This is a genomic window from Parafrankia sp. BMG5.11 (genome assembly GCF_004337455.1).
In genome coordinates this window covers 1-57,671 of the sequence record NZ_SJXI01000039.1, presented here as the reverse complement: position 1 = coordinate 57,671, position 57,671 = coordinate 1, and the positions used below count along the sequence as shown (strand labels likewise).

At 70.5% G+C, this 57,671-nt stretch carries 45 protein-coding genes and 1 pseudogene (1 of these 46 running past the window's edge); 18 read left to right on the top strand and 28 right to left on the bottom strand.

Annotation, left to right across the window (positions count from 1 at the left end):
- The 3 genes from E0504_RS26780 to E0504_RS26770 form a co-directional block, all read right to left on the bottom strand.
- Positions 1–504: the 5' portion of an SDR family NAD(P)-dependent oxidoreductase gene (locus E0504_RS26780; protein ID WP_112105822.1), read on the bottom strand. The gene continues 237 nt to the left of window position 1, outside the view; only the first 504 of its 741 coding nucleotides appear in the window; its start codon is at positions 502–504; its stop codon lies off the left edge, out of view.
- 217 nt (positions 505–721) lie between these two features.
- Positions 722–1,552: a TauD/TfdA family dioxygenase gene (locus E0504_RS26775; protein ID WP_112105821.1), complete on the bottom strand. Its 831-nt coding sequence runs from the start codon at positions 1,550–1,552 to the stop codon at positions 722–724.
- Positions 1,553–1,697: 145 nt separating this feature from the next.
- Positions 1,698–2,597: a 3-keto-5-aminohexanoate cleavage protein gene (locus tag E0504_RS26770; RefSeq protein ID WP_112105826.1), complete on the bottom strand. Its 900-nt coding sequence runs from the start codon at positions 2,595–2,597 to the stop codon at positions 1,698–1,700.
- Positions 2,598–3,528: 931 nt separating this feature from the next.
- Here E0504_RS26770 and E0504_RS26760 point away from each other — a divergent pair.
- Entirely contained in the window at positions 3,529–4,374 is an 846-nt protein-coding gene (locus E0504_RS26760; RefSeq protein WP_112105820.1) for an SDR family NAD(P)-dependent oxidoreductase, read from the top strand.
- A gap of 246 nt (positions 4,375–4,620) precedes the next feature.
- Here E0504_RS26760 and E0504_RS26755 read toward each other — a convergent pair whose 3' ends face one another.
- On the bottom strand, positions 4,621–5,847 hold the full coding sequence (locus E0504_RS26755; RefSeq protein ID WP_131626047.1) for an IS110 family transposase: 1,227 nt from the start codon (positions 5,845–5,847) through the stop codon (positions 4,621–4,623).
- A 511-nt stretch (positions 5,848–6,358) separates the two neighbouring features.
- Here E0504_RS26755 and E0504_RS54350 point away from each other — a divergent pair.
- Positions 6,359–6,808, top strand: a pseudogene (locus tag E0504_RS54350) (transposase); the annotation flags it as partial.
- Positions 6,809–6,911: 103 nt separating this feature from the next.
- Entirely contained in the window at positions 6,912–7,814 is a 903-nt protein-coding gene (locus E0504_RS51420) for a transposase (RefSeq protein ID WP_207974591.1), read from the top strand.
- Positions 7,815–7,998: 184 nt separating this feature from the next.
- Here the strand turns inward: E0504_RS51420 and E0504_RS26745 are convergent, their stop codons facing one another.
- The 8 genes from E0504_RS26745 to E0504_RS26710 all read right to left on the bottom strand — a co-directional run bounded on the left by E0504_RS26745 (position 7,999) and on the right by E0504_RS26710 (position 18,084).
- Complete coding sequence (locus tag E0504_RS26745; protein WP_112105734.1) at positions 7,999–9,270, bottom strand: acyl-CoA dehydrogenase family protein; 1,272 nt, start codon at positions 9,268–9,270, stop codon at positions 7,999–8,001.
- Positions 9,267–10,406, bottom strand: coding sequence for an acyl-CoA dehydrogenase family protein (locus E0504_RS26740; RefSeq protein WP_131626046.1), 1,140 nt, complete (start codon positions 10,404–10,406; stop codon positions 9,267–9,269). Before E0504_RS26740 ends, E0504_RS26745 begins: the two co-directional genes overlap by 4 nt.
- 101 nt (positions 10,407–10,507) lie before the next feature.
- Positions 10,508–11,332, bottom strand: coding sequence for an SDR family oxidoreductase (locus E0504_RS26735; protein WP_112105732.1), 825 nt, complete (start codon positions 11,330–11,332; stop codon positions 10,508–10,510).
- A gap of 58 nt (positions 11,333–11,390) precedes the next feature.
- A complete protein-coding gene (locus E0504_RS26730) occupies positions 11,391–12,605 on the bottom strand; it encodes a CaiB/BaiF CoA-transferase family protein (protein ID WP_112105731.1) in 1,215 nt (404 codons plus the stop codon).
- Entirely contained in the window at positions 12,602–13,903 is a 1,302-nt protein-coding gene (locus tag E0504_RS26725; protein ID WP_112105730.1) for an amidohydrolase family protein, read from the bottom strand. The genes E0504_RS26730 and E0504_RS26725 overlap by 4 nt, the downstream gene beginning before the upstream one ends.
- A 62-nt stretch (positions 13,904–13,965) precedes the next feature.
- Positions 13,966–15,195 carry a cytochrome P450 gene (locus tag E0504_RS26720; RefSeq protein ID WP_165938620.1) on the bottom strand — a complete coding sequence of 410 codons (1,230 nt, stop codon included), beginning with the start codon at positions 15,193–15,195 and terminating at the stop codon, positions 13,966–13,968.
- A 238-nt stretch (positions 15,196–15,433) separates the two neighbouring features.
- Positions 15,434–16,876, bottom strand: coding sequence for an aldehyde dehydrogenase family protein (locus E0504_RS26715; protein ID WP_200835237.1), 1,443 nt, complete (start codon positions 16,874–16,876; stop codon positions 15,434–15,436).
- A 479-nt stretch (positions 16,877–17,355) separates the two neighbouring features.
- Complete coding sequence (locus E0504_RS26710) at positions 17,356–18,084, bottom strand: TetR/AcrR family transcriptional regulator (RefSeq protein ID WP_112105727.1); 729 nt, start codon at positions 18,082–18,084, stop codon at positions 17,356–17,358.
- Between the two features lie 1,195 nt (positions 18,085–19,279).
- Here E0504_RS26710 and E0504_RS26705 point away from each other — a divergent pair.
- The 7 genes from E0504_RS26705 to E0504_RS26675 all read left to right on the top strand — a co-directional run bounded on the left by E0504_RS26705 (position 19,280) and on the right by E0504_RS26675 (position 28,695).
- A complete protein-coding gene (locus E0504_RS26705) occupies positions 19,280–20,632 on the top strand; it encodes an ABC transporter substrate-binding protein (RefSeq protein WP_112105726.1) in 1,353 nt (450 codons plus the stop codon).
- 131 nt (positions 20,633–20,763) lie between these two features.
- Positions 20,764–21,570 carry an ABC transporter ATP-binding protein gene (locus E0504_RS26700; RefSeq protein ID WP_131626045.1) on the top strand — a complete coding sequence of 269 codons (807 nt, stop codon included), beginning with the start codon at positions 20,764–20,766 and terminating at the stop codon, positions 21,568–21,570.
- A gap of 34 nt (positions 21,571–21,604) precedes the next feature.
- Positions 21,605–24,412: an ATP-binding cassette domain-containing protein gene (locus E0504_RS26695; RefSeq protein ID WP_131626044.1), complete on the top strand. Its 2,808-nt coding sequence runs from the start codon at positions 21,605–21,607 to the stop codon at positions 24,410–24,412.
- Positions 24,409–25,344: a zinc-binding dehydrogenase gene (locus E0504_RS26690; protein WP_131626043.1), complete on the top strand. Its 936-nt coding sequence runs from the start codon at positions 24,409–24,411 to the stop codon at positions 25,342–25,344. The genes E0504_RS26695 and E0504_RS26690 overlap by 4 nt, the downstream gene beginning before the upstream one ends.
- A gap of 73 nt (positions 25,345–25,417) precedes the next feature.
- Positions 25,418–25,969: a VOC family protein gene (locus tag E0504_RS26685; protein ID WP_112105722.1), complete on the top strand. Its 552-nt coding sequence runs from the start codon at positions 25,418–25,420 to the stop codon at positions 25,967–25,969.
- Between the two features lie 114 nt (positions 25,970–26,083).
- The gene (locus tag E0504_RS26680) at positions 26,084–26,941 is read left to right on the top strand and encodes an SDR family oxidoreductase (protein WP_255565673.1); all 858 of its coding nucleotides are present in this window, start codon (positions 26,084–26,086) and stop codon (positions 26,939–26,941) included.
- Between the two features lie 302 nt (positions 26,942–27,243).
- Complete coding sequence (locus E0504_RS26675) at positions 27,244–28,695, top strand: DEAD/DEAH box helicase (protein ID WP_112105720.1); 1,452 nt, start codon at positions 27,244–27,246, stop codon at positions 28,693–28,695.
- A gap of 146 nt (positions 28,696–28,841) precedes the next feature.
- Here the strand turns inward: E0504_RS26675 and E0504_RS26670 are convergent, their stop codons facing one another.
- From E0504_RS26670 to E0504_RS26615, 12 genes are all read right to left on the bottom strand, one after another.
- On the bottom strand, positions 28,842–30,035 hold the full coding sequence (locus E0504_RS26670; protein ID WP_112105737.1) for an amidohydrolase family protein: 1,194 nt from the start codon (positions 30,033–30,035) through the stop codon (positions 28,842–28,844).
- 115 nt (positions 30,036–30,150) lie between these two features.
- On the bottom strand, positions 30,151–31,161 hold the full coding sequence (dmpG, locus tag E0504_RS26665; protein ID WP_112105719.1) for a 4-hydroxy-2-oxovalerate aldolase: 1,011 nt from the start codon (positions 31,159–31,161) through the stop codon (positions 30,151–30,153).
- Entirely contained in the window at positions 31,158–32,084 is a 927-nt protein-coding gene (locus E0504_RS26660) for an acetaldehyde dehydrogenase (acetylating) (protein ID WP_200835236.1), read from the bottom strand. Before E0504_RS26660 ends, dmpG begins: the two co-directional genes overlap by 4 nt.
- Before the next feature lie 4 nt (positions 32,085–32,088).
- Positions 32,089–32,886, bottom strand: coding sequence for a 2-keto-4-pentenoate hydratase (locus tag E0504_RS26655; protein WP_112105718.1), 798 nt, complete (start codon positions 32,884–32,886; stop codon positions 32,089–32,091).
- A gap of 82 nt (positions 32,887–32,968) precedes the next feature.
- The gene (locus E0504_RS26650) at positions 32,969–33,904 is read right to left on the bottom strand and encodes a 3-carboxyethylcatechol 2,3-dioxygenase (RefSeq protein ID WP_112105717.1); all 936 of its coding nucleotides are present in this window, start codon (positions 33,902–33,904) and stop codon (positions 32,969–32,971) included.
- The gene (locus E0504_RS26645) at positions 33,828–35,558 is read right to left on the bottom strand and encodes a bifunctional 3-(3-hydroxy-phenyl)propionate/3-hydroxycinnamic acid hydroxylase (RefSeq protein ID WP_112105716.1); all 1,731 of its coding nucleotides are present in this window, start codon (positions 35,556–35,558) and stop codon (positions 33,828–33,830) included. The genes E0504_RS26650 and E0504_RS26645 overlap by 77 nt, the downstream gene beginning before the upstream one ends.
- 2 nt (positions 35,559–35,560) lie before the next feature.
- On the bottom strand, positions 35,561–36,424 hold the full coding sequence (locus tag E0504_RS26640) for an alpha/beta fold hydrolase (RefSeq protein WP_112105715.1): 864 nt from the start codon (positions 36,422–36,424) through the stop codon (positions 35,561–35,563).
- 833 nt (positions 36,425–37,257) lie between these two features.
- Entirely contained in the window at positions 37,258–38,010 is a 753-nt protein-coding gene (locus E0504_RS26635; RefSeq protein WP_112105714.1) for an IclR family transcriptional regulator, read from the bottom strand.
- Between the two features lie 50 nt (positions 38,011–38,060).
- Positions 38,061–38,606 (bottom strand): nuclear transport factor 2 family protein, encoded by a 546-nt coding sequence (locus tag E0504_RS26630; protein ID WP_112105713.1) that lies wholly within the window; start codon positions 38,604–38,606, stop codon positions 38,061–38,063.
- Positions 38,606–39,604 (bottom strand): alpha/beta hydrolase, encoded by a 999-nt coding sequence (locus tag E0504_RS26625; RefSeq protein ID WP_112105712.1) that lies wholly within the window; start codon positions 39,602–39,604, stop codon positions 38,606–38,608. The genes E0504_RS26630 and E0504_RS26625 overlap by 1 nt, the downstream gene beginning before the upstream one ends.
- Positions 39,604–41,397, bottom strand: a complete 1,794-nt coding sequence (locus E0504_RS26620; protein ID WP_131626042.1) for an NAD(P)/FAD-dependent oxidoreductase — start codon at positions 41,395–41,397, stop codon at positions 39,604–39,606. The genes E0504_RS26625 and E0504_RS26620 overlap by 1 nt, the downstream gene beginning before the upstream one ends.
- A gap of 45 nt (positions 41,398–41,442) precedes the next feature.
- Positions 41,443–43,107: an FAD-dependent oxidoreductase gene (locus tag E0504_RS26615; protein ID WP_131626041.1), complete on the bottom strand. Its 1,665-nt coding sequence runs from the start codon at positions 43,105–43,107 to the stop codon at positions 41,443–41,445.
- A gap of 253 nt (positions 43,108–43,360) precedes the next feature.
- On the opposite strand from E0504_RS26615, the gene E0504_RS26610 reads away from it, so the two are divergent.
- Positions 43,361–45,082, top strand: coding sequence for a class I adenylate-forming enzyme family protein (locus E0504_RS26610; RefSeq protein ID WP_112105709.1), 1,722 nt, complete (start codon positions 43,361–43,363; stop codon positions 45,080–45,082).
- Positions 45,083–45,165: 83 nt separating this feature from the next.
- On the opposite strand, the gene E0504_RS26605 is transcribed toward E0504_RS26610, so the two are convergent.
- Together E0504_RS26605 and E0504_RS53545 are read right to left on the bottom strand one after the other, a co-directional pair.
- On the bottom strand, positions 45,166–46,047 hold the full coding sequence (locus E0504_RS26605; RefSeq protein ID WP_131626040.1) for an LLM class F420-dependent oxidoreductase: 882 nt from the start codon (positions 46,045–46,047) through the stop codon (positions 45,166–45,168).
- A 140-nt stretch (positions 46,048–46,187) separates the two neighbouring features.
- Positions 46,188–46,316, bottom strand: a complete 129-nt coding sequence (locus E0504_RS53545; RefSeq protein ID WP_306769269.1) for a hypothetical protein — start codon at positions 46,314–46,316, stop codon at positions 46,188–46,190.
- Positions 46,317–46,633: 317 nt separating this feature from the next.
- Here E0504_RS53545 and E0504_RS26600 point away from each other — a divergent pair, with 317 nt between their 5' ends.
- The 4 genes from E0504_RS26600 (at position 46,634) to E0504_RS26585 (ending at position 52,316) form a co-directional block, all read left to right on the top strand.
- The gene (locus E0504_RS26600) at positions 46,634–47,317 is read left to right on the top strand and encodes a TetR/AcrR family transcriptional regulator (protein ID WP_131626039.1); all 684 of its coding nucleotides are present in this window, start codon (positions 46,634–46,636) and stop codon (positions 47,315–47,317) included.
- 216 nt (positions 47,318–47,533) lie between these two features.
- Complete coding sequence (gene shc / locus E0504_RS26595) at positions 47,534–49,567, top strand: squalene--hopene cyclase (RefSeq protein ID WP_243657631.1); 2,034 nt, start codon at positions 47,534–47,536, stop codon at positions 49,565–49,567.
- A gap of 83 nt (positions 49,568–49,650) precedes the next feature.
- Positions 49,651–51,327 (top strand): GGDEF domain-containing protein, encoded by a 1,677-nt coding sequence (locus E0504_RS26590; protein WP_131626037.1) that lies wholly within the window; start codon positions 49,651–49,653, stop codon positions 51,325–51,327.
- A 260-nt stretch (positions 51,328–51,587) separates the two neighbouring features.
- Complete coding sequence (locus E0504_RS26585; RefSeq protein WP_131626036.1) at positions 51,588–52,316, top strand: GntR family transcriptional regulator; 729 nt, start codon at positions 51,588–51,590, stop codon at positions 52,314–52,316.
- 13 nt (positions 52,317–52,329) lie between these two features.
- Here the strand turns inward: E0504_RS26585 and E0504_RS26580 are convergent, their stop codons facing one another.
- A complete protein-coding gene (locus tag E0504_RS26580) occupies positions 52,330–53,358 on the bottom strand; it encodes an LLM class flavin-dependent oxidoreductase (RefSeq protein WP_255565770.1) in 1,029 nt (342 codons plus the stop codon).
- Positions 53,359–53,846: 488 nt separating this feature from the next.
- Here E0504_RS26580 and E0504_RS26575 point away from each other — a divergent pair, with 488 nt between their 5' ends.
- Together E0504_RS26575 and E0504_RS26565 are read left to right on the top strand one after the other, a co-directional pair.
- Positions 53,847–54,554, top strand: coding sequence for a carboxymuconolactone decarboxylase family protein (locus tag E0504_RS26575; protein ID WP_131626035.1), 708 nt, complete (start codon positions 53,847–53,849; stop codon positions 54,552–54,554).
- A gap of 481 nt (positions 54,555–55,035) precedes the next feature.
- On the top strand, positions 55,036–55,815 hold the full coding sequence (locus E0504_RS26565) for a FadR/GntR family transcriptional regulator (RefSeq protein WP_071060734.1): 780 nt from the start codon (positions 55,036–55,038) through the stop codon (positions 55,813–55,815).
- Positions 55,816–55,906: 91 nt separating this feature from the next.
- Here the strand turns inward: E0504_RS26565 and E0504_RS26560 are convergent, their stop codons facing one another.
- Positions 55,907–56,725: an enoyl-CoA hydratase/isomerase family protein gene (locus E0504_RS26560; protein WP_112109034.1), complete on the bottom strand. Its 819-nt coding sequence runs from the start codon at positions 56,723–56,725 to the stop codon at positions 55,907–55,909.
- A gap of 476 nt (positions 56,726–57,201) precedes the next feature.
- On the opposite strand from E0504_RS26560, the gene E0504_RS26550 reads away from it, so the two are divergent.
- On the top strand, positions 57,202–57,671 hold a 470-nt coding region (locus tag E0504_RS26550; protein WP_165938619.1), incomplete at its 3' end, for an ABC transporter substrate-binding protein.

Genomic DNA, 57,671 nt, shown 5'->3' with positions numbered 1-57,671 from the left:
GACGGCCACCGCCTTGGTAAGGGCATGGGTGCCGGCTTTCGCGGCAGCATACATGATTGACGTCCGGCTCTGGACATTGATCGCCGAGATCGAGGAGAAGTTGATGATGCTGCCGCCGCCTGAGCGGAGCATCGCTGGAATCGCATGTTCGGTCATAATGAGCACGCCACGCAGATTCACCTGGGTCATCTTCTCGAACTCGGCGACGGCGACGACCTCAGGTGGCCGGGTACCGTGGGTACCGGCCACGTTCAGCACGGCATCGACGCGTCCGAACTCCTTGATAGTGGCCTCGAACATCGCAGCAACGCCCGTCTCGTCGGAGACGTCGCAGTGGAAGGGAAGGACATTTCCGCCGACTTCGGCCGCAGTGTCCTTCTCCGCACCACTTATATCGACGGCCACCACCTTGGCACCCTCCTGAACGAAGAGCTTTGTAGAAGCCTTCGCTATCCCCGATCCAGCGCCGGTTATCACCGCCACCTTCCCGTCAAGCATGCCCATTACTCACCTCCGTAGACCGGTGCATCGGGACCGGCAACCTCGTCACCAGCACACAACGACTCAAGTACGCGGCCATGAACGGCCCGTCGTTCTTCCTGACTCATCATGAACAAAACCTAATTCCCATACCTCGGCGGGCTCACAGGCAGCACCGCTGGCTGGCTGGCACGCGAAACGGGTCGGCGTCGCAGACGCTGGCTAAGCGCTCTGAACGCAGTCAGGCCTTCGGACGGTCGCCAGTGATGGTGATACGGCGCAGGACCCGACGTTCCGCGTAGTCGGCGACCGCACGATGTTGCGTAACCCGCTCTTCCCACACTGCGATCATGTTCGGCTGCCAACGCAGACGGACGTGGAACTCCGGCGTATTGACGTGTTCGTACAGCATCCGCAGGAGCGTCTCGTTCTCCCGCTCACTCATCCCGACGAGCCGCTCCGTATAAACCGAGTTGACGTAGAGAGCCTTCCGCCGAGTCACCGGATCGGTGATCACGACAGGATGCACGTGACTTTCCCCCTGACCGAAGGCGTCGTGGTACCGCGCCACCGCAGCGGTGCTGTGCACAGCCTCCATGCCGTCGAACAGCCGCTGGTATCGGGACGATAAGGCATCGAATGCCGCGGTCATGCTTGCCCACATGGTGTCACCACCGAAGGCCGGGACCTCCACCGAGCATAAGAGTGCGGCTTGGGGGGGCTTCTCCTGAGGACTCCCGTCCGTGTGCCAGTAGCTCGTCCGGAGTCGCACCGCGTCGGCGCCCTCCTCGGTTACGAATTGGCCAGGCCCTTTCCCATAGGGATAGACATATGGCTCACCAAAGACCGAGGAAAACCCCGAGAACTGCTCGCTGCTGATCGCCGTGTCCGAATGGAAGAACAGCACGCCGTGTTCATGCAACGATCGCAGCAGCACCGACGCCACCTCGTCGCCGTGGGCAACGTGGACGTCGACACCGTGGACGATCGCACCGATGTTCCCCGTCACCTTCTCGAATCTGATACTGCCGACTGTCGAGAGTCTCTGCGCCGGCGTAGTTTCTACACCCATGGATACCGACCTCCTTTAACTGACGATGTCAGAACACGCACACCCGTTCGCCAAGCGGACTCTGCTGACGCCGGGGCTCGGAGCGGATACGGCTCGCGCGGTACCCGGCCGCGCCGTGCACGAAACTTGACGACAATGCCGAGGACTAACTCTCGTATCCGGGCAGTCCGAGCATCTCACGGGCCTCGGCCGGTGTGGCGACCTCCCGGCCCATGCTTCGAGCCATCTCGACGACACGCGTGACGAGCTCGGCGTTCGTGGGCATGCCGAGCTCCTGGTATGAATGGTCGGCGACGCCGATGGCGACGTGGCCGCCGGATTCGATCGCGCCTGCGAGCGCCGGAAACGCATTGCCGCCGATCACACTTAGGAACCAGGGCCAGTTCGCCTGAGCCGGAAAGAAGTCGAGGAGCGCGTGCAGCCCCCTGATCGTTGCCGGATGTCCGTAGCTGACGAACGGGTCCGCGAACAGCGTCAGCTCACAGAACAGCGGCTCCTTGTACAGTCCCATCTCGAGGAACGCCTCGGTGAGCCGAACCCCAGCGATGTTCCATATCATGGATACCGGCTGCACCCCGACAGCGCTCACGGTCTCGCAGACATGCGTGAGCATCTTCGTCGTGTTCAAATAGACTCGATCGTTGCTGATGAACGCTCTGCGCTGCGAGTCGTACCGGTCCAGGTTGGTGGTCAGCATGTCGACTGGGACGCAGTCGGGCCTGGTCGCCGGATCCTTCGCCATCTCGACGATGTGCCCCACACGCTCCTCAGCGGTCGGCAACATGCTCGCGCCCAGCGTCGGAAACGTGATGAGATCACTCTCCTGCTTGATCCGCCGCACCACGTCCGCGTACAGATCCACATCAGCAGACTGCGCACCCGTCTCGGGATCCCGGGCGTGGTAGTGCACGAGTGACGCGCCCTGCTGCCAGCACTCGACTGCCTGGCTAGCGATCTCCTCAGGGCTGTAGGGAACGTGTGGACTGATGTCCCTAGTCGTTCCCTCGTTGATCCGGACCTCGATGATGAGCTTCTGCTTCGTCATACACACCTCACGTTCGCCACGCCGGCTTACGTCGAGTCAGTCGGCCTCGTAGTCGAGGCCGTAGAGGGAGCCCCGGGACCGGGGCAAGCCGCCCACAGGTGGGATCACTCGACCCCTTGGGAGTTGCCGATACGGGACCCTCGATCCACGACCGGCTGATCCGTGGATCTCGGCCCCGACGGGTGATGCGGACGCCGGCCGTGCGGGCGCTCGGCCCTGGCGAGACCGCCGCACCGGTGCGTCCGGCGCGGTACCGACCGGTTGATGCCGAGCTCACGGCGGCTGCTCATAGACCGCCTCACCTTGAGCTTGGGTCATCATCCCGACGTACCTCCTGGGCGACCGACCTTCGGATGAACGGACCTGCGTGCCTGCGACCCCACCCGCCCCCTTGCCAACTGTTGTATACACCTCTCAGGCATGGTTGTATACAAACTGTCCGAGATCCGCAAGAGGTGGGTTTGGTCACCGGACCGTCCGCGGAGCCGGGCATGTCCGTCTGGCTGGCCACGCCAGAGCCAAGATCGATAACAGGGTGGAGGTGGGGCTAACATCATCGCGCCAGCGGTCCTCGAGAGATCATCCCCGCGGCGGGGCAGCAATGACCAAGGCGGGGGTTCGGCGAGACGAGGCGTGCCTGCTCGCCTGCGGTAACGGTCGACGCTCGACCTTGCCGTCAGTGCGCATAAATTCCTCTCACTCGCCAAGGGCTTGCGATAGTCAAGGAAGGCACTTCGCGCACGATCCAGCCGGGACGGATGTACGTTTTCGTCGACCTGACGGACGCAACACCCATGAAAGGAACGAACGCAAGACTGGGGCCGCGGGCCTGTAGAAGAGGGGCCTACCCAGAACACTGGATAAAATGCCGCCGGGGCGCCGCATGAATGTGTAGCCTCCCGGGCCGGCGTGACACAAGAGGCGGGCAGCTATGGACAAGCTAGATGGGCGCGGCGCAGTGGTTGTCGGCGGTGGGAGCGGAATCGGTCGCGGGATTGCTTTAGGTCTCGCCGGTGAGGGAATGCGAGTCGTCGTTGCTGACATCGACTCCGGCAGCGCGGAGGCAGTACGCGACGAGATCGTGCGGCGCGGTGGCGACGCGTACGCTTCACGCGTGGACGCGACCGATCGCGACTCGTTAGCGGAACTCGCGGCCGGCGCAGCACGCGATCTGGGTGGCGTGCATGTGCTCGTGAACACGGTCGGCGTCCACACCAACGCTCCACTCACCACGGCCAGCGAGCAACTGTGGGCGTGGTTCGTCGAGTTCCACCTCATGGCAGCCGTGCGCGTAGTCCAGGCGTTTCTACCGCTTCTACGTGGACACGACGACGAATCGCACATCGTGCTTACATCGTCAATGGCCGGCCTGCTGGCGTTACCCGCGGAGCAGACGGGCGGCACGGACACCGGCGTGTACACCACGTTGAAGCATGCTGTTCTCGGGTACGGCGAGATGCTGCGATACGAGCTCGCGTCCGAAGATATCGGGGTGTCGGTACTCTGTCCCGGAGCGGTGGCAACCAACTTGGTCTCGACGTCTGCCCGGCACCGCCCGGAGCGGTTCGGTGGACCGGCGCCCGATCCGATGGCGGGTCGTGAGCTGCCGTCGGACCTGCTGCTGAGCATGATGTCGGACGAGGCCGTGGGGCCGATTGTCGTGCGGGGCATCCGTGGTAACCGTACATACATCATCACACATCCGGAGATGGAGGGCATGGTGCGTGCCCGCCACCAGCATCTCCTGGAGGACTTCGCGTTCTTTTCGGCGACGTGACCGCCAGACCTGGTCGGGTGACCTGGGGGAATCGCACCCCAGTAGAATCCATGCACGTGGCGCGTGCTTCCGGGCGCGTCGCGGCAGAGGCGTCGAACCTACTGGGCCCGTGCGGAATTACTTGTAGGCGGCGTGGCGGTTCCGTCAGCCGAGGTGCCGAACCCGAATTTGGAGTCCCATAGGCGTGGAGCGCTTGGCGAACCGCTCCGGCCGGGATTCCGGTCAGACATCCCATGTTTTTGGATGTCAAGCGGCGGCGTCGGATGCGACGTTCTGTGGCCAGGCGGTTGCTTCCTGATAGTGGGTGTGGGTCTTGAGGCAGCCGTGGAGGATACCGACGAGCCGGTTGCCGAGCTGGCGTAGTGCGGCGTGGTGGCCGGTGCCACGGGCGCGGATCGCGTCGTAGTAGGCGCGGGCGCCGGGTGAGGCGTTTAGCGCGCTGAACGCCTGCTGGTGCAGGGCGTCGGCGAGCCGGTCGTTGCGGGCGTAGCGGGCCATCACGACGGTCTTCTTCCCCGAGGCGCGGGTGACCGGGCTGGTCCCGGCATAGTTCTTGCGAGCCTTGGCGTCGGCGTAGCGATCGGGGTCGTCTCCGAACTCGGCGAGCACCCGGGCGGCGAGGACCGGCCCCAGACCGGGCTGGGACAGCAGGACCTCAGCGTCCGGGTGCTGGCCAAAATGGGCATCGACCTGCGCGCCGAGCCGGCCGATCTCGGTGGTGAGCGTGCCGATCAGCCCAACCTGGGCACGCACGACCGCGCCGTAGGCGGCGGCGGTCGCCGGACGGACCGGCAACTGACCGGCCTGAAACCCGGCCCGGATCGCCCGCGCCCTGCCCGCGAGGTCACCGCGGCGGCGGGCCCGCTTGAGCGCGGCGGAGATCTGCGCGACGGTCAGCCGCCGGGCCAGGTCCGGAGTCGGCGCCTTCTCGAGCAGTTCCAACGTGTCGGCGGCGTCGAGGTCGTCGAAGACGGCCACCGCGGCTGGGAACGACTCGACCAGCGCCGCGCGCAGCCGTTGGACCTGCCGGGTGCGGTCCCAGACCAGCGTCTGATGGGCCCGGGCGGTGACCTTCACCGCCTCGGCCAGGTCGCTGTCGCCGGCGACCGGCCGCAGCTGGTGGCGGTCGGTACGGACCATGTCCGCCAGCGCGTGCGCGTCGCCGGCGTCGCTTTTCGCCCCGGATGTCGAGTACCGCTCCCGATACCGGGCCGCCTGCACCGGATTGACCGCGATCACCTGGTAGCCCGCCGCGACCAGCGCCGACACCCACGGCCCGCGGTCGGTCTCGATCCCGACCACCACCTCAGCAGGGTCGGCGTCCTCGGCCAGGTGCGCACCGACCAGCTCGTGCAGCCGGGTGATCCCGGCGAGCCCCTCCGGCAGCCGGCCCTTCGTCAACCGGCGGCCGGTCCCGTCCTGCACCTCCACATCATGATGATCTTCTGCCCGGTCGTCTCCGACGAACAGCACCCAGGCCTCCCCACGCTCCGCCAGCAGGTCCGGCAGCCCACGGGAGATCCACCACGGCCTAATGGTCAAGTGATCACGTCGCGATGGACGGCCACGACATCCCATCGGTAGTCAGCTCTCCCGACCACCGGCAGGGGCACGATCTGACCAAAGGACTCGAACTCGGTCCAGGCGCGGAGAGTGCTCACCTGCCAGCGGCTACCAGCACCGAGCCTGCCTCATCCCGACCCGGTAGCTCCCATTAGTTCCCCTGGCCCTTCGGGCACGCCGCCCCGGCGTGAAAGCTCCGCCTGGGCTCTTTCAGGCGCACCCGGAGCGGCCTGGCAGGGTGCGGGTTGACCGCCCGTCCAACGCCGTCCGTTCCTTGGCCTTCGTCGCCGTCCATTAGTTTGGCGAGGGATCTTGACCGTGCGGGTCGCCCGCTGTGCTTCGAGCACGCCAGTCAGAGTGTTGATCTTTTGTCGGTCCCCGGGCGGTCGCTACCTGTAGGTATCGATCGGTTGGGGGTGCGGTGGACGGTTCGGTCGAGGTCGTCGTGGACGACACCGAGCAGACCCTGGCGCGGGTCGCGGCGATCGACGTCGCGAAGGCGTCCGGGAAGGTGTGCGTGCGGGTCCCGCACGACACGAAGGAAGGCACGCGGGTCACCCGCGTCTTCGACGTCGTCGCGACGGTCCCGGCGGTGGAGGGGCTGGCGGACCACCTGGTCTGCCAGGGTATCGAGCGAGTGGTCCTCGAAAGCACCTCGGACTACTGGCGGGTGTTCTACTACCTGCTCGAGGAGCGGGGCCTTGAGGTGTGGCTGCTCAACGCCCGGGATGTGAAGAACGTCCCCGGAAGGCCCAAAACGGACAAGCTGGACGCTGTGTGGCTGGCGAAGCTGAACGAGCGCGGGATGCTGCGGCGGTCGTTCGTGCCGCCGGTGGACATCCGCCGGATGCGGGATGTGACCCGGATGCGGGTCGACCTCGTCGCGGACCGCACGCGGGCCAAGCAACGGAGCGAGAAGGTGCTCGAAGGGGCGCTGGTCAAGCTCTCGTCGGTGGTCTCGGACCTCTTCGCCGGTGGCGGGGCGGCGGATCCTCGACGCGCTGGTGGCCGGGGAACGCGACCCGCGCCGGCTCGCGGCGCTCGGGACGGGCCTGAAGGCCTCGCCGGAGGAGATGACCGCGGCGCTGACCGGCCGGTTCAGCGACCACGACGCCTTCCTGCTGAAGATCTACCTGGAGCAGGTCGACGCGCTCGACCAGCAGATCGCCACGCTGTCCGCGCGCCTCGAGGAGATGACCGCGGCGATGCCGCTGCCCGCCCGCCGGTCCGGCACTCCCGAACCCGCCGGGGTCACCGTGGTGGACGGGGTGCCCGGGACGGTCTCGACCGTCACCGGTGAGATCATCCCACCCGCCGCTGATGCTCCCGCCGGCGCCACGCCCCCACCCGCCGACGGGCCACCGGTGCCGCGGACGGCAGCGGACCTCGTCGACCTGCTCGACGCGATCCCCGGGATCGGCAGGGACTCCGCGCAGCTGATCCTCGCGGAGATCGGGACGGACATGAGCCCGTTCGCGGCCTCGGGGCACCTGGCGTCGTGGGCGAAGCTGACCTCGCGCACGATCCAGACCGGAGCATCCCTGCGGATGGGCCGGACCGGACGCGGTAACCGCTACGTGCGCCGCACGCTCGGCACGGCCGCGGTCTCCGCCGGGCGCACCAACACCTTCCTCGGGGTACGCCACCGGCGGTTACGCGCCCGCCGCGGCGGGCTGAAGGCCCTCGTCGCCACCAGCCGCTCCATCCTCGAGATCATCTGGCGGATGGTGCACGACCAGGTGCCGTTCCGGGAGCTCGGCGCCGACTACCACACCCCCCAGCAGGACCCAGAAAGGCGCAAGCGCGTGCTGGCCCGGCAGATGAAGAATCTCGGGGTCTCGCCCGAGGAGGCCGCCTCGATGCTCGCCGCGGCCTGACCCCCCGGCCCCCGCGGCCTGACGGCCGCGCACCAGGGCCGCGCGAGCCCGGGCACGCACCCGCGTACCGCTCGCCTACAGAAGGGCCGGCTGACAGCCACACCCGAACCGCCGCCTTCCCACGCGCCAGCGGCCAAGTGCCCTGGTGGGCGCGAGCCTGCCCACGTTACGTTGAGTTTTCCAGTCAGGCGCGGTTCGATGCGCTCCGTGGTACGTCTCGGAAGGGTCGGTCACGGTCGGGTGTGCGCTCGCGGGGCATGCCAAGCACCCGCTCACTGATCACGTTACGGGCCATCTCCGTGGTGCCGCCGCCGATGCAGGACGTCTGCCGCATCAGGAAGTCATCGCCGCAGTTCGCGGCCGCGCCGTCGTCCGCCGTCCAGGCCGCCCCCGCGGGGCCCGCGATCTCGAACGCGATGGTGGCCTTCCGCGCGGAGGAGACACCCGCGAACAGGCGGGTGATCGCGGCGGACTGTTCGGATATCCGGCCCGCGGCGACACCGCGGCCGATCCGGCGCCGGAGTGTCTGGCCGACGAGCTCGAGCATGTGGGCCTCGCCGAGGAGGTCCCGGACGCAGCGATCGTCGAATCGTCCGGTGTCCCGGGCGACGTTGACGATGGAGGCGGCACCGACCTCGCCGGGCGAGGTTCCCACCGGGATGCTGACGAACGGCGAGTTGAAGAGCATCCGCTCGTGGAACATCCAGCGGGTGCCCACCGTCCAGCCGCCGTCGACGTCACCGATGCGGTCGCTGTCGGGGACCCGGACGTCGGTCAGGAACTCCTGGCAGAACTCGGTCGAGCCGTTCAGCATCTCGATGCGGTGCACCTCGATGCCCGGCTGGTGGATCGGCAGGATGAACACGGTCAGGCCGCGGTGCTTCGGGACGTCCCAGTTCGTCCGGGCCAGACACAGGCCCCAGTCGGCGGTCGAGGCGCCGGTCGTCCAGACCTTCGAGCCGTTCAGGATCCAGTCGTCGCCGTCGCGGACGGCGCTGGTGAGGGCGGCCGCGACGTCCGACCCGCCGCTGGGCTCGGACAGCAGCTGCATCCAGATCTCCTCGCCTTTGAGAATGGCGGGGATGTGCCGGCGCTTCTGCTCCTCGGTGCCGAAGTCCAGCAGCACGGCACCGCAGGGCGAGAACGTCGGCGCCTGCAGCCGCGCCGGGTATTCGTAACCCACGATCTCGGCGTTGAACGCGCGCTGATGGTCCGTCGTCAGGCCCTGCCCGCCATACTCCCGGGGGAAGCCGATCCCGGCGAGGCCGGCGTCGAAGATCATGCGCTGGAGCTCACGCTCCCGGGCGAGCGCGGCGAGTTCCTCCTCCTCGGTCTGGACCGGTAGCGCGAGGGTGGGCGCGAGTGTCTCGTGCGGCTCCAGCGGGCGGAGGTTCGCGCGGATCCAGGTGCGGGCACGCAGCCGGAAACTCTCGACGTCCTCGATGGCGTCGGTCATACCCGCTCCTTCCGGTTCTCGAGCACGGTGCTGATGCGTTGGCGATGGTCGGCCGGCGTGCCGTACAGGGCCCGGTTCACGGTGACCCGGCGCAGGTAGAGATGCAGGTCGTGCTCGAAGGTCACGCCGATCCCACCGTGGATCTGCACGCAGTCCTGGACCAGCTCGGAACCGTAGTCACCGATGAACGCCTTGGCGGCGCTGACCAGCTCCTTCGCGTCGGCCGACCGGTCGTCGACTGCCGCCGCGGCGGCGTCGTTGACGGCGTGGCAGGCTTCCAGCCACGTCTTCTGGTCCGCGAACCGGTGCTTGAGCTCCTGGTAGGAGGCCAGCGGGCGCCCGAACGAGTAACGGTCGAACGCCCATTGCAGCGTCATGTCGAAGGCGGTCTGCAGGGCGCCCACCGCCTCGGCGTTGCCTATCACCACGGCGAGCTGGAGCTGGTACTCGAGGAGCTCGTCGGCGTCGCCCGGCTCTCCCACGAGGGCCTCGACCGGGAGCCGGACGCCGTCGAACGTCACCGCCGCGAAACGGCGGGTCAGGTCCGCCGTGCGCATCGGCTCGATCGACACCCCGGCGGTGTCGGTCGGGACGAGGATCTGCGTGAGCCCACCCTCGGCCCGGGCCGTGACCAGGATGTGGTGCGCCTGGCCCGCCGCCTCGACGGGACGCTGGACGCCGTCGAGGACGACCTCGCCGTCGGCGATCCGGCAGCGCGGGCCCACGGGGCCGCGGCCGTCGGTGTCGACGGCCGGGCCGAAGCACCACGCCGCGACCGATGTGCCGGCCAGCAGCGACTCGAGGACGGGACGGTGCGCCTCGCCACCGAAGGTGCTCAGCGTCCCGGCGACCACGTTGGTCGGGACCAGCGGTCCCGGCGCGGCGTGCACGCCGAACTCGTGGGCGATCGTGGTGAGGTCCACCAGCCCCCCGCCGCTGACCGAGCCTCCGCCGTGTTCCTCGCTGACCAGCAGCGACGTCCACCCGAGCTCGGCGCCCTCGCGCCAGTAGTCGGGCTCGAAGCCGGCGGGGTGGTTCCGGAGACTCCGGACCTCGCTGATCGGCACCCGACTGGTCAGGAATCTCGCGGTGGTATCCCGAAAGATCTCCTGGTCGGAGCTCAGTTCCAACAGCATGTCGGGTTTTCCTCCAGGTCGCTGGCGGCACCGGCGGGGCCGGGTCGGCCGCAGGCCGGTCCGTACGGACCGGCCGAACCCACCGATCCGGCCGGCAGGTCCTACCGGCCGAAGAAGAAGCGCACGTTCTCCGCCGCGGCCGGGTAGCTCCCCGTGATGCCGGAGCTGCAGTAGCCCGCGTCGGTGATGACGGTGATCCCGCTGACGGCCGCGGCGGCGTCGCTGCAGAGGAACAGCAGCGGGTAGGCCTGCTCCAGCGGCGTCGCCGCCTCGATGCCGACCTCGGCCCGGTAGTCGGCGCCGAAGCCGAGCCACATCTCCTTGTTGGCCTGGGCCAGGGGCGTGTCGGTCGGGCCGGGGCAGATGGCGTTGACGCGGATGCCCTGCTTCTGCAGCGCGAACGACTCCCGAGCCACGTAGGCGCAGACCGCCTGCTTGCTCCACATGTAGTCGGCCTTGCCATGCTCGTGGACCCACAGCGTCGCCGCGTCGAAGTCGGTGATGTCGAGGAACTCCTTGAGCAGCGGGAGGTTGCCCTCCCAGCCGAGGCCGGCCGCCGACGAGATGAAGCCGATGGCCGAACCCCGGGGCAGCAGGCCCCCGGCCAGCAGTCGGTCGATCAGATACCGGTGGCCGATGAAGTTGATCCGCTCGATGCCGGGCGTGCCGTCGGCGACACCGGCGGCGGAGAACAGCGCGTGCACCGGCCCGCCGCACTGCTCGACGGCCGCGTCGATCGACGCCGCGTCCGCGAGATTGACGTGGATGGCCTTGGCGCCGGGCAGCGTGACCTCGGCGTAGTCCATGACCACGACCTCGGCGCCGGCGCTCTGCGCCAACTCGGCGGCGGCCGCACCCATGCCGGTCGCCCCGCCGACGACGAGGACCCGCTTCCCGTCGTACCGGAAGGCGTCGAACAAGGTCATGTCACTTTCTCCTACCTGTCGAGTCGGATGGTTGGTGTGCGGACGGCCCGGGTGGTCGCTACGCGACGACGCCGCGGACCTTGAGGTCCACGACCGTGTCCCAGTCGAGTCCGAGCTCCGCGAGGATCTCGTCACCGTGCTCGTTGAACTGCGGCGCCCGGCGGGTGGCCGGCGGCCGCTCGTCGAACTGCACCGGCGCGGCGGCCAGCTGGAACGGCACGCCGGCCGCCGTCTCGAGGTCCTGGATGTAGCCGTTCGCGACGGACTGGGGGTCGACCGCGACCTCCTGCGTGTCCTGCACGACCGCCCACTGGCCGACGAAGTCGGCCAGCCGCGACCGCCACTCCTCGAGCGTGCGCTCCGCGAAGGCCTCGCGCAGCAGGGCGATCGCCTCGGTGCTGTTGTCCCGCAGCGCCGTGTGGTCGGCGAACCGGGGGTCGACCGCCAGCTCCGGGCGCCCGATCACCTCGCACATCGGCGGCCAGTACCGGCCCGCCTGCAGGCAGGAGAACGCCAGCCAGCGCCCGTCCTTGGTGAGGTAGTTGCCGACGAGCGGGTTGGCCATCGCGTTCAGCGGCAGCGGCTCCCACGGCATGTTCAGCACCAGCGAGAGCCCGAGCGCCTGGCCCATGGCCCACAGGCCGGTGCCGAGCAGGGACACGTCCACGATGCTGGCGACACCGGTCCGCTCCCGGTGGAACAGAGCGCCCATGATGCCGCCGGCGATCGTCATCGCGCCGATCGAGTCCCCGAAGCCCGGGGCCGGCGGGCTCGGCACGTGCCCGTACTCCGGACGGGTCAGGCCCGACGCGATCCCGGCGCGGGCCCAGAACGCGAGCGAGTCGTAGGACCCCCGGTCGGCGTCGGGGCCACGCTCGCCCTGGCCGGTGCCGCGCACGTAGATGATGCGCGGGTTGTGCTCGCGGATCGACTCGACGTCGATCCGCAGCTTCGCCCGCACCTTCGGCAGCTTGTTGGTGAGGAACACGTCGGACGTCGCGGCCAGCCGGTAGAGCAGATCGCGACCCTCGGCGGAGGTCAGGTCGAGGCCCAGGCTGCGCTTCCCGCGGTTGGAGTGCTCCAGCAGCACGTGGACGTCCGCCGGCACGGCAGCCACCCCGGCCGAGGCGAGCCCGCGCATGGCGTCGCCGCGCTCGACATGCTCGATCTTGATGACCTCCGCGCCCCAGTCGGCCAGCAGGGCCGAGGCCGCCGGCACGAAGGTGTGCTCGGCGACCTCGAGGATGCGGACACCCTCCATGACACCGGTCATCGAGCCCCGCCCACGTCCTGGAGCCCGTCGGCCTCCACCCGGCCCACTCCGGCGGCCTCGTTGCGCCGGCGCCATTCCGCGCGCGACATCCGCGTCACGTCCACGTCGGCCGCCTGCGCGCGCAGCGCCCCCACCGTCGCCTGCTCCTTCGGGACGTGACTGAAAGGATCCCAGTTGAAGAAGCGGGCGCTGTTCTCCCAGGTGATCTGGTGAATCTCGGCATCCGGGACGCCGGCGGTCTGCAGCTCGTTCCACACGAACTCCGGCGACTCCGGCCAGGTCGTGTCGGTGTGCGGGTAGTCGCACTCCCAGGCGATCACGTCGACGCCGATGTCGTGCCGCATCTTGAGGCCGGCGGGGTCGGTGATGAAACAGGCCAGGAAATGCTCGCGGAAGACCTCGGAGGGAAGCTTCCCGCCGAAGTCACCGTCGATCCACGTCTGGTTCTGGAAATGCCGGTCGATACGGTCGAGATAGAACGGGATCCAGCCGATGCCACCCTCGGAGAGAGCGACCCGCAGCTTCGGGAACCGGCGCAGCGTGGGACCGAACAGCAGGTCCTGCGCGGTGAGCATCGTCAGCTGCGACGGTATCACGATGGAATGGTCGACTGGCGCCTCGGGAGCCAGCTTCACGATGTCCCAGGCGCCGCCGATGTGCAGGCAGAGCACCATGTCCTCGTCGACGATCGCCTTCAGCATCGGATCCCAGTAGCCCGACAGGAAGCTCGGCCAGCCCTGCCCGTGCGGCGCCTCCAGGAAACTGATCGCGCGGCACCCCTTCCGAGCGATTCTCCGGACCTCCGCGACCGCCAGGTCGACGTCCCACATGGGGACGATTCCCAGCGGGATGAACCGGCCGGGGTAGGTGGCGCACCACTCGTCGATGTGCCAGTCGTTGTACGCCTGGAGCATGATGTAGGAAATCTGCTTGTCGGCGGCCTCACTGAAGGTCCGGGCGTTGAAGCCGGCCATCGTCGGGAAGCACATCGAGGCCAGCACGCCGTTCACGTTCATGTCACGGACGCGCTCGTGGACGTCGAAGCAGCCCGGCCGCATCTCGGACATCGAGCCGGGATGGAATCCCCACTCCTCCCGGGGCCAGCCGACGGTCGCCGCCATGCCGAACGGCGTCGCGGTCGCCTGGCCCTGGAACACCCAGAGATCCGCGCCTTCCGAACCGCGCACGACCTTCGGCGCCTGGTCCAGCCACTTCGCCGGAACATGCCGCTTGTACATGTCCGGGGGCTCGATCGAATGATCGTCAATGCTGATCAGGATCATGTCCGACTGCTGCATTTTTCCCTCTCCCCTGCTGCGGCGGCGAAACGGTACGAGGACTCTGACGCCGAAACGGTCGGTCAGCCGATGCGGACGGGCATCTTCTCCCAGCCCCGCACGGTCGAGGTGCGAGCCTGGACCGCGTTGTCCCAGTCGACCTCCCAGTCGGGAAAGCGCTGGAGCACCTCGTCCAGCGCCACCCGGCCCTCGAGGCGGGCCAGTGCGGCACCGAGGCAGTGGTGGATGCCGTAGCCGAAGCCGAGATGGCGACCCACGGAGCGGTGAATGTCGAAACGGTCAGGATCGGGGAAACGGCGCTCGTCCCGGTTGGCGGAGCCGTTCAGAAGAAGAACGACACTGCCCGCGGGTATCGTCCGGCCGTGCAGTTCCACCTCGCGCTCGATGTACCGTGCCTGTACCGGGGAGGGCGCTTCGTACCGCAGCACCTCCTCCACCGCGTTGGGAATCAGCGATCGATCCGCGGCGAGTTCGCGGCGCTGGTCCGCGTGTTCACCGAGGAGCTTCCCGACCCAACCGACGAGCCGTGCCGTCGTCTCGTTCCCGGCACCGGCCAGCAGGTTGATGTAGGCGATCACCTCATCGCGGGTCAGCGTGCGGACGGTCCCGGTCTCGTCCTCGAACTCCGCATTCATGAGTTCCGTCATGAGATCGTCCGAAGGATGTTCCGCCCGCCATTCGATGTAGTCGACGAACGCGCCGTCGATGCCGATGTCCGGTGGCCTCGGATTATCCGGGTCCTCGATACGAAGATTGTCGTCGAAGAGGCTTCTGATCGCCTCCTGGTCCTCCTCCGGAATACCCAGGAGATAGCCGATCGTGCGCATCGCCATGTGCGTACCGAGGTCTCCGATGAAATCGAAGCCAGCGGTGCCGACAAACGGGTCGAGGGAACGCCCGCAGAATTCACGGACCTTCGACTCGAGGGCGTTCATCTTCTTCGGCGTGAACACACGGGCCATGACACCGCGGTGGGCGTGGTGCACGGGAGGATCCTCGAAGAGGATGTTCCCGGGTGGTATGGGGACGTTCGCCTTGATGATCTCCAGGAGGGTGCCCCGCCCGGACAGGAAGGTACCCCATTCGCTCAGGGCGCGCTCGACGTCCTCGAAGCGGCTCAGCGCGTAGAAGTCGTGCTTCTCGTTGTAGTAGAGCGGCGCCTCGTCGCGCATCCGCCGCCACACCGGGTAGGGGTCGGCGTCGATCTGGAAGTCGTAAGGGTCATAGTAGACGTCACCTAAATGGCTGGCGAGTGACACGGTTACCCCTTCACTGGGACGTACGGCTTTCATGAATGCCTCGCGCCTCGACGTCATCCGCGGGGGTCGTCGTCACGGTGTCCGTCCGGGCACGCCGCCGGCGGCGGACCGTGCGGTTCCGGCCCTGCCGAGCGTGCCGGTGGGCCGCAGGTCGCGTACCGAAGCGGGAAAGGAGAGTGCGGCGGTTACCGTCGCCGCCGGTGGGTGCCGGTGGTGCCGGCGTCATGACTCCACCAGCAGCACCGGCACCTGCGGGATCCGCGGGCCGCGACTAGGCCTTCGGCCAGGCGAGGGACTTGGTCTCCAGGTACTGCTCGAATCCCAGCGTGCCGTTCTGCCGGCCGATCCCGCTGTGCTTGTAGCCCCCGAAGGGCAGGTCGGCGCCGTAGGGCGTGCCGCCGTTGACGCACATTCCCCCGGTGCGCACCCGGCGGGCCACAGCGAGTGACCGTTCCAGGGATCCGGAGAAGACACCGCCGCTGAGTCCGTACACACTCTCGTTGGCGATCCGGACGGCATCGTCGTCATCGTCGAACGGGATCACCACGAGAACCGGCCCGAAGATCTCTTCCCGGGCGATCGTCATCGAGTTGTCCACATCGGTGAACAAGGTGGGCTCGACGTACCAGCCGGTGGGCAGGTGCTCGGGCCGACCGCCACCGAGCGCGAGCGTGGCGCCCTCCGCCACCCCCTTCTCGATGTAGCCGAGCACGCGAGCCCGCTGCTTGGCCGAGATCAGCGGGCCCATCATCACGTCCGGGCGCTGCGGATCGCCGTAGGGCACTGCCGCGAAGGCGGCCTTCAGCACCTCGACGCCCTCGGCATAGCGCGACCGCGGCAACAGCATCCGGGTCTGGACGGCGCAGCCCTGACCGGCGTGGTAACACACCCCCAGGCCGGCCATGAGCGCGCTCGGGAGATCCGCGTCGTCGAGGACGATCGTCGCGGACTTGCCGCCGAGCTCGAGGAACACCCGCTTCATCGTCGCGGCGCCCTTCGCCATGATGCGCTGCCCGACGGTGGTCGATCCGGTGAAGGAGATGAGGTCGACCTGCGGAGAGAGCGTCAGCTCCTCCCCCACCAGGTGGTCCGAGGAGGTGACGACATTGACCACGCCGGGCGGGATGTCCGTACGCTCGGCCACCAGCCGACCGATGCGGGTGGCGTTCCACGGGGTGTCCGGAGCGGGCTTGAGCACCACCGTGTTCCCGGTGGCGAGGATCTGGCCGAGCTTGTTGAGCGCCACCTCGAAGGGGAAGTTCCACGGCACGATGGCGCCGACCACACCGGCCGGCTCCTTCCGGACCCGCCGCCGGTTGAGCACGCCCATCGCCATGCCGTCCGGGAGATCCGACTCCCAGGGGAACTCGTCGATCAGCTTCGCCGGGTAACGAAGCGCGCTCTCCAAAGGATCATCAAGCTGTGGACCGCCGGTCACCATCCGTGGGCAGCCGACTTCGAGGATGAGCTCCTCGCGCAGCTCCTCCCGCTCGCTTTCCAGCGCGTCCTGCAGCTGTTCGAGGCAACGCTTGCGGAAGGCATGGTTCGTCGACCAGTCGGTGGTGTCGAACGCGCGGCGGGCGGCCGCGATCGCCCGCCGCATCTCCGCCGGGGAGGCGTCCGCCACCTGCCCTAATAACTGTTCGGTCGCGGGGTTGATGTTGTCGAATCGCTTGCCCGAGTCGGCTTCGACGAGCTCGCCGTCCACAAGCATCCTGGACTCGGACCTGACATCGGTCACCGCGGTCACGGTGATCTCCTCTCGCCCGCAGGCAGAAGTACGCCCTGGTGTAGCGGAAGTACGCCGGTAAGTGGTGGTGGGTGGTAGGCGTGACGGTGGAGTCCGCATCCCGCGCCCCGCCTCTCCCACACTCTTCACAACAGGAGCTGGACGACGTTCTGTCCGCCACCGGGAGCAGCGCTCACGCCTGGTCAGACCGCCACGTCAGGTTCTCGGCGACGCCGCCCGAGGAGATACCTGTGCGGGCGTGACGTCGCGGGTGGGTTGTGGTCCGTATCCGCCCGGGGACGCGAGGCGGGTGCCGTCTGGTGGTGCGGGAGAGCGGGTGATCTGGTCTCGACACCGAGTCGCGTGCGGTGTCGACATCGGATCGCGGGAACGGTCCCCCGCTGGTGTCGTTGGTTGGAGTCCGCTGATCAGCCGGGACGCCGGTCGCGCCGGGACAGGGCGTACTAGCCGCTGTCGTCGCGCCGGCGGCGCTTCTTGGGGTCACGAAGTTGCAGCGCATTGATGAAGATCTTGGTGATCTGGTCGACGGCGACATCGAAGTCGTATCTGGAGCCGTCCTGCATGAGTGACTGTTCGGCGAACCGCAGTGTCATCGTGGCGAGTGCGTCGGTCGCGATGACCGGGTCCAGGGTCGCGTCCGCCAGGCCGCGCCGCTGGAGCTGCGTGATCGAGGCGGCCATCTCCTCGCAGTGCCGCTGGTAGAGCTCGGTCCAGAGGGCGCTGATCGGCTCGTTGTACCGCGCCACCTGCTCGATGACGTTCATGATCCGCGCTTCTTTGCGGTGTGCCTCGAAACGGATCCGGATCGCCTTCGTGAGGCGCTCCCGCGGTGTGGCGGTGGAAGAAGGATCAAGGATGACGTCCATCCCCGAATTGAGAGCATGATCTATGGCGGTGACCACCTCCCGGAGGATGTCCTCCTTCGAGTCGAAGTAGTGGTAGAAGGCGCTGTGGGTCAGGCCGGCACGCTCGCCGATGTCGGAGACCCGCGCGTCATGGAAGCCCTTCTCCTCAAAGACGGTCTTCGCGGCCTCCACCAGTCGGGCCCTTGTCTCGGCCCCGCGGCGTGAGCGCGGCAGGTCGTCGTCCCAGCGCTGTGTCCTGAGCTGACTGTCGGCGCCGGAGCTCCAGACCGGTTCCGCCGCCGGCTTCGGCTGGGGAACTGCTGTCATCGGTACTCCTCCAGGGCCATCGGGTTGGTGCACTGCGAGTGCCAGGTCCGGCGACGTAGTCGAACCCCACGCCCGCATCCGCCTCGGGCCAGGGTGTGCGGGCGGGCTTCGGTCGGCGCCCGCCGGCACCCGCTCACCTTCGGCATCTCCATCACCGCTCACCTGTTCACGGGGTCCCGGTCTGCCGCCGCTGCGCGCGGTCGTCGGGCCGGTGCCCCTCGCCGGCCTGCCGACGAGCCCGTTGCACCAAAACTGACATGATCCTGAAAAAAAATCGACGATCATGTCTGGAAAGTTGACGATAATGTAGACGCTCTCCGGGCGGACAGCAAGCACCTTCCGAACGGTCGCAGGCGGTCGACCGATGGCAACCAGCCCGCCTACCAGGCGTGGAACAGCAAGCCTTGCCGACGGACGGGCCGCGGGCGGGACGGACGGACCGGGCCACGGGGCCGCCGATCGATCAACCCCGCACCGGCACGCGGTCGCACACGTCGCACGCGAACACAGGCCACCGGACCCGCCCTCCCCGGACGGGGACCGCGGCCCCGGACGCGGACCCGCGACAGGCGGGCAGCCGACTCGTCCACACCGGCCTGCGCCAGGTCCCGCGCAGCGAGCCCTCCGGTACCCCCTCCTCGCCTGGGGACGGGAATGCGCGGAATAACCAACCGAAAGCGGCATTTCCGGGAGAAACCGGCAAGGCGGGCGACAGGCGGAGACCGGCCGCACACACCTGCGCAAGGCGACCGATCGGCCGCCCAGAGTCATAACCACCGGCCTCTTGACTTCCGGATCGGAAAATGTAAGCCTTCCCACACGTTCCGGCCGAACCGACAGGCAGTCGCGCCGGCGCGGTCCAGTAATTGTTCGCCTGCCGGCTGACGCCGGCAGGTGGAACTGCCGCGTACTGGACCGCAGCCGACCTGTCGCGGCCACTTCAGCCACCACACACCGTCGGCGGCCGTATTCACGGTCGCCCCACGGGACGCTTCGCCGCAGTGCGTTCTATTTGGCGTCCCCGGGATTCCAACCGACCGGCGGGCAGTATCAGCCGCTCGTTCAACTTCACTTCCGCAGGCGCGGTCCGGCGCGCCGCGGATTTCGGCTGCGCCGAAGAGGCCGTCGTCGCGGAAAGCGCCGCGACGGCCGGGCCGCCCGCGCAGCGACTACCCAGAGGAAGGTCGTCCAAGAAATGAATCCGAGGAAAGGCCTCTTACCTGTGCTGGCGGCGGCGCTCGCCCTGGTGGCCGCCTGCGGGAGCGGCGGGGACGGCGGCGACACCAGCGCGACGGCACCAGGCACGGACACCGGGACGACGGCGACACTCTCGCGCTCCTCCGCGACACAGCCGGCCACCTGGAAGACCCTCCCGGTCTCGGGCACCCTGTCCTGCTCCGGCCCCTCGCCCGACCCGACCCGGGGGATCACCCCCACCAGCATCAAGGTCGGCGGGCTCGGCACCCTCAGCGGCGGTGGCACCTCCACCTACCAGGAGACGGACCTCGGCGCCCAGGCCCGGTTCGCCCGGGAGAACGCCGCGGGCGGCGTGTTCGGCCGCACGATCGACTACAGCGGCATGCTCGACGACGCGCAGAACGCCCAGCAGAACGCCGACGCCGGGAAGAAGCTGGCCGAGAACGAGAAGGTCTTCGCCGCGGCGCCGGTGATGACCACGATGGCGGGCTACGTCGACGCGCTGTGCGAGAACGTGGTGCCGGCGTTCGGCTGGTCGATCAACAGCGGGTTCTGCGGCCGGGCGAACACCTTCGGCTTCACCGGCTGCCTGCTGCCGGACAAGTACAACTCGATCCAGGTCGGCCCGTACGTCGAACTGCTGTCCAAGAGCTCGGACAAGAGCGTCGTCATGCTCGGTGTCGACAACGCCTCGGCCAAGCAGGGCGTCGCCGACACCAAGGACGCCCTGGAACGGGCCGGGCTGGACGTCGTCATGACCAACACCACCCTGCAGTACGGGCAGCCGCCCTCGGACCCGTCGAGCCTGGTCCGGCAGATCATGACCGCCAACCACGGCAAGCCGCCGGCGCTCGTCTACCACGTCACCGACTTCGTGAACGTGACCGCGCTGGCCCAGACGCTGACCGCCGCCGGCTACCAGGGCATCCAGACCAGCTCGGTGGGCTACGACCCGCGGCTGACCGGCCTGGAGGCGCTGAACAAGACCTACACGGCCGTCCAGTGGCTGCCGTTCGAGGAGACCGGCAACCCGACGGTGCGCCAGATGACCGACGACATCAACAAGTACGGCAAGGGCGCCAAGCTGTCGCTGACCTCGGCGATGGGGTGGATCTCCGCCGACATGCTGATCTCCGGTCTCAAGGCGACCGGCAAGGATCTCACCGTCGACAAGTTCCTGAGCACAATGAACAGCCCGGACTATCACTACGGTGACGGCATCTTCAGTGGTCAGACGACGTGGCCGGAGAACCATTTCTACGGCGCGCCCTGCAGTGCCTCCACTCAGTTGAAGGACGGCCACTACTCGCTCGCCGTCCCGCTCGTCTGCAACAACCCCTACACCAACTAGACCGGCACCCGTGCGAAGCGGGCGGAGGGCGGAACCACATCCCTCCGCCCGCGGAGGGAGTCCCAGTCCGCACGGGGGCCGGTCTGTCCCCCGCTTCCTGGACCGTAACGGGCCCGCAGGGGCGGAAAGGAGTGGGTGTGGTTGCGACCAGCACCGACAGCAGCGTCGCCGGGGTGACCACGGAACCGGCACTGGAGGTCCGCCACGTCACCAAGCGCTACGGCGGTCTTACCGCCATCAGTGATGTGTCCCTGCGGGTGGACCCCGGCGAGGTCTGTGGCTTCATCGGCCCGAACGGCGCCGGCAAGACCACCCTGTTCGACATCATCTCGGGCCTGACGCCGCCCACGTCGGGCGCCGTGTTCCTCGACGGAGTGGACGTCACCCGGCAGCTCCCGGAACGTCGCGCGCGTTCCGGCGTGCGTCGTACCTTCCAACGCGCGCAGCTGTACAGCCGCCTCTCGGTGGAGGACAACGTCCTGACCGCCATGGAATGGCGCGGCGGCGGGGGCGGGCTGCTCGCCGACCTGTTCGCCGCGCCCGGGCGGCGGCGGCGCGAGGCCGAGCGGCGGGAGCACGCACTGTCGGTGCTCGCCGCCTGCGGGCTGGCCGACCTGCGGCACAAGCCCGCCGGTGCGCTGCCGATCGGCCAGGCCCGCCTGGTGGAGCTGGCGCGGGCGATCGCCGACCGACCCCGGCTGCTGCTGCTCGACGAGCCGACATCGGGGCTGTCCGCGCACGAGACGGAGCTCTTCGGCGAGCAGATCCAGCGCCTGCGGACGACCGGCGTGGCGGTCGTCCTCGTCGAGCACGACGTCGGCTTCGTCATGGGCCAGTCGGACCGGGTCGTGGTGCTGAACCTCGGCTCCGTCCTGGCCGAGGGCACACCGGACGAGATTCAGGCCCACCCCGCCGTCCGAGCGGCCTACCTGGGCTGACCGCCAGACCGGATCTCCATCGAAGGGCCACACAATGGAGGAGTTCCTCAACCTCATCGTCGGCGGCGCCGTCGCCGGCGGTCTCTACGCCATCCTGGCGGCCGGCGTGGTCTTGACCTATCAGACGTCGGGCATCTTCAACTTCGCGCACGGTGCGGTCGCCTTCGCCACCGCCTATCTGTTCGTACAACTCAATGTCACCGCCGGCGTGCCGGTCGTCCCCGCGGCGATCATTTCCATTCTTGTCTTTGCGCCGCTGCTGGGCCTGTTACTGGACAGGCTGGTCTACCGGCGGCTCGCACACGCCCCGGTGGCCGTGAAGATCGTGGTACCGATCGGGCTGCTGATCGCGGTGCCCGGGCTCTGCCTGTTCATCTCCAGCCGGCTGAACCTGTGGTTCCACCTGGACATCGCCGGCATCGAGGATCTGTTCCTGATCCCCGGCCTGGGGCCGACCCCGAAGAAGACGTGGACGCTCGGCGGGGTGCTGCTGGACAGCAACCAGATCGCCGTCTTCGGCGCCGCGGTGCTCACGGCCGTCGGTCTGTGGGTCCTGCTGCAGCGCACCCGGCTCGGGCTCCAGATGCGGGCCGTGGTGGACCGGCGGAGCCTGGCCGCCCTGCGCGGCATCGATCCCGACCGGACCTCCGCCGTGTCGTGGATGCTGGGCAGCTTCCTCGCCGGGCTCGCCGGTGTGCTGGTCGCCCCGATCTTCACGCTCAACACCCCGGTGTTCACCACGGTCGTGCTGATCTCGACGCCGGCCGTCGTGTTCGCCCGGTTCCGTTCGATGCCCCTCGCGCTCGCCGGCGGCCTGCTGATCGGCGTCCTGCAGAACCTCATCGTCGGCTACGCGGACTTCGCCCAGAACATCTCCGGGTTCAGCACGTCGGTGCCGTTCATCCTGCTGCTCGGGCTGCTGTTCGTGTTCGCCGTGGACCGCAGCCGGCGGGCCGGCGCGCACGCCGACGACGACCCGCCGCCGCCGTCCTACGGGACGGAGTCGAAGCGGCGCAAGGTCATCGCGTGGACGGTGTGGAGCGTCGCCATCCTCGTCTTCGCGCTGTTCGTGGCGGACGAGTACTGGCAGTCACTCATCATCCGCGGACTGGCGCTGTCGCTGGTGCTGCTCTCCTTCACGGTCGTGACCGGAGTCGGCGGGATGGTCAGCCTCGCGCAGGCCGCGTTCGTGACCGCCGCCGGCATCACGGCCGGCTGGGCGGTCAGCCACCACTGGCCGTTCGCGGTCGCGCTGCTCCTCGGCACCGCGGTCGCCACCGCGATGGGCGTGCTGGTGTCGCTGCCCGCCCGTCGGCTCGGCGGGCTGCCCCTGGCGCTGGCGACCCTGGCCCTGGCGTACCTCTGCCAGAACCTGTTCTTCCAGCTCAGCGGCGTGAGCCGGAACGACTTCGGCGGCTGGGTGCTCCGCCCGCCCGCCCTCGGACCGGTGGACCTCGCCGACCCCCGCTCAATGATCATTTTCCTGGCGGTCGTGCTGGGCCTCGCTCTTCTCCTGGTCAGCAACCTGATCCGGTCGAGCTCCGGCCGGGCGATGGCCGCGCTGCGCTCCACGGAGCCGGGCGCGGTGACCATCGGCATCTCGGCGGGCCGCACGAAGACCGCGGTGTTCGCCCTGTCCGCGGCCATCGCCGGCTTCGGCGGGGTGCTGCTCGCGAGTTCGTCCGGGCGCATCACCCACCTCGACTATCCGGTCGAGACGGGCCTGTTCTGGCTCGCCACGGTCGTGCTGTTCGGGGTGCGCCGCCCGGCCGCGGCCGTGATCGCCGGGCTGAGCGCCGCCGTCAGCCCCGAGATCCTCAGCCACGTCGCGGAGACGTCCTACCTGCCGCAGGTGCTCTCCGGCCTGGCCGCGATCAACCTGGCGCAGAACTCCGACGGCATCCTCGCGCTCACCGCGCAGCAGCGGTTCGAGCGTCGCCGCAGGCGGGAGCAGCGGGCGCTGCGCCGGGAGGCCGCCGCCACGGCGGCGACCCCGGTCAGCACCACCCCGAACAGCGTGACCCCGGTCAGCGCGCCGGACACCGAGGCCTCGGACGGTGCCTCGACCGTGCTCGAGCTGCGTGACGTGCACGCCGCCTACGGCGCCGTGGAGGTGCTGCACGGGGTCAGCCTGACGCTGCGGGCGGGCGAGGTGCTCGCCCTCATCGGGGCCAACGGGGCCGGCAAGTCGACGATCTGCGCGGTGGTCACCGGCGGCGTCCCGGTGACGCAGGGCACCGTGCGGCTCGGCGGCCAGGACGTCACCGGGCTGCCACCGCACCGCAGAGTCCGGCACGGCGCCTTCCTCATCCCCGAGGGCCGCGGCATCTTCCCCGCCCTGACCGTGGACGAGAACCTCTCCCTGTGGCTCCCGTCGGCCGATGACCGGGACGCCGCCTACCGCCGTTTCGCGGTGCTCGGCCGACGCCGCGGCCAGCTCGCCGGATCCCTGTCCGGCGGCGAGCAGCAGATGCTGGCCCTGGCGCCGGCGCTGGTGAAGCCCCCCGCCGTCCTGATCGTGGACGAGCCCTCGCTCGGCCTGGCCCCCCTCGTCGTCGCCGAGGTCTACGCCGCCCTGGAGGAACTGCGGGCCACCGGGACCGCGATCCTGCTGGTCGAGGAGAAGGCCCACGACGTGGTCGCGCTCGCCGACACCATCGCCTTCATGGCCGTCGGCCGGGTGGCCTGGGCGCAGCGGACCGCCGATGTCGACGCGGACCTGCTGGTGCAGTCCTACCTCGGGATCAGTGACACGCCGGCCGGGCACTCCGGGTCACCGGCAGCCCTGGCCGGCAGCACGACCGGCCCCGCCGTCCCGCAACCCGCGAAGGAGCGTCCATGAAAGCCGTACGTGCAGCCGAAGGCGGCGTGCAGCTCGTCGACCTCGACGAGCCGCCCGGCACCGGCGAGGTCCTGCAGGTCCGCTCGGCGAGCATCTGCAGCTCCGACCTGATCTACATCAGCCAGGGCAGCCGCCACATCCTCGGCCACGAGCTGGCGGGCGTGCGCGCGGACGGCAGCGCCTACATCGTCGAGGCGCTCTTCGGCTGCATGGAATGCGAGCAGTGCCTGAACGGCAACTACAACCGCTGTCCCACCCACGGCGAGCGGGCGCTCGGCTTCAGTGCCGACGGCGGCATGGCCGAGCAGTTCCGCGTGCCCACGGCCCGATTAGTCCCGCTGCCGGCCGGCCTCGACGTGCGCGACGCCTCCATCGTCGAGCCGGCGTCGGTGTCCTGGCACGGCGTCCGGATCTCCGGCGCCGCCCCCGGAGCCCGGGTCGCCGTCGTCGGCGCGGGCGCGCTGGGCCTGCTCGCCGTCGCCGCCGCCCGCCGGCAGGGCATCACCGACATCGCCATCGAGGCGCGCTATCCGCACCAGATCGAGGCCGCCGAGCGCCTCGGCGCCAGCGGCCCGCCCAAGGGCGAGTACGACGTCATCATCGAGGCGGCGGGAAGCCCGGCCAGCCTCGCCCGCGCGGTGGAGCTGCTGGCGCCCGGCGGCACCGTCGTCGCCATCGGGGTCTACATGGGCACCATCGAGGTCGACTGGCTCAGTGTCTTCCTCCGCGAGGGCCGCCTGTTGTCCTCCCTCGGCTACTGCCGCCACGGCGGCGGCCGCGAGATGGATGACGCCGCGGCCATGCTCGCCGAGGACCCCGAGATCGCGCGCACCCTCATCACCCACCGCTTCCCACTCGAGGAGGCCGAGGAGGCGTTCCGGGTGGCGAGCGACCGGAAGTCGGGCGCCATCCGGGTCGTGCTGGAGCCATGAGACGGCACGCCCGGTCCCCCCGGCGCGCCGGGAACGGCCCGTCCCGCACGTCCGTCTACGCAGAGGAGCACCGATGACCCCGACCTCGGAGGTGGCCGCCCGGCCGGCCGTCCTGCCCGGCGCCGCCCGCCAGATCGGCTACATCGTCCGCGACATCGATCAGGCCGTGCGCAGCTGGCTGGAGCTGGGAGTAGGCCCCTGGTACGTCCTGCGCGGACAGACGCAGACCGGCCTCTACCGGGGCCGGTCCTGCTCGGCCCCGCTGTCCATCGCCTTCAGCAACACCGGTGACCTGCAGGTCGAACTGATCTGCCAGGAGGACGACACCCCGAGCATCTACACCGAGTTCCTGCACGCGGGGCACGAGGGGTTCCACCAGCTGGCCTGGTGGACCGACGACTTCGACGCCACCATGCGGTCCGTGGCGGCCGCCGGGTGGCCCGTCGTGTGGTCCGGTGACGGCGACGGCGCGGCTCGCTACGCCTACGTCGAGCCGCCGGCCGGGCCCGCGACCATCGTCGAGATCATGGAGGTCACGGCCGCCACGGACGGCATCGCCACGCTGGTCCGCCAGGCCGCGCAGGACTGGGACGGCAGCGATCCGATCCGCACGCTCAGCGTGTAGGCCGCCCGCCGACGTGCGCGGGCCCGGTCCGGGAGCACCCGGCCGGCGCCCCGCCGTCGGCGGTCCTCGCACCACGCTTCGAGCGGTCACCTCGCACAAGGGAGTGGAGAAGCCTTGACCAGGAATGGCACCCGGGCCGCCGGGACGGTGGGCATCGTGACCGGTGCCGGTCGCGGCATGGGCCTGGCCTGCGCGCAGCGCCTCGACGGCACGGTCGACGCGTTGCTGCTCGTCGACCGGGACGAGTCGGTGACGGCGCTGGCGAAGCGGTGGCCGGCGAGCACGACCACCGTCGAGGCGTTCGTCCTCGACGTCACCGACCGGGAGGGACTGGACCGGCTCGCGGCACGGGCCGGCGAGCTCGGCACGCTGCGCGCCGTCGCGCACGCCGCGGGCATCTCACCGACCATGGCCGACTGGCGCCGCATCTTCGCCGTCGACCTCGTCGGGACGGCGCTGCTCGCGGCGGCCCTGCGCCCGCTCACCACCGCCGGGACGGCGCTGGTGTGCTTCGCCTCCATGGCGCCGTACCTGCAGATCAGCGAGGCCGACCCGGCCGCCGACGCCGTGCTGGACGACCCGCTCGACGAGAACTTCCTCGACCGCCTGCACGAGGCCCTCGGGCCCGTCGTCGAGGACCCCGGCATGGCCTACTCGTGGGCCAAGCGCGGGGTGCAGCGCTTCGCCCGCCAGGAGGCGGTGCGGGTCGGTCCGCTCGGCGGGCGCGTCTGCTCCCTCTCCCCGGGGATCATCGACACTCCGCAGGGCCGGCAGGAGGCCGAGACCCACACGATCATGCAGACCCTGGTGGACCAGACTCCGCTCGGCCGCATCGGGCAGGCGCAGGACGTCGCCGACGTCGTCGCCTTCCTGCTGTCCGACAGCGCCCGCTTCGTGACCGGCGTCGACATCCTCGTGGACGGCGGCATCTGCGCCGCGCTGAGCGGGTCGACGGCCGCCGCCACCCAGTAGGGCTTTGTTGGGTGCGACGCACCCTGGGTGGGGCCCACCGCTGGCGCGGCCACCAGCGACGGCCCGTTGCCCGCCGACGACCTCACCGCACTGGTGGGCACCGATGCGGCGCACGGACCGGCTATGATGGCTCCATCAGCTCGTCGAGCTCCTGCCGCGAGTTGTCCGCGCGTCGTAGCACCCGCTTCTCAGCATCGGGCCTCCGCTCCGCGCGTAACCGGCCGAGATCCTCGGATCCCCGGTTGTCGGCGGGACACCCGCACAGATAGAGATTCTTCTTGTCTTCGTTCACCGATCTTGGCGTGCCTGCGCGCCTGACCGATGTTCTCACCCGTCTCACCATCGAGACCCCCACCCCCATCCAGCGGGCGACGCTGCCGGACGCGCTCGCCGGACGTGACGTCCTCGGCCGCGGCCGCACGGGGTCCGGCAAGACGCTCGCGTTCCTCCTGCCCGTGGTCGCGCGGCTGTCCGGCGGGCCCCGGGCCCGGGCCGGGGCTCCGCGCGCGCTGGTTCTGGCGCCCACCCGCGAGCTCGCCGCGCAGATCGACACGGCGCTGCGACCGCTGGCCGCCGCGGCCGGCCTCACCTCGTGCACCGTGTTCGGCGGCGTCGGTCAGGAACCGCAGGTGGCCGCGATCCGGCGGGGTGTCGACATCGTCGTGGCCTGCCCCGGCCGGCTGGAGGATCTCCTCGCGCAGGGGCGCTGCTCGCTGGCCCAGGTGAAGATCGTCGTGTTGGACGAGGCCGACCACATGGCCGATCTGGGGTTCCTGCCCGCGGTGCGCCGGCTGATCGGCCAGACCGCGGCCGGTGGGCAGCGCATGCTGTTCTCGGCGACCCTGGACAAGGCCATCGACACCCTGGTGCGCCAGTACCTCAGCAGGCCCGCGGTACACGAGGCCGACTCCGCCCAGTCCCCGGTGGGCACGATGGCGCACCATCTGCTGCACGTCGAGCGGGACAGCCGGCTTCCCGTGCTCGTCGACCTGTCCAGCGCCCCGGGCCGCGCGGTCGTGTTCACCCGCACGAAGCACGGCGCCAAGGCTCTGGCCCGCCAGCTCAACCGCGCCGGCGTGCGCGCGGTCGAGCTGCACGGCAACCTCAGCCAGAACGCCCGTACCCGCAACCTCGACGACTTCCACACCGGCCGGGCCTCGGCGCTGGTCGCCACGGACATCGCCGCCCGCGGCATCCATGTCGACAACGTGGCACTCGTGATCCACGCCGATCCACCGGCCGACCACAAGGCATACCTGCACCGTTCCGGGCGCACCGCGCGTGCCGGCAACAGTGGCACCGTCATCACCCTGGCGACCACGGAGCAGATCCGTGAGGTCACGCAACTGGCCCGCGCCGCCGGCATCAGGCCGACGACCACCCGGGTCGCCTCCGCCGCTCACCCGATACTCGCCACGCTCGCCCCCGGCGCCCGGTCGCTCAGCAGCCCCGTGGTCGCGGCACAGGCGGAGACCAGGAGCACTCCAGCCCAGCGCCGGCCGGTCGGTGAAGACCGCGGCACCGAGCCGACGCCTCGAACGGGCAGACGGCGTGGACGCCGCCCCGCCGGCAACCACGGCGGCCGCGCCGCCGACCACGGCCGCCGCGCCGGGCGGTCCACGGCGTCCCGATCGCCCGCGGTCACGGCTCGTACCAGCTCACCCGAGCACGAGGCCGGCCCGTCACCCGCGAAGCGGTCCAGCTCGCGACCGACCCACAGCGCCGCGGCGTTCAGCGCACGCCGCGCCCGCTGACCGGACCCGGTCACACCCACACACCCTGAGCCCGGGTCCGCTCGGGCGGCGTCCTCGCAGGGCGGCGCTCCCACCCCGGTGGGCGCGCCGCCCTGCGAGGTGTCCCGGGGACGGGTCCGTGATCCGTCCCCGGGGAGCCGGTCCGGCTAGGCCGGGACCGAGATGTTCATCAGCCGGGCGAGGTTGCCGCCCATGATCTTGCGGGTGGTCGCCTCGGGCAGGTGCTTGAGCTCGTCAAGGTAGGTCAGCGGGCTCGCAAGCCCCTCGGGATGCGGGTAGTCGGAGCCGAACAGCACCCGGTCCTCCCCGATGAGCTCGGCGAGCGCGCCCAGGTCCTCCTCCCAGAACGGGCTGATGTTGATGTTCCGCTTGATGACCTCGATCGGGTCCTCCGCGAAGTCCTGCGGCAGCTTCTTGTAGAGGTCCCTGATGGACAGCAGCAGCGGTGCGACCCAGCTGCTGCCGTTCTCGACCACGGCGATCTTCAGCCGGGGGAACCGGGACAGCGCGCCGTGGCAGACCAGCGCCGCCACCGCGTCCTCCACCGGGCGCCAGGCCTGCAGCATCCGGAACGCGCTGGGCTTGAACGGCAGCATCTCGGAGCTGGTGCCCGTCCAGTCGCTGTAGTACCGGTCGTAGCCGCTGTCCGACGAGTGCAGCGTGACCAGGATGTCGGCCTCCTGCACCCGCTCCCAGAACGGGTCGAACTCCGGCAGCCCGAACGAGCGCGCGCCGCGCAGGCCGGGCACCGGCGCCGGACGGATGAGGATCACCCGGGCACCCCGCTCCAGCACCCACTCCAGTTCCTCGATCGCCTTCTCCACGATCGGCAGGGAGATCACCGGGGTGGTGAAGATGCGGTCGAGGCCCTCGTAGTTGAACTGCCAGGTCTCGTACAGCCACTCGTTGAGCGAGTGGATGACGGCATGGACCAGGTCCGGGTCGTCCCGCATCCGCTCCTCGATGAGGCTGGCCAGCGTCGGGAACATCAGGGTGCGGTCCAGGCCCTGCTCGTCCATGAGCTTCAGCCGGGCGGCCGGCTCCCGCCAGGCGTCGATGCAGCGCACCGGCGCGCCGAAGATCTCCCGGTAGGACTTGCCCTCGGGGTTGCCGTGCCGGTAGTAGTCCTCCTGCGCGCCCGGGCGGGCGACCACGTCGAAGGTCGGGTTCGGGATGTAGTCGCTGATCTGCCCCCGGACCACGATCTTCGTCCGGCCGTGGACGTCGACGTAGTCGACGGCGCCCTTGTAGCGGGCCGGGAGAAACTTCGTCAGCGCGTCCTTGGTCTCGTACAGGTGGTTGTCGGCGTCGAACACCGGGATGTCGTTGGTGGGCACCATGGCCTCCTCGGGCACACGAAAAGCAGCATGTGGGGGCACGACACAGGGGATAAGGAAGAGCGGAGGCGGCGCGGCGACGAACCCGCCCTGCGGGCATCCGCCCGTTGTCGCGGGCTTACTTGGGCTGTATCGCCAGGGCGATGTCGACGAGCATGTCCTCCTGGCCGCCGACCAGCTTTCGCCGGCCCGCCTCGATCAGGATGCTGCGGGCGTCCACGCCGTAGGTCTCGGCGGCTATCTCGGCGTGCCGGAGGAAACTGGAGTACACGCCCGCGAAGCCGAGCGTGAGCGTCTCGCGGTCGACCCGGACCGGACGGTCCTGCAACGGCCGGACCAGGTCCTCGGCCGCGTCCTCCAGCGCGAGCAGGTCGCAGTCGAGATCCCAGCCCAGCAGCAGCGCGACCGCGACGAACGGCTCGATCGGGCAGTTGCCGGCGCCGGCTCCCTGGCCGGCGAGCGACGCGTCGACGCGGTAGGCGCCCTCCTCGACCGCGGCGAACGAGTTGGCGACCGACAGCGAGAGGTTCTCGTGCGCGTGGATGCCGATCTGGGTGTCCGGGCTGAGGACGTCGCGGTAGGCACGGACCCGCTCGCGCACGCGGTCGGTGGTCAGCCGGCCGCCCGAGTCGGTGACGTAGACACAGTGCGCCCCGTACGACTCCATCAGCTTGGCCTGGGCGGCCAGCTCGGCCGGCTCGGCCATGTGGCTCATCATCAGGAAGCCGGAGACGTCCATGCCGAGCTCGCGCGCCGCGGCGATGTGCTGGGCGGCGACGTCCGCCTCGGTGCAGTGCGTCGCGACGCGGACCGAGCCGACCCCCATCGCGTGCGCGCGGCGCAGCTCGGCGATCGTGCCCACGCCCGGCAGCAGCAGCGTGGTGATGGTCGCCTGCGAGGCGTTGGTGACCGCCGCCTCGATCCACTCCCAGTTCGTGTGGCTGCCGGGGCCGTACGTCAGACTGGAGCCGGCCAGCCCGTCACCGTGGGTGACCTCGATCGCCCGGACGCCCGCCTTGTCGAGAGCGGCCACGATGGCGCCGACCCGCTCCGGGTCGACCCGGTGCCGGATGGCGTGCATGCCGTCCCGCAGGGTGACGTCCTGCAGATAGATGTTCGGCCCGCTCATGCCGTCACCTCGGATCCGGCGATGCGCTCGGCGACCCGTACGGCCGCCGACGTCATGATGTCCAGGTTGCCGGCGTAGGCCGGCAGGTAGTGGGCGGCGCCCTCCACCTCGAGGAACACGCTCACCTTCCAGCGGACGTCGACCGTGTCGTCCGGCAGGAGAATGCGCATCTCGGCCGGGTCCACGGGAGTGAACTGCACGTCCTGCTTCAGGCGGTAGCCGGGCACATAGGCGGCGACGTCCGCGATCATCCGGTGGATCGATTCGGTGACCGCCTCCCGGTCGACGTCGCCGACCAGGCAGAGCACGGTGTCCCGCATGATGAGCGGCGGCTCGGCCGGATTCAGGATGATGATGGCCTTGCCGCGCCGCGCGCCGCCCACCGACTCCAGCGCGTGCGCCGTCGTCTCGGTGAACTCGTCGATGTTGGCGCGAGTGCCGGGCCCGGCCGATTTCGACGCCACCGTGGCGACGATCTCCGCGTAGGCCACCGGGGTGACCCGGGAGACCGCCGCGACGATCGGGACGGTGGCCTGCCCGCCGCAGGTCGTCATGTTGACGTTGGGGGCGCTCAGGTGCTCGTCGAGGTTGACCGCCGGCACGACGAACGGCCCGAGGGCCGCCGGGGTGAGGTCGATCAGCCGCCGGCCGTAGGGGGCCAGCGCCGCCGCGTTCGCCCGGTGCGCGTTCGCGCTCGTCGCGTCGAGCACGATGCCGGCCTGTTCGAACTCGGGCATCGCCAGGAGACCGGCCACCCCGTCGGACGTCGTGGCGACGCCCAGCCGCCTGGCGCGGGCGAGGCCGTCGGACTCCGGGTCGATCCCCACCATGGCCGCCACGCTCAGCGACTCGGACCTTCGCTTGATCTTGATCAGGAGGTCGGTACCGATGTTCCCCGACCCGATGATCGCCACCTGCTGCACGGTTTCAGCCTTCCTTCTCGAACGTCGCCGTCACCGGGCCCAGGGGGCCGACCTCGGCTTGGATCACGTCGCCGGGCTCGATGGGGGCCAGCGGACCGAGCGCCCCGGAAAGGACGATGTCGCCGCCCCGGAGCGGATCCCCGAAGTCCAGTGCCGTGCGCGCGAGCCACGCCAGCGCGCTGAGCGGGTCGCCGAGGCACGCCCGCCCCGTCCCGGTGCTGGCCGTCACGCCGTTGCGCAGCATCCGCATCGACACGTCGGCCGGAGTGAACTCGTCCAGGGTGAGATGCCGGTCGCCCAGCACGAAGACGCCGCTGGAGGCGTTGTCCGCCACCGTGTCGGTGATGCGGATCCGCCAGTCCGCGACCCGGCTGTCGACGACCTCGATCGCCGCGACCGCGCTGCCGACCGCCGCCCGGACGGCGGCGGGCTGCGGGTCGACGATGTCCGCGGCGAGGATGAAGGCGATCTCGGCCTCGGCCCGGGGCTGCAGCAGCCGACCGAACGGCACCGTGGCGCCCGAGGCGTAGTTCATGTCGTCGAAGAGCACGCCGAAGTCGGGCCGGTCCACGCCGACCTGGCGTTGGACGGCCGGCGAGGTGAGACCGATCTTGCGGCCGACGACCCGCGCGCCGCGGGCCACCCGCAGCGCGGTGAGCGCCGACTGCACCGCGTAGGCGGCGTCGATGTCGCTCGGGCCGATCAGGTCGGCGACCGGCGCGCACGGAACGTGCTCGACGGCCGCCCGGTCGAGCCGTGCGACGGCGGCCTCGATCGCGTCGCGTCCCACTCCGCCGGTCACAGACCTGCCTGTCACATCTCTGCCCGTCACACGGCACCTCGGAATCGTCGGGGCGAGCACCGCCCGCGGGTGGACGCCGGCCTCATCGCGGGACGGCCGTCCGCACGGCGAAGCCGGCGATCAGCTCGGGCGCGGGCCGGTAGTAGCTGGTCCGCACCCGGTACGGCCCCGTTGCGGCGAGCGCCGCGAACGCGGCGACCCACGTGCGTATCTCGTGCGCGGAATTGCCGCCCTCCCGGGTGATCCCGTCGTTGGTCCACCCGTCCAGCTCGGCCAGCCGGCCCTGGTCGAGGACGTCGAGCACCCGCCGGTCCCACTCGGGGTTGAGCGGTCGCAGGTCGGCCGTACCGCGGGCGAAGCTCGCCGCCGCCTCGATCACCGCGCTCTGCCGGGCCTGCCGCTCACCGGCGGTCGGCGGCCGTCCGTGCACGATGCGTTCGAGCACCTCCGGCGGGCTGGCCAGGTTCGGGACGGGCGGGTCGTGCGAGAGTCCGCCCGACCCCAGCACGAGCACCCGCCGGTCGAGGCCGGCCAGGTAGCGGCCGATCGCGGCCCCCAGCAGCCGGGCCCGCCGCAGCGGCGCCAGCGGGACCGCCACGGAGTTGACGAAGACCGGGACCACCGGACGGGCCGCGATGTCGCCGAAGAGTGCCGCCAGCGGCTGCACCGTGCCGTGGTCGACGTCCATGCCGGTCGAGACGGCCACGTCGACGTCGGCCGCCCAGGCCGCCTCCGCGAGGCCGTAGGCGAGCTCGGCGGGGACGTCGAGCTCGCCGCTCTGCGTCCCGTAGTCGCCGACACCGCGCGCCGCGGTGCCGACGCAGAACGGCGGCATGAGCCGGTAGAAGAAGCCGTTGTAGTGGTCCGGGGCGAACAGGACGACCAGGTCCGGGTCGTACTCGCGCACCACGTCCCGGGCGGCGGCGAGCGCCGTGCCGACGTCAGCCAGGAGAGACGGCGGCGGGCCGGGCAGGCCGAGCAGCGGGCTGTGTGACATGCAGCAGAGGGCGAGCGCCATCCTCGGCTCCCGGGGTGAGGGACAGCGCGCCGGTGAGCGACGCGGCCAGTTCGGATGTCAGCTGAGCGACGCAGGCGCCGGACACACACCGGTCGGGCCGCAGGAAGAGCACGGACTCCTCGTGCGCGTCGAACCAGGACTTGAGCGCGCCGGTCCGGTCCCCGACCACCACGACGTCCGGGTGGTCCTGGTCCGCCCAGTGCAGCTGGGTGACCGGCCGCAACGCGACGAAGGTCGCGCCGAGCGCCTTCCACCTCGCGAACGTCTCGGGGCCGAGCAGCTCGTACGGGTCGTTGTTCCAGCACAGCACGGCGAACCAGGGCCCGAGCACGTCGTCGAGCCGGACGTTCTCGCGCTCGCGGGTGTCGACCCGCGGCTGGATGAACAGGGTCCCGACCGGCGAGTTCGCCCGGATCGGCTCCGTGTGCACGACCGCGCCCTCGACGTACCGCGGCATCGGTTTGAACCGCATCTCCACGACGTACTGCTTGAGCGCGGGCACGGCGGAGGCCGTCCGGGCGATCCAGTCCCGCACGGTGGCGACCCGCCGGTTGGTCGGGGAGATGATGCGCCCGACGGTCGTCGACAGGTCGATCATCGCCTGGGCGTGCCGGCGGCGCTCGACGTCGTAGGTGTCGAGCAGGGCGTCGCCGGCGAGGCCGTTCGCCACCGCGGCGAGCTTCCAGCCGAGGTTGGCCGCGTCCCGGATGCCGCTGTTGTAGCCCTGGCCCTGCCAGACCGGCATCAGGTGGGCGGCGTCGCCGGCGATCAGGACCCGCCCGGCGCGGAAGGAACCGGCGATCCGCGAGTGGTGCGTGTACACCCGGCGCCGGATGATGTTGACGCGGTCCGGGCGCGGGACGAACCGGGCGAGCATCGTGGCGATGAACTCCGGGTCCTCCGCCGCCTCGTCGGCCTCGTCCGCGTGCAGCATGAACTCGAACCGGCGGATGCCGTGCGCGATGGACACCGACACGTAGGGGCGCGCCGGGTCCGCGCCGACGTCCACGTTGGGCCGGCCGAGCGGGTCGGGGCGGATGTCGACCACGAGCCAGCGCGTCGGCGACGTCGTGCCCTCGAACGACACCCCCATGAGCTGCCGGGTGGCGCTGCGCCCGCCGTCGCAGCCGACGACGTGGCCGGCCGTGACGGTCGAGGGGCCGGCGGGCCCGGACAGCCCCACCGTCACCCCGTCGGCGGTCTGCTCCAGCGACTCCATCCGGTGGCCCCAGCGGACCTCGACGTGCTCGTACCGCCGCAGGCCCGCCAGCAGCTCGGCGTCCGCCAGTGGCTGGACGAAGCCGTTGCGCTTCGGCCAGCCGAACGGCTGGCTGGTCGGCGCGATCTCGGCGAGCACGCGCTGCTTCGCGTCGACGAACCGCATCACCTGGTTGGGGTTCGTGTGCGGCAGGATCCGGTCGACCAGGCCCGTGCTCTGGAAGGTGCGCAGCGACTCGTCGTCCAGGCCGACCCCGCGCGGGTAGTCGATCAGCGTCTCCCGCTCCTCGACCACCAGGGTGCGCACGCCGTAGCCGCCGAGCAGGTTCGCGAGCGTCAGCCCCACCGGGCCGGCCCCGATCAGCACGACGGCCGGCGCGGCGGCGACGGCTCCGGGCCCGGCGGCTGGTCCGGTACCGGGGAGGTCCGCGGCCATGGTCAGCGCCCCAGCAGGAAGTCGAGGTGCAGACGGTTGAAGGTCTTCGCGTCCTCGTACTGGGGCCAGTGACCGCAGCCGGGCATCACCTCGAAGCGGGCGCCCGGGATCATCGAGGCGATCCGGCCGCCCTCCTCGACGTCTGCGGTCGGGTCGTCGCTCGTCCACAGCACCAGCGTGGGTGCGGTGATGGCGCCGTACTCGGCCGGGCCGAGCAGGTTACGCGCCCTGATCGCCGGATCCTGCAGCGCCATGATGTCGCTCATCGCCGCGGTGAAGCCGGGCTGCCGGTAGACGCGCTGTCGGCTCGCGACGAGATCGTCGTAGCCCCGGGTCTTGTCCGCCATCAGCCACTTGATCCGGGCCTGGACGGTCGGCCACGTCGGGTCCTCCACCGCCGCCATCGACAGCGTGCGGATGCGCGCCATGACGACCGGATCCGCCTGCGACCCGCCGGCGGTGTTCAGCACCAGCCGGTCGACCCGGTCCGGATGGTCGACGGCCGCGCGGGCCGCCACCCAGCCCCCGAGCGACTCGCCGCTGATGTGGGCGCGGTCCGCGCCGATGGTGTCGAGCACCGCCAGCAGGTGCTCCACGTAGTGCGCGATCTCCAACGGGTGCCCGGGCCGGCCGGTGTACCCGTGCCCGAGCATGTCGATCGCCCACGTCGAGAAATGCTGGGCGTGGGCCTCCAGGTTGCGGACGTAGGCCTCGGCGTGCCCGCCCGAGCCGTGTAACAGGACGAGCACCGGTCCACTCTCATCACCGGCGTGCAGGTATCTCGTCCGCACGCCCGCGACGTCCAGGTACCCCTGCGAGAACGGGACGCCCTGAAGATCACTCCAGATGCTTTCGTACTCCGACACGCGCCTGGCCCATCCCTCTCTCACGCCGCATCCCACTCACGCCGACCTGGCCCACGGATGCGCACTGACCTCACGCTGCGCACTGACTCGCTTTGCGCCCCGACTCGCGCTACACCCTGACTCGTGTGCGAACTATAGAACGTGAGTGTTCGACATATGCACAGTAGGATCGGTGTTCTGAGGTGTCAAGACCGAAGCGGCGGCCCGCGTGCACGCCCGTCCGGCCCGCGGCTGGCGGGCACGGCGCAGCGGCGCAGCCGCGCCCACCGCCACGAGGCAGTGGGCGCGCCAAACATAGGAATCACGGGAAACGCGGGCAGGCGGAGAACGCGGTGCGCGGGAGAACACGACCGCCGGGCGCTGACGCCTGGGCCTGGCCTGGCCTGGACTGGACTTGGGCCCGTGGCCCGTGGCCCGTGGTGGCCGTGGTGTCGAGCGGGTGGCAGGCGTGCAGGCGTGCAGGCGTGCTGGGGTCCGGGGCGCAGGCCGGGACCGATCGGCATTCACGTCGGCTGGGCCTTATGCGCGGTGTCGAGCAACCGTGGCGATTGAGTGAGAGCCCGGACTCACTGAGCCGCCACACATCGCTGGGCGGCGGGATTCAGGCTGCATAGATCTTGTTCCCACAGCCTTGGCGCCGTGGTTCCGTGCCCGCCCCGCACCCGCCGGCCGTCGCCCGGCCTCGTGCCGCGCCCGCCCGCCCGGCCTCGTGCCGTGTTCGAGCGCCACGCACGACGTCCGTCCGCGAGCACTCCGTCAGGTCACAATCGGTATCCGGACGACGACGAAAGCCGGACGACGACATCGTCACGGCAAGATCGACCGGACATCGGCTAGCCGGCCTGGCCGAGCCCGGGCACCCGGGCGCCCGACAACCGGTCACCGCCGTCGAAGAGCTGGCCGATCTCGCCGGCGGCCTGCACCATCACCGGGCCCGCGCCGGCCGCCACCTCGGAGCGGAAGGTGACCAGGTGGAGGCACATGAGCGGGCTGGAGGGCCGGGTCGGGATGAGCGCCGCGACGCCGTGCGCCCCGGCCTCTATCTCACCGCTGCTGACCGCGAAGCCGAGCTCGCGCGCGAGCTTCACCCCGGCCGGCTCGCCGGGCTGCGGCGGAAGCGCCGAGGCGAGCGCGTAGCCCGCTGACCCCCGGTCCAGCGGGGTCCGCATGCCGGCGCGGAACGACAGGTGATGAGTTGTGTTGGTGGGTTCGACCAGCGAGACCGCGACCGCTTCCTCACCCTCGGCGACGAAGAGCGCGATCGTGGAGCCGAGTCGCTCGGCCAGCCGCCGCATCGAGGGCAGGGCGAGCTCGCGCAGGCCCGGCAGGTAAGCGTCCGACAGCGACACGAGCCTCGCGCCCGGCCGGTAGACGCCGTTGTCGGCACGGGTGAGAAACCGGAAATCCACGAATGTCTGAAGCAGCCGGTAGGCGATCGACCGATGGATGGAAAGCCGTTCCGCGACTTCCTGGGTGGTCAGGCCCGTCCCGGATTCCGTGACGGCGATGAGGGCCCGCAGACCGCGCGCGAGCGTCTGGCTCCCAGGCTGCGCTTTGACGATCTCCGTCTGGTCGGCTCGGGCCATGGGCTGATGGTATCCGGCCCCGTCAGCGCCCGGCTGCGCGGCGCGGGCTCTCACCCCCGCACCAGGCGCATGATCGCCTGCGACTCGGGTGAGCCGTCAAGGACGCGGTTGCGGCGGTCCCGGATCCGCCAGCCGGCAGGTGTGCGCAGCAGCGTCCAGTGGTTGACCGCGGCCCGCCACAGAAACCACCGATCATCCTCCCTGAGGACCACGAAGGAATAGCCGACGGCCTCCGCCGTGTCACCGCTGACGGTGACGCGAGGCGGGGCGGTGAGGTGCGCGACGCCGGCGGCGACCAGCCCGGTGTGCGGCTCGGTCCGGTAGAGATCCGCCAGGCCCTGCGGCGCCTCGACCCGGACAGCGCTCCCGGCCGGGACGCCGAACTCGTAGCCGCCGCCGCTGATCCACAGGTCGGCCGCCTCTTCCGCCGACCCGCTGTCGACCAGAGGGCCGTAGCTGTTGAGCAGGCGGAGGATCTCCAGCTGGTCCTCGGCCGCCCGCAGCCGTGCCTCCAGCCGCCGGAGCCTGCTCTCCACCTCCGCCAGGCCAGCCACGTCCGCCAGGTTCGCCACGTCCGCCAGGTTCTTCCCGGCCATCAGGGCCGCTCGCCGGCTTCCTGGGATCCGTCCGCCGGCACGAACGCGGCGGCCAGCGCCGCGTAGACGTCCCGCAGGAACTGCGCGGTGCGCGGGGTGCGCGGCGGCGCACCGAACCCGCCGTGGATGACCCCGGGGTACACGTGCAGCTCGGTCGGCACGCCCGCGGCCGACAGGCGTGCCGCGTAGGCGACGTTCTCGTCCACGAACCCGTCGACGTCGCCGATCCCGAGGAAGGCCGGCGCGAGCCCGGTGAGGTCTTCCGCCCGCGCCGGCGCCGCGCTGGGCGGGACCTCGCCGCCCTCGAGCGACCCGAGATAGGCCGCCCAGCACAACCGGTTGGCCCGCAGATGCCACAGGCCCCAGTGGCCCGGGTCCTCGATCGCGCGGATCGAGGGGGTCAGCTCACGGTCGTCGAGCATCGGGTAGATCAGCAGCTGCAGCGCCGGCTGGGGGACGCCGAGGTCCCGCAGCCGCAGGCACAGTCCGGCGGCCAGACCGGCACCCGCGCTCGCCCCGCCCAGGACCAGTCGGGCCGGGTCGACCCCGAAGTCGGCCGGGTTCGCGCTGACCCGGCGCCAGACGGTCTCCGCGTCCTCCAGGCCCGCCGGGTAGGGGTGCTCCGGGGCCAGCCGCCAGTCGACCGAGGCGACGGTGCAGCCGAGCTCGATGACCATCCGGTCGAGGCGGTCGTCGTTCTCGTCCAGGTTCCCCATGATGTAGGCGCCGCCGTGCAGCCAGAGGAGGAAGGGCAGCGCCGCCCCGGCGGGGGCGTCGGCGGGGCGGTACCAGCGCACCCGGACGTCGGGACGGCCGTCCATGCCCGGGATGACCTGGTCGCGACGCCGGACCCGCGGATCCTCGGGGGCGGGCGGCGGGCCGACCGCCGCGTACGAGCGCCGGATCGTCGCGATGCTCGTCAGGTCCCAGCGCGCCAGCCGGTCGAGCAGCGCCACGGTCCCGGGTTCGACCCGTTTGTGCACGTCGATGGCGGCCATCAGTCGCCGTCGGCCCGGTCCGGGTTCATCGGCTCGACACCGACCTCGATCGCCTTGATCAGCAGTGCCGTGAACCGGGTGTAGAAGCGGGCCATCCGGATGAACCCGGTGCCGAACCACAGCCCGGGCTGGGCGGAACGACGCCACGTGTTCGCGTACTCGCCGTCCGCGGCCCGGCCGTACGCCTTGTCGATCCGGTCCGCCGCCGAGCCCAGCGTGGGCTTGATGTGGCCCCAGAACTGGTGGTAGCCGGTGGCGAAGACGATCAGGTCGACGTCGAGGGTCGAGCCGTCGGTGAAGACCACCGTCCGGTCCCTGACCTCGGCCACCTCGACGCCCTGTTTGAGGTGCACCAGGCCGTCCGCGATCAGTTCGGACGCGCCGATGTTGATCTGGTAGGCGTCCTTGCCGGACATGTGGGCGCCGATGATGCCGGTGCCGTCCGGGCCCCACTCGAGCTTGAAGCCCCGCGCGGTGAGACCGTCGAGCAGATCCTGGTCGGCCGCCGCGGCGAGCTTCACCAGCTTCTTGTTGAGTTCGTCCACCCGCTCGTTGGGCAACGAGTAGGTCATCTGGTCCGCGAAGTCCGGGGTGTAGGGCATGTCCTCGGTGAACAGCGTCGACCAGTACCGGTGGTAGGACTCGTAGCTCACCACGTAGGTCGCGCTGCGCTGCAGCAGCGTGACGTCCGCGCCGTGCTCGTACAGGTCGTGCGCGATCTCGTGGCCGCTCACGCCGGCCCCGATCACCAGCGCCTTCTTCCCCGCGAAGTCGGCGCCGTACTGGAACTCGTCCGAGTGCGCCGTCATGCCGGGGAAGGTCTCGATCCCCTTGATCGCGGGGATCTTCGGGGATCCGAACAGGCCGCCCGCCACGACGAAGTGCCGCGGGTGCAGTTCCCGGACCGAGCCGTCGCCGCGCCGGACCCGGATCGTCCACCGCTGGGCGTCCTCGTCGAAGTGCCCGTCGAGGAACGTGGTGGACGTCCACACGTTGAGGTCGAGCAGGTTCGCGTACGACTCCAGCCAGTCGGCGAACTTGTCCTTCGGGGTGTGCGCCGGCCAGGACGGCGGCAGCGACAGGTAGGGCAGATGGTCCCCGAAGACGGTGCTGTGCAGGGCCAGCGACGCGTAGCGCTTGCGCCAGGTGTCCCCGACCCGGGCCTCGCGGTCGATGACGAGCGTCGGCACGTCGAGCGCGCCGAGCCGGGCCGCGATGGCCAGCCCGTTGTGCCCCGCGCCGAGCACGAGCACCGCGGGCTCGCTGTCCTCGAAGGCGATCTCCTTCTCGCGGTCGCTCGACCACCGGGTGCGGTCGGGCACGATCCCGTAGACCTTGCCGTCCCGGCGGTGGTGACGCACCCGTTCCGGATGGGCCTGCAGCCCTATCACCTGGGTCTGCAGGATCGACACCACGAAGTGCCCCGCGCTCGGTACGAGCAGCACATAGCCACGGTCGATCCGGTCCGTGGTGGTGAAGTCGAAGAACGCGTTGATGGCGCCGTCGGTGACGACCGGCGGCTGCTCCCTGCTGGGCCGGAAGTCGGCGGCGTTCCAGGACTTCGCCAGCTCGGTGAGACGGGCGGCGGTCTCCTCCCGCCCGACCGTGTGGTGGAAGTCCCAGGGGAAGGCCATGAAGTCCCGCCAGGTCGCCTCCGGGAGGAAGAGCGCGGCGAGGTCGGACGCGGATCCGCTCCGCAGGGCCGCCGCGAAGTCGGCGAGCCATCCGGCGAAGATGTCCTCGGCGTCCCGCGCGGTGATCGTCTCAGCCGGATTCTCTAAGGTCTCAGTCATTGTCTCGCTCTTCGCCCCAATTCCCGGTGATCTACTGGCTTCGGGTCAGCTTCCGGATCGTTCGCTCAGGACCGGCGACCGGGCGCCGGACGCCGGGTCACGCGCCGCCGCTCGCCCGGTGTAGAGACCCCACACCCCGGCGACGGCCAGTGTCGCCCCGGCACCGCCGTACACCATGCCGGACGGGCTCGCCATCACGTTCCCCGCGGCGTAGAGCCCGCGGATCACGTCGCCGTCGACGTCCAGGACCCGGCCCTCCCGGTCGGTCCGGGGGCCGCCCTTGGTGCCGAGCGCCGACGACCCGACCTCGACGCCGTAGAACGGCGCGGTCTCGACCGGGCCCAGCGTGGAGAGGACCGATTCGGGATCGAGCACCCGGCCGCCGGGGAACCGGTCGTAGGCGTTGTCGCCGCGGCCGAAGTCGGGGTCGGTGCCGGCGCGGGCATGCTCGTTGAACCGCCGCACGGTCGCCGCGACCTCGGCCGCGGGGAGGCCAAGCCGGCCCGCCAGCTCGCCGAGGGTGTCGGCGCGCACCAGCCAGTCCGGCACCGCGCCGCCGGGCGCCCCGCCGAACACACCGAACCGGTCGACGGTCGACTGGTCGAAGATCATGAAGCTGGGCAGGTTCGGGTACTCGAACTTCGACGCGTCAAGCTGGTGGTAGGCGCCGCCGAAGGCGTTGTAGTTCGCCGCCTCGTTCGCGAACCGGCGACCATGGCGGTTGACCATGATCGAACCGGGCAGCGCGCGTTCCCGCGAGGTCAGCAGCCCGTTCCGGGCGCCGTCGCGACGGCGCCCGGGAAGGCTGACGACCGGGGCCCACCAGGCCTCCCGCATGTTGCCGAGCTGGGCGCCGACCCGCATCGCCATCCGCAGCCCGTCCCCCGTGTTGGACGGCGCGCCGATGGCACGGGTCAGCGGTCCGCGCAGGAAGTCGCGAACGAGATCGGGGTCGTACTCGAATCCGCCGGTGGCGAGCACGACCGCGCCCGTGCGCACCGACCGGACGCCGTCGGGGGTCCCGATCTCGATCCCGGTGACGGCACCACCCTCGGTGATCAACCGCAGGCCGCGCGACCGGGTGGCGACGTGCACCCCACGCCGTAGGCAGGCCTGGAGCAGACCGCCGACCAGTGCCCGGCCGAGGCCCTCCGCGCGGTTCTTCTCCCGCTCGGCGAGCACGTCCGGCTCCAGCGCGCCGGTGCCCCCGCCCAGGGGCATCTCGCGGATGAGCAGCCGGCAGGTGTCGCCCGCGATGCGGTCCTCCCATTCCTCGAACCCGAGAAAGGAGAAGAGCCCGACCTCGATCGACCGTCCCCCGTCGGGCCGGCCGCCGGGGCGTTCCGGGTGATAGTCGGGATAGCCCTCGACCAGTTGGAAACGGAGATCCGTCTGCTGCTCGACGAAGTCGACCAGCTCCGGACCGCCGTCGACGAGCGCCTCGGCCAGCTCCGGGAGAATCATCCCGTTCGACAGACTCGCCAGGTACGCCAGGCCGTCCGCGCGGGAATCCTTGATGCCGGCCGCCCGGGCCGGCTGGTTGACGGGGACCCAGATCGTCCCGCCGGACAGCGCGGTCGTGCCGCCGAGCAGCTCCGCCTTCTCGAACACGGCGACGCGGGCACCCTCCACGGCCGCCGCGAGCGCCGCGGTCAGCCCCGCCGCGCCTGACCCCAGAACCACCACGTCGTACGTCTCATGCTCGTGCATCGCATGCCCCCGTCACTGGGAGAGGTTCGGAACCGCCCGGCTGGCCGGCACCGGGACCGCGTCGGCACGGCGCCCGCGGGCCGCGGTGGCCACCTGGGCCGCTCTGCCGCTCGACTGTGGATCACCTGTCGCCGTAGAGCGCCCGCCACCGTGCATTATGTGCGACATAGTGTTCAATAGGTGCTCAAGCTAATAAGCTCCCGGAGGGGTGTCAAGCCCGACCGAACCCTGCGCAGACCCGAGGGGCTGATCAATGCCGACCGATTCCGCGAGCGAGGACGTCCTCTCGACCGCCCGGCCATGGCTCGCCGCGTACCCACCGCGGATCGACCCGTCGCCGCGCCTCGCCCACTCCTCGATCGTCGACGCGTGGCGGGACCGGGTGGCCGGTAACCCCGGCCGGACGGCGGTGCGGTACTTCGACGGCTCCCTCAGCGCGGCCGAACTCGACGCCCACGCCGACGCCCTCGCCGCCGAACTGCAGGAACGGGACGTCCGGCCGGGCGACCGCGTGGGCGTCTACCTGCAGAACGTGCCGTACTACCCGATCAGCCTGCTGGCGATCTGGAAGGCCGGCGGCATCGCGGTGCCACTCAACCCGATGTACCGCGGACGCGAACTGCGGCGCCTGATCGACGACTCCGGCACCACGGGGATCATCCTGGCCCGCGGGACCGACGCCCAGACCCGCGAGACGCTCGCGGGCAGCACCGTCCGCTGGCTGTTATCCGCCTCCGCTCGCGACTTCCAGACGGCGGACGACCCGCGGGTGTTCGGCACCGGCGGCGATCCCGCGCCGTCACCCGACGGCGATCTGGCGGCGATCCTGACGCGACGGCGGGGGCAGCACCCCGAGCCGGTCGAGACCACCCTGGACGACACCGCCTTCCTCACCTACACCTCCGGCACCACGGGCCCACCCAAGGGCGCGCTGAACACACACCGGAACTTCCTGAACTCGGTGCTGAACTACGGCCGCTGGCTCCTTCTCGGGCCCGGCGACGTGGTGTTCGCGATCGCCCCCCTCTTCCACATCACCGGGCTTTCCCTGAACGCGGGCATCGCCCTGCTGAACGACACGACACTGAGCATGAGCGGCCGCTTCGAGCCCTCGGTCGTGCTCGAGGCCTTCCGTGACCACGGTGTGACGACCACCATCGGTTCGATCACGGCGTTCAACGCCTTTTTCCGGGTGGACGGCGCGGGCCCCGAGCATTTCGCCACGGTGCAGCGGCTCTATTCCGGCGGCGCGCCCATCCCGCCGTCGACGGTGGAGGCCTTCCGGTCGAGGTTCGGGCCCTACCTGCACAACATCTGGGGCATGACCGAGACGACCGGCGGGGGCATCGCCGTGCCCCCCGGCGCGGCGGCACCCGTGCACGGCCCGAGCGGCACCCTGTCGATCGGCGTGCCGATGCAGAACGTCGACGTGTGGATCACCGACGAGAGCGGCGCGCCACGGCCGCCGGGCGTCGAGGGCGAGCTGGTCATCTCCGCGCCGCAGGTCATCCCCGGCTACTGGCGCAACCCCGAGGCGTCGGCGCACGCGCTGGCGGGCGGGCGGCTGCGCACCGGGGATGTCGCCGTCCTCGACGCCGCCGGCTGGGTCTATCTCGTCGACCGGGTCAAGGACCAGATCAACACGTCGGGCTTCAAGGTCTGGCCGCGCGAGGTCGAGGACGTCCTGTACGAGCACCCCGACGTCTTCGAGGCCGCCGTGGTCGGCCTGCCGGACGCCTACCGCGGCGAGACCGTGGCGGCCTACGTGTCGCTGCGCGACGGCGCGGCCACCACTCCCGAGGAGCTGACCGCCTTCGCCCGGGAGCGGCTCGCCGCGTACAAGTACCCGCGCCGGATCTCGATTCTTCCGGAGCTGCCGAAGACCGCCACCGGCAAGATCCAGCGGGCGGTGCTGCGTGAGCAGGCCCCCGCGGGACAGGTGGCCCCGGCCGCGCCGCGGGCGGAACCCGGCTGACGAGCGGCCCTGGCCCGCTCCCGCACCGACGCGGGAGCGGGGGCGGCCCTGGCCCGCTTCCCGCGGGAGCGGGCCAGGGCCGCTCAGCGCAGGGCGACCTCGGCCTTCTTCATGATCTCCGCGATGTAGTCGATGTGGCGGTCGACGCCGGTGAGCCCGCGCCCCATCGTGAACAGCGAGGCGTGTGTGGCGCCTGCCGCCCGCAGCCGCAGCAGCCCGTCCGTGATCTCCTGATCGGTGTAGGGCTGGCCGGGTGCGTGCAGGACGAACTGCGCGCCGAAGCCGTCGAGCGGCCGGCCCGCGATCGCCAGCAGTTCCCGCAGGCGGGCCCAGCCGTCCATCGCCGGCTGATCGAGGCCGTAGCCGAAGACGAAGCCGTCGGCCAGGGCCACGGCCCGGCGGAACGCCGCCTCGGCGAACCCGCCGCACCAGATCGGAATCCGGCGGGTCGGCCTCGGGACGATGTTGGCGCGGTCGATCTGGTCGAACTCGCCCTCGAAGCTGATCAGCTCCTCGCTCCACAGCCGGCGGAGGTAGGAGATCTGCTCGGTCAGTCGCCGGCCCCGGCTGGCGAAGTCCACGCCCATCGCGTGGAACTCGACCCGGTTGTACCCGGCCCCCACGCCGAGCCGCAGCCGCCCCCCGGACATGAGGTCGATGTCGGCCGTCTGCCGGGCGACGAGGACGGTCTGGCGCAGCGGAAGGATGAGCACGCCGCTGACGAACTCGATGCGCTCGGTCAGGCCGGCGAGGTAGGCGAAGGCCGTGAGGGGATCGTGGAACGGGCTCCGTTCCCCGTACCGACCCCGGATCGGTGGGTCACGCCGCTCGTGCGAGGCGCCGATGACGTGGTCGTACAGGACCAGATGGTCGTAGCCGAGCTCCTCGGCCGCCCGGGCGAACCGGGCGAGCGACGACGGATCGCCCTCGAGCTCGATCTGCGGATAGACGACCCCGAGCCTCATCGCACCCCGCCCGTCTCTCTCCCCGTCACGCTGAGGACGTCGGTCAGGCTATCAGCAGCAGTTCTTTTTCTACAACCATCAGTTCAAATAACGCACGCGAGCGGCGGAGGGGTCCCGTCGGAACAGGCGCCGCCCGCGCGTCAGATCTCCGCTCCGAGGACGAGCGGCAGGTCCGGGTCCGCCGCCCACTCCAGCATCGAGCCGTCGTACACGGCGGCGTCCGGCCCGCCGACCGCCGCCAGGGCCAGCGCGTTCCAGGCGGCACCCACCCCGCCGCCGCAGTAGAAGAGGGACGGTCGGCCGACCCGAGATAGGCCTCCCTGCCGCGGCTGTCGACCACCAGGACGGCCGGGTCACCGATGGCGGCGAGCACCGCGCCCCGGTCGGCGCACGCCCTCCCAGCCGACCAGGCGCCATCGACACCGTGGATCGGGGGGCGGGGCCCACCCCAGCACTCTCCCGCAAACGGGCATACGACCCATGCGGGTCAAAAATCTGTCAGAGTCTGCCATTTGCCGGTGTTGCGCGTATGCTTGCCGAAGACACCAGGGTCACGGAAGCGCTACGCGACAGGAGGTAACCGGGCGTGGCTGACCAGCGCACGGAGGGCCTGCGTGAGCGGAAGAAGCGTCGCACCCGCCAGTCGATCATCGACGCCGCACACGAGCTGTTCCACCTGAAGGGCTACGAGGCGGCCACCGTGGAGGAGATCGCCGACCAGGCCGAGGTGTCCGTGCGCACCGTGTTCCGCTACTTCACGAGCAAGGAGGCGATCGCCCTCGCACCGCTGGACGAGATGGGCGATCTCACCGTGGCCGCACTGCGCCGCCGGCCCGCCGACGAGCCGCCTCTGACGGCGCTGCGCAACGCGGCCTTCGACGCGTGGACGCTGATGTCGCCGGACGGCGACTCGCTCCGCCACTACGCCGATCATCTGCTTCTCCTCGACGGCTCCTCACCCCTGGCGGGAGCGGTCCTGAGCCGTCTCGTCGCCATCGGCGACCGACTCGCCGTGGAGCTCGCGGAGGAGACCGAGCCCAGCCCGGCCGAACACGCCACCACTGAACACGCCACCCCTGAAGGCACCACTGCCGGGAACGGCCCGCCCGACCCCGGTCTGGGCGCCCAGCTGACCGCCGTCACGTTTCTCGGGGCCGTCCAGGTGGCGACCCGCGCGTGGTGCAGCTCGGGCAGCACAGACCTCGGCGATCTCCTCATGACGGTCGACCTCTGCCTCGGTCGACTGGGCGTCCAGCCCCCCACCGGCTGACCCACCCGCACCACAGGAACAGCACAACCGGAAAGCAAGGTCTGTCGCGGCACCCTGAACAATGTGAGCGCGCCAGCGTGAATGAGCGCCCCTACTCGGGCGGCGCGGTTCGGAGAGCCCCTCCGGCGCGCCCGTTCGGCGCCCAGGTCGGCCATGTTCCAGGGATCCGACCGACCTCCTGTCACGTTGGTGATGAACGATATGCGAGGACCGGATATGAACGTTTCCGATACCGTCAGTGTCACCCGGGAAAGCATTCCCACGCAGACCAGCGCCGGCGACGCCACCGCACGCGACCGCACCGCGGCTGCCGGCAGCGAGCTCGCCCACGCGCTACGCCTCGCCACCGACCACCTGCTCGCGCTGCAGGACGGCACGGGCTGGTGGAAGTTCGATCTCGAGACGAACACGAGCATGGACGCCGAGGACCTCCTGCTGCGCGAGTACCTCGGTATCCGCACGGCCGAGGTGACGGCGGCCTCGGCCCGGTTCATCCGCTCCCGGCAGAGCGACGACGGATCGTGGCCGCAGTACTTCGGCGGCCCGGGCGAGCTGTCCACCACCGTCGAGTCGTACATCGCCCTGCGCCTCGCCGGCGACGACGCCTCCGCACCGCACATGCTCAGCGCCGCGACCTGGGTCCGCGACCACGGCGGAGTTCCCGCGACCAGGGTGTTCACCCGGATCTGGCTGGCGCTGTTCGGTTGGTGGCGCTGGGAGGACCTGCCGGTGCTGCCCCCGGAGATCATGCTCCTCCCCCGCCGCGCACCGCTGAACATCTACTCCTTCGGGTCCTGGGCGCGCCAGACCCTGGTGTCGCTGACGGTCGTCTCCGCCCTCCGCCCGGTGCGGCCGGCGCCGTTCGACCTCGACGAGCTGTACCCGGACGGACCCGCCTCCGCCGGGTCCTCCGCCGGGCCCGGCGGAGGCGGGTCCGGCGCCGGAGCCTCCGGCGTGCTCGAGAGAATCAGCACGCGGTTCACCGCGAAAGAAATCTTCCTGGGTATCGACCGACTGCTGCACGTCTATCACCGGCGCCCCGTTCGATCCATGCGCAACCATGCGCTGCGGGCCGCGGAGCGGTGGATAATCGCCCGCCAGGAGGCGGACGGATGCTTCGGCGGGATTCAGCCACCCGCGGTCTATTCGATAATCGCGCTGCGGCTGCTCGGGTACGAGCTCGACCATCCGGTACTGAAGGCCGCGCTGCGGGCCCTCGACGACTACAGCGTCACCCTCGCCGACGGCTCCCGCATGGTCGAGGCGTCGCAGTCGCCGGTCTGGGACACCGCGCTGGCGGTGAACGCCCTCGCGGACGCGGGTGCCACGGCCGCGATCGCGCCCGACCACCCGGCGCTGGTCCGCGCCGCCGACTGGCTGCTCGGCCAGGAGGTCCGGCACCGGCGTGGCGACTGGGCGGTCAACCATCCCGACGTCCCGGCGAGCGGCTGGGCGTTCGAGTTCGAGAACGACACCTACCCCGACACCGACGACACGGCGGAGGTTCTGCTCGCGCTGCGCCGGGTGCGCCACCCGGCGCGCGACGAGCTGGACGCCGCCGAGCGCCGGGCGGTGGCCTGGCTGTTCGGGCTGCAGTCCAGCGACGGCGGATGGGGCGCGTACGACGCGGACAACACCAGCACCATCCCGTACCAGATCCCGTTCGCCGACTTCGGAGCCCTCACCGATCCGCCCTCCGCGGACGTCACCGCGCATGTCGTCGAGCTGCTCGCCGAGGCCGGCCTCGGCGGCGACGACCGCACGCGGCGCGGGGTGGACTGGCTGCTGGACCACCAGGAGGCCGACGGGTCGTGGTTCGGCAGGTGGGGCGTCAACTACGTCTACGGCACCGGCAGCGTGATGCCCGCGCTGCGCGCCGCGGGGGTGGAGCCGTCCCATCCGGCCATGCGGGCGGGAGCGGACTGGCTGCTCACCCACCAGAACGCCGACGGCGGCTGGGGGGAGGACCTGCGCTCCTACACCGATCCCGAGTGGTCGGGCCGTGGTGAGTCCACCGCGTCCCAGACGGCGTGGGCGATGCTGGCCCTGCTGACGGTGGGCGACCAGCCCGAGGTGAGCGGGGCCCTCGCGAGGGGTGCCCGGTGGCTGGCCGATCACCAGCGGCCGGACGGCTCCTGGGACGAGGACCAGTTCACCGGTACCGGGTTCCCCGGCGACTTCTACATCAACTACCACGGCTACCGGCTGCTGTGGCCGATCATGGCCCTCGGCCGCTACCTCCGCGGGTAGGGCAGCCGACCCAGCCAGGCGCCAACATCGTAACTATCCGAATCGGTTCGACATCGATACGCTTCCCCCGAGGGATGTGGACGATGTCCGAACTCCGTGGCGTCACGGACGCCACACACGATTTGCGGCGTTCGACCGTTTCGGGCCGTACGCCGCAGTTGTTGTGGTGCGCGGCCGTCGCCGCCGTGGTACTTTTCGCGCTGGAGGTCGCCCTCGCGGTGCTGTTGGGCCCGCGGCCGGGCGTCGTCGCCACGATGTCGCTCAACGCCGCCGCCCAGGTGGCCGCCGCGGCGGCCTGCTTCTGGACCGCTCGGCGCACCCGCCCCGGTGACCGGCGCTGGCGGCGGCTCATCGGCGTCATGGCGGGCAGCTCGGCGCTCGCCAGCGTCGCGACGGCGACAGCCGTGCTGGGTGGTGAATCTCCCCGGGTATCCTCGGGGTGGTACGCCGTCCTGCTCGTTTTCCACGGTGTGGCCCTGGCCGGGCTGCTGTCGCTGCCCACCGACCCGGTGGACGGCCGGGCGGGGATGCAGGGCCGCGGCTCGTCCCGCTGGTACGTGATCACCATGCTGGACTGTGTACTGATCGTCGGTTCGATCGTCCTGCTGGAATGGGGGACGGTGCTCGCCGCGGTCGTCCGGACAGGTGCGCCCGACCTCAGAGAGTTCCTGCTCTCCCTGGTCCACTCGGTCTCCGTACTGATCCTGGTCACGGCGGTGGTGCTGATCGCGAGCTTCCGCCGGCCGCGCTCCCCGGCGACGTTGGCGCTGCTCGGCACGGGCCTGCTCGCCTACGGTCTCACCAGCAACGTCTTCGTCTACCGCGTCGCGCAGCACCAGCTCGACATGCCGCCGTTGAGCGTGGTCACATTCGGCCTCGCCTTCCTGCTGGTCTTCCTTGCCGCGCTGCTGCCGTTCCCGGCTCGCGCACCGCCGGACGGCCCGGCGCCGGCCGGCCCGCAGGCGACGTGGGCGTACGCGGTGCTGCCCTACGCGGTGCTCGGTGCGGCGGGCCTGCTGGTGGTCGGCAAGCTGTCGATCGGTACGCAGGTCGACCGGTTCGAGACGTGCGGCATCGCCGGGCTGCTGCTGGTCGCGCTGGTCCGCCAGATGGTCACGCTGGTCGAGAACGCCCGGCTACTCGCCGGAATCCGGGACCAGGAACGGGAGCTGCACCACCAGGCCTTCCACGACCCGCTGACCGGCCTGGCGAACCGGGCCCTGTTCACCCGCCGACTACAGCGAGCACTCACGCGCAACCCCGACGACCCCGACGACGCCGGTGACGCCGGTGACGCCGGTGACGCCGGTGACGGCACGTCGCTGTCCGTGCTGTTTCTGGACCTTGACGAGTTCAAGCACGTCAACGACACCTTCGGGCATGCCGCCGGGGACGAGCTCCTCCGGATCAGCGCGGAGCGGCTGCGGGCGGGAACGCGGACCGTGGACACCGTCGCCCGGCTCGGCGGCGACGAGTTCGCCGTCATCCTCGACGGCGACGGACTCCGCAGTCCCCGCCGTGTCGGGGAACGGCTCGCGGCAGCGATACAGGCACCGTGTCTGCTGGCGGGACGGCCTTACACCCCGCGAGCCAGCCTCGGACTGGTCACCCTCGACTCGCCCGCCCGCCCGGCCGACCCCGACGTCCTGCTCCACCAGGCCGATCTTGCGATGTACGCGGCCAAACGCGAACGGACCGGCAGGCTGAAGGTCTACCGGCCGGACATGAGCCCTCCGATCGCCACGCCGCCGCCCGGCTGACCGGGCGGCGGCGTCCCCTTCGACGTGTGGAACGACCCGCTTCCCTGGACCACGAACGCGAGTTCCGTCATCCGCCGGCCCGAGTCGACCTCCGACGCCCAGAGTCGTGCCGGGTGGCGGCCACGGCTCGGAGAAGATGGGGATTGATCCGTCGGAGGTCTGCTCGATCCGGCCGTCTTTGAGGACTTCGGAGGCTACGTGGTCAGGTACATGCGGGAGGCGGCCGAGACCGCCGAATCGAGCGACTGTCCGGCGGTTCAGTGACGACACGTGACGCCGACCCGAGCGCGATCCGGCTGCTCGCCTCGGGTCGGCGGCGCTACGGCAACCTCAAGGACGAGGCGGCCAGCTTCATCCGGGAGGCGATCGTCTCTCGTGCGCTGCCGCCGCGCAGCAAGATCGATCAGGACGAGGTCGCCGACGCGCTCGGGATCAGCCGGGCCCCGGTCCGCGAGGCCCTCATCGAACTCGCGCAGAAGGGCTTCGTGGACGCCGTGCCCCGGCGCGGCGCGTTCGTCGCCGAGGTCACCGTCGAGGACATCGAGGACCACTACGAGGTCGTCGCGCTGGTGTCCGGGATGACGACCCGGCGTGCGGTCCGCAAACTCACGCCGCTGGAGACCGAGGAACTGGCCCGGCTGCACCGTGAGATCGCCACGACCGAGGACGAGGCCCGCCGCAGGAGCCTCGACCGCCGGTTCTTCCAGATCATCGCCACCGCCGGAAAGTCACCGCGGCTCGACGCGATCCTGGAGTTCCTCGGCGGCGTGCTCCAGGGCAGCTTCTACTACGACGCGCCCGCGTGGGTGGACAACGAGGCGAAGTACCGGGAACGGCTGCTCGACGCGATCCAGGCGGATGATGTCGTCACGGCGGCGCGGACCAGCGAGGAGCACGTGCGCTCCTGCGCCGCCGTGACCATAGAGCACCTGCGGTCCCGCGGCTACCTGCCACCAGCGCCGCCAGCTTTGCCCGCCGCCAGCCCCTGACCTTGCCGTACGGCTATCCCGAAGGGCGGGCGGCGGCGAAGGCGCGCAGCTCTCGGGCGACGTCCGGGCCGGCGGGCGTGTACATGACCTCGCGGAACCCCGCCTCGGCGAGCCGGCCGAGCTTCCGTCCGACGCTGACGGAATCACCGACCAGGGTGCCGACGTAGACATCGCCGGCCATGGTGTCGACGTCGATGTGCTCCAGCAGGGGCCGGTCACGCTCGGAGAGGTGGGTGACATGGCCCTCGAAGGTGAGCAGGTGGCGCTCCTCCTCGGAGGCCAGGCCCTCGAGGGCCTTCCGCCACTGCGAGCCACCGGGCAGGGCGTCCACCCCGGCCGCCCCACGGACGGCATAGGTGGTGTGCCAGCCGACGACCTGCCACGGGCCGATCGCCTCCCGTACGCGGCTGGAGCTCGGGTCCTCGCCGGGGTCCAGCACGGTGCCCGAGACCATCGTCGCGGTCGGCAGCGTCGGGTGGGGCGGCCCGATCGTGCCGTCAGCCACCTCGGGGGCGCGTTTGTTGCCGCGCGGGCCGAGGACGCTGAGCCACAGCGGCACCTGGACCGGCCGGGCGGCGGTCAGGCCGGGCCAGTGCAGCATCCGGGCCGCCTCGCCGTCGAGCACGATCGTCTCGCCGGCGAGCAGCTTGCGGACCGACGCGGCATAGTCGAACAGCGCGTCCAGCGGCATCGCACGCTGCCCGATCGTCATGCGCGCCGTGTAGCCGGTACCGAAGCAGGCCCGGAAGCGGCCGCCGGACAGCCGGGCGATGGTGGCGATGCCGGACGCCATCGTCATGACGGACCGCTGGGTCGGGATCAGGACGGCGGTGGCGAGACCGATCCGGGTCGTCCGGGTGGCGGCGAGCGCCAGGTGCGCGAACGGGTCCTCCCACAGCGGCGCCGAATCGAAGATCCACACCCGCGCGTACCCGAGCTCTTCGGCGAGCACGGCGAGGTCGGCGAAGTCCGGGCCCGGCGGGAGCCCGCACGATAACTCAAACTCGTTCGCGTCGGTCATGGAACCGTTTCTACCAGGCAATCAAGCATGGCGGCACCGCAATCGGAACCGGCCCCCCGATATCAACATCCACGCAGACCCCTGTTTCGACATTCTCACTGAATCATTCGAGCGTCAAGGCCGCCATCGCGAACTCGCCTCCGGACCGAGCGGGCAGGTGCCGCCGGTCGGGCTCTCCCCCGGTTTCCGTGGACTCGCAATTCATCAGTAGGCCAAGGTCCCGCCAACTGACTGGCGGCACAGGACGACATGGTCACCACCCGGGCGAGTCCCCTGGTCACGCTCGTTCGCGGGCGCCAGGCCGGGCTGCCCGAATCGCGGCGCGGCCGCCGCTCCGCTTGACTCCAAGCCATCCAACATGCTAATCGGCCGGTGAAACGATAGTAGTCGCAGGCAGACAGTGCGTCTCTGGTAATGCCGAGCTATGGACGTCCCCGAATCCGCACTGTTAGCTGCGGAAGCGATAACGGACGTTGCCCCTCGCAAACGCCTAGCCCTGAGGAGCCCCGATGGCGACCGGACCAGGAGCCGAGCACCCGGAATCACGCGACTCGTCCCCGGCAACGCCGGCGCAGGCGCAGGCGCAGGCGCAGGCGCAGGCGCAGGCGCCCAGGCTGGCACCACTGCCGTTCGAGAAGTGGGACGACGAGACCAGGTCCATCCTCCTGCGCTACCTGCGGCGCCCCGAGCTCTACCTGTCGGGCGCCCCGGACGCCCCCCCGATGCCGAAGGCGCTCGGGCTGTTCGCCCACCACGTCCAGCTGAGCGAGACCTTCCTCGCGTTCACCGATCTGTTCGCCGGCGAGCACGCCACGCTCGACCCTCGGCACCGCGAGCTCCTCATCCTGCGGGTAGCGTGGCGCACCCGCTCCGGCTACGAGTGGGCCCAGCACACCCGGATCGGGGTGCAGGCCGGTCTCACCACCGAGCAGCTCTACGCCATCCCGCACGGAGCCGAGGCCGAGGTGTGGACGCCGGTCGAGCGTGCACTGCTGGCTGCGACCGACCAGATGATCGACCAGTCACGCGTCGGCGACGACACCTGGCAGCTGCTGGCCTCCCATTTCGATGCGGGGCAGCTGCTCGAGCTGTCCTTCGTCGTCGGTGGCTACCTCTGTCTCGCGGCGGTCCTCAACAGCGTCGGCCTGCAGCCGGACCCGCCGACCGAACCGGTCGACGCACCGGCGCTCCCCGCAGAGCGTGACCCGTCCGCCTGACAGCGGCGCAATCGCAGGACATCCCGTACGCGCCGCGAACGAGCGACTCGTGTGACGGTCCGAGCCCGAGCATGAATCCGGGGCGGCCCATGACAGCGAGTGCCTCGGCCAACGCCCCGGGGTCCGTTCCGTCCGAGCCTCACACGGCGGCGTGCCTGGCGGGTGTCGCCCGTCATCGACCTCGACCGCGGTCGTCAACCTCCCGGTGCGTCTCTCCGTCAGAACCGGGTCATCGGTAATTCATGATCACTACGACGTCGACAGCTCGTCAACATCGTTGATTATCTTGAGTATGGATGGACCGACCAGGCGCCGTCGTCGCGTCGCGTCGCGTCGCGGCCGGCAGGACGGGCCAGCCGAGTACTCCGAAATATCTAGACTGATCATGGGCCACAGTCGGGTGACCGCGCGCAGCTTTCAGCGCCATATCGTCGCGCCCCGGTAGGCTGGACAGACCGCAAACACTCAGAGAAGGTCGATCATGGTGGCCGAGCCGGGGAAAGCACGGAATCGCGACCGGGCCACACTGCGCGAAAAGCCCCAGCGCATCGCCGACGAGATTCGGCAGCTCATCGTCGAGGGCGATCTTTCCGAGGGCGAGTCACTCGGCCACGAGCCGGATCTGGTCGAGCGGTTCGGGGTCTCCCGCCCGTCCCTGCGCGAAGCCCTGCGCATACTCGAGACCGAGGGCCTGATCTCGGTCAAGCGCGGCGTTCTCGGCGGCGTCGTCGTCCACCGGCCGGACCAGCGGATGACGGCCCGCACCGCGGCGCTCGTGCTCCAGGCCCGCAATGTGCCGCTCGCGGATGTCCACGCCGCCCGCAGCCTGCTCGAACCGGTCGCCGTACGGCTCGTCGCCGCGTCAGGGGATCACCGCTCGGCGGCCGCCGAGCTGCGGCGGCTCACCGCCGAGCAGCTCGAGGTGATCGACGACCCCGAGGCGTTCGGGAACGCCAACTCGCGCTTTCACGCCCGGCTCGTCGAACTGGCGGGGAATCAGACACTGGGCATTGTCGCCGAAATGCTCAATGAGATCGTCGCCCGAGCCGTCGCCGCGGTAAGCCAGCCCGAGGGCGGGAAAGAAACCACCGAGACACGCCTGCGAGGGCTCCGTTCCCAGGCCCGGCTGGCGACACTCGTCGAGGCGGGCGACGCCACCGCCGCCGAGGAACACTGGAAAGAGCACATGACGGTCGTGGGAAAAGTGATCCTCACCCAGGGAGCCAAAACAGTCATCGATCTGATGCAGCATCAGTACTGAGGCGACGTCAGCACTGGGACGGCGTCGGCGCCGAGACGACGTCAAGTACTGAGACGACGTCAGCGCTGAGGCTGTCCGGAGCCCCGGGCGGTCAGTGTCCCTCGAAGACGGGCGGGCGGCGCTCGGCGTAGGCCGTAAGTGCCTCCCGCATGTCCCTGGTGTGGACGTTCACCGTCTGTGCCAGCGCCTCGACCTCGAGGGCCTGGGCCAGTGACGACGTCCCGGCGGCGGCCAGCTCACGCTTGGTCATGGACAGGGCCACCGGCGGCCCGGCCGCGATGGTGCCGGCGATCTCGTGAACCGCGGCGTCGAGCCCCGCCGCGGGCACGACCGCGTTCACGAAGCCGATCTCGGCCGCCTGCGTCCCGCTGAGCATCCTCGCGGTGTAGGCGAGCTCCTTCGCCCGGTGCACGCCGATCCGCTGGCGAAGCAGCCAGGACGTGCCGAAGTCGAGGCTGAGTCCGCGCCGGGCGAAGATCAGCGAGAACCGTGCCGTGTCCGCGCACCAGGTGAGGTCGGCGGCCAGCGCGAGGCCCAGGCCGGCACCGACGCAGAGCCCGTCGACCTTGGCCACGACCGGCACGGGACAGTCGTGAACCGCCAGCACCACGTCGGCCAGCACCCGCATGTTGTCGAGGTTGTGCGACGGTGCCCCGCTCCCGTTCGAGGAGCTCTCGCCGCGGGTGCCGCCGAGGTCGGCGCCCGTGCAGAAGTTCCCGCCGGCGCCGGTGAGGATCACCGCGCGGGCACCGGAGTGCCCGACCTCCCGGAAGATGCGCCCGAGCGCCACCCACATGTCACCCGTGCAGGCGTTCCTCGACTCCGGCCGGTCGATCGTGACGGTCACGACGAACCCGTCGCGGGCCGCCCGGATGTTCGGGTGGTAGGACGGCACAACCTCTTTCGTCATGGCTATATATCTAGAGATATTGGACGCCTACGTCAACCGGACAACCCGCGCGCGGGCCGGAACCGTGCCCGCGCAGGCCCGCCGCCGCGCGGCCGGCCGCGTCGCGCAGGGCCGCGGTGGTCAGCGAGCGGCCGTGGTCGTCCTCTCCTGTGCGCGTCCGGCGCGCGCGGCAAGCCACGGCGGCGCGGCCGCCGGCCCTCGCCGGTAGCACCTACCGGCCACCATCTCGATGTTGAGGCTGGAAAAATCTAAATATATAACTTAGGGTTCTCGCCCAGACAGCGGGTCCCCGGGGTGAGCCTGCCGGCCGACGGCCGCGCGCGCGTGGCCCAGAGCCGGGCGAGCGCGGCCGCCCCCGCACGATCCGCCGGCCCTGACACCGGCGACGTCTCAGCGCGGCCGACAAGCCGCCCATCACGCAGGGACAGATCATGGAACAGAGCACGCGGGCAGGCAGCTTACGTAGACGGTCGCGGATGCGCGGGCCGCGACCGCGGGTACGCCGGCTGGTGGCGACAGCCCTCACCGCGCTGGCCCTCACCGCGCTGGCGCTCACCGGCGCGGCGTGCGGCGGAAACGACTCCGACCCGGGGCCGGATCACGAGAGCGGTGTCGACCTCGCGCTGCTCGGCCCGAGCCGACCGGCCGACGGCCCACCGGTCAAGGTCGGCTTCGTCAGCGACGGCAGCACCCCGGCCTTCGACAACACCATCCAGATCGACGCCGCCGTCGCGATGACAAAGTTCCTCAACGAGCACGCCGGCGGCATCGGCGGCCACCCGATCGAACTCGTGACCTGCGAGACCGCGGCCGACCCGGGCCGGGCAGCCGACTGCGCGACCGAGTTCATCCAGGCCGACGTGGCCATCACGGTCGCGGGCGAGTCCACCGCCATGGGACCGGTATGGAAACCACTCCACGACGCCGGGATCCCGATCTTCGTGTA

Excerpts from the sequence above, each read along its gene's own strand:
- E0504_RS26715 (WP_200835237.1), bottom strand. The coding sequence starts at position 16,876 with ATGCTTGTGGACGGCGAGCTCGTCGAAGCCGACTCGGGCAAGCGATTC.
- E0504_RS26730 (WP_112105731.1), bottom strand. The coding sequence starts at position 12,605 with ATGACCGGTGTCATGGAGGGTGTCCGCATCCTCGAGGTCGCCGAGCAC.
- E0504_RS26745 (WP_112105734.1), bottom strand. The coding sequence starts at position 9,270 with ATGACCGACGCCATCGAGGACGTCGAGAGTTTCCGGCTGCGTGCCCGC.
- E0504_RS26775 (WP_112105821.1), bottom strand. The coding sequence starts at position 1,552 with ATGGGTGTAGAAACTACGCCGGCGCAGAGACTCTCGACAGTCGGCAGT.
- E0504_RS26565 (WP_071060734.1), top strand. The coding sequence starts at position 55,036 with ATGGTGGCCGAGCCGGGGAAAGCACGGAATCGCGACCGGGCCACACTG.
- E0504_RS26630 (WP_112105713.1), bottom strand. The coding sequence starts at position 38,606 with ATGGCCGGGAAGAACCTGGCGGACGTGGCGAACCTGGCGGACGTGGCT.
- E0504_RS26560 (WP_112109034.1), bottom strand. The coding sequence starts at position 56,725 with ATGACGAAAGAGGTTGTGCCGTCCTACCACCCGAACATCCGGGCGGCC.
- E0504_RS26720 (WP_165938620.1), bottom strand. The coding sequence starts at position 15,195 with ATGAAAGCCGTACGTCCCAGTGAAGGGGTAACCGTGTCACTCGCCAGC.
- E0504_RS26575 (WP_131626035.1), top strand. The coding sequence starts at position 53,847 with ATGGCGACCGGACCAGGAGCCGAGCACCCGGAATCACGCGACTCGTCC.
- E0504_RS26710 (WP_112105727.1), bottom strand. The coding sequence starts at position 18,084 with ATGACAGCAGTTCCCCAGCCGAAGCCGGCGGCGGAACCGGTCTGGAGC.
- E0504_RS26635 (WP_112105714.1), bottom strand. The coding sequence starts at position 38,010 with ATGGCCCGAGCCGACCAGACGGAGATCGTCAAAGCGCAGCCTGGGAGC.
- E0504_RS26760 (WP_112105820.1), top strand. The coding sequence starts at position 3,529 with ATGGACAAGCTAGATGGGCGCGGCGCAGTGGTTGTCGGCGGTGGGAGC.
- E0504_RS26590 (WP_131626037.1), top strand. The coding sequence starts at position 49,651 with ATGTCCGAACTCCGTGGCGTCACGGACGCCACACACGATTTGCGGCGT.
- E0504_RS26645 (WP_112105716.1), bottom strand. The coding sequence starts at position 35,558 with ATGGCCGCGGACCTCCCCGGTACCGGACCAGCCGCCGGGCCCGGAGCC.
- E0504_RS26770 (WP_112105826.1), bottom strand. The coding sequence starts at position 2,597 with ATGACGAAGCAGAAGCTCATCATCGAGGTCCGGATCAACGAGGGAACG.
- E0504_RS26610 (WP_112105709.1), top strand. The coding sequence starts at position 43,361 with ATGCCGACCGATTCCGCGAGCGAGGACGTCCTCTCGACCGCCCGGCCA.
- dmpG (WP_112105719.1), bottom strand. The coding sequence starts at position 31,161 with ATGAGCGGGCCGAACATCTATCTGCAGGACGTCACCCTGCGGGACGGC.
- E0504_RS26625 (WP_112105712.1), bottom strand. The coding sequence starts at position 39,604 with ATGGCCGCCATCGACGTGCACAAACGGGTCGAACCCGGGACCGTGGCG.
- E0504_RS26670 (WP_112105737.1), bottom strand. The coding sequence starts at position 30,035 with ATGGTGCCCACCAACGACATCCCGGTGTTCGACGCCGACAACCACCTG.
- E0504_RS26735 (WP_112105732.1), bottom strand. The coding sequence starts at position 11,332 with ATGACCTTGTTCGACGCCTTCCGGTACGACGGGAAGCGGGTCCTCGTC.
- E0504_RS26650 (WP_112105717.1), bottom strand. The coding sequence starts at position 33,904 with ATGGCGCTCGCCCTCTGCTGCATGTCACACAGCCCGCTGCTCGGCCTG.
- E0504_RS26695 (WP_131626044.1), top strand. The coding sequence starts at position 21,605 with ATGGAGGAGTTCCTCAACCTCATCGTCGGCGGCGCCGTCGCCGGCGGT.
- E0504_RS26740 (WP_131626046.1), bottom strand. The coding sequence starts at position 10,406 with ATGCTGTTGGAACTGAGCTCCGACCAGGAGATCTTTCGGGATACCACC.
- E0504_RS26705 (WP_112105726.1), top strand. The coding sequence starts at position 19,280 with ATGAATCCGAGGAAAGGCCTCTTACCTGTGCTGGCGGCGGCGCTCGCC.
- shc (WP_243657631.1), top strand. The coding sequence starts at position 47,534 with ATGAACGTTTCCGATACCGTCAGTGTCACCCGGGAAAGCATTCCCACG.
- E0504_RS26685 (WP_112105722.1), top strand. The coding sequence starts at position 25,418 with ATGACCCCGACCTCGGAGGTGGCCGCCCGGCCGGCCGTCCTGCCCGGC.
- E0504_RS26615 (WP_131626041.1), bottom strand. The coding sequence starts at position 43,107 with ATGCACGAGCATGAGACGTACGACGTGGTGGTTCTGGGGTCAGGCGCG.
- E0504_RS26725 (WP_112105730.1), bottom strand. The coding sequence starts at position 13,903 with ATGCAGCAGTCGGACATGATCCTGATCAGCATTGACGATCATTCGATC.
- E0504_RS26620 (WP_131626042.1), bottom strand. The coding sequence starts at position 41,397 with ATGACTGAGACCTTAGAGAATCCGGCTGAGACGATCACCGCGCGGGAC.
- E0504_RS26605 (WP_131626040.1), bottom strand. The coding sequence starts at position 46,047 with ATGAGGCTCGGGGTCGTCTATCCGCAGATCGAGCTCGAGGGCGATCCG.
- E0504_RS26690 (WP_131626043.1), top strand. The coding sequence starts at position 24,409 with ATGAAAGCCGTACGTGCAGCCGAAGGCGGCGTGCAGCTCGTCGACCTC.